Annotated in this window: 58 protein-coding genes, 1 tRNA gene and 1 pseudogene; 35 read left to right on the top strand and 25 right to left on the bottom strand. The window is 66.8% G+C overall.

Annotated elements, in window-relative coordinates:
* Window positions 1-177: 177 nt before the first annotated feature.
* From sdhA to sdhC, 3 genes are read right to left on the bottom strand one after another with little or no spacing between them, the layout of a single operon-like run.
* Entirely contained in the window at window positions 178-1,980 is a 1,803-nt protein-coding gene (gene sdhA, locus BFL28_RS09840) for a succinate dehydrogenase flavoprotein subunit (protein ID WP_069320387.1), read from the bottom strand.
* Entirely contained in the window at window positions 1,980-2,378 is a 399-nt protein-coding gene (gene sdhD, locus BFL28_RS09835; protein WP_069320386.1) for a succinate dehydrogenase, hydrophobic membrane anchor protein, read from the bottom strand. The genes sdhA and sdhD overlap by 1 nt, the downstream gene beginning before the upstream one ends.
* A complete protein-coding gene (gene sdhC / locus BFL28_RS09830; protein WP_069320385.1) occupies window positions 2,378-2,842 on the bottom strand; it encodes a succinate dehydrogenase, cytochrome b556 subunit in 465 nt (154 codons plus the stop codon). Before sdhC ends, sdhD begins: the two co-directional genes overlap by 1 nt.
* Before the next feature lie 200 nt (window positions 2,843-3,042).
* Between sdhC and BFL28_RS09825 the strand changes: the two genes are divergently transcribed.
* Genes BFL28_RS09825 through BFL28_RS09805 form a run of 5 tightly spaced genes read left to right on the top strand, consistent with a single transcriptional unit; the run spans window position 3,043 to window position 8,373 of the window.
* Window positions 3,043-4,383: a methyl-accepting chemotaxis protein gene (locus BFL28_RS09825; RefSeq protein WP_069320391.1), complete on the top strand. Its 1,341-nt coding sequence runs from the start codon at window positions 3,043-3,045 to the stop codon at window positions 4,381-4,383.
* Between the two features lie 13 nt (window positions 4,384-4,396).
* Window positions 4,397-5,764: a methyl-accepting chemotaxis protein gene (locus BFL28_RS09820; RefSeq protein WP_069320384.1), complete on the top strand. Its 1,368-nt coding sequence runs from the start codon at window positions 4,397-4,399 to the stop codon at window positions 5,762-5,764.
* A gap of 38 nt (window positions 5,765-5,802) precedes the next feature.
* Complete coding sequence (locus tag BFL28_RS09815; protein ID WP_069320383.1) at window positions 5,803-6,519, top strand: SDR family NAD(P)-dependent oxidoreductase; 717 nt, start codon at window positions 5,803-5,805, stop codon at window positions 6,517-6,519.
* A complete protein-coding gene (gene bla, locus BFL28_RS09810) occupies window positions 6,509-7,399 on the top strand; it encodes a subclass B3 metallo-beta-lactamase (RefSeq protein WP_069320382.1) in 891 nt (296 codons plus the stop codon). The genes BFL28_RS09815 and bla overlap by 11 nt, the downstream gene beginning before the upstream one ends.
* Window positions 7,396-8,373, top strand: coding sequence for a 50S ribosomal protein L11 methyltransferase (locus BFL28_RS09805; RefSeq protein ID WP_069320381.1), 978 nt, complete (start codon window positions 7,396-7,398; stop codon window positions 8,371-8,373). The genes bla and BFL28_RS09805 overlap by 4 nt, the downstream gene beginning before the upstream one ends.
* Before the next feature lies 1 nt (window position 8,374).
* On the opposite strand, the gene BFL28_RS09800 is transcribed toward BFL28_RS09805, so the two are convergent.
* The 10 genes from BFL28_RS09800 to BFL28_RS20500 form a co-directional block, all read right to left on the bottom strand.
* On the bottom strand, window positions 8,375-9,106 hold the full coding sequence (locus BFL28_RS09800) for a metallophosphoesterase family protein (RefSeq protein WP_069320380.1): 732 nt from the start codon (window positions 9,104-9,106) through the stop codon (window positions 8,375-8,377).
* Window positions 9,103-9,936: a diacylglycerol/lipid kinase family protein gene (locus BFL28_RS09795; protein WP_069320379.1), complete on the bottom strand. Its 834-nt coding sequence runs from the start codon at window positions 9,934-9,936 to the stop codon at window positions 9,103-9,105. The genes BFL28_RS09800 and BFL28_RS09795 overlap by 4 nt, the downstream gene beginning before the upstream one ends.
* A 61-nt stretch (window positions 9,937-9,997) precedes the next feature.
* Complete coding sequence (locus tag BFL28_RS09790) at window positions 9,998-10,768, bottom strand: phosphoadenylyl-sulfate reductase (protein WP_069320378.1); 771 nt, start codon at window positions 10,766-10,768, stop codon at window positions 9,998-10,000.
* Window positions 10,752-11,183 carry a DUF934 domain-containing protein gene (locus tag BFL28_RS09785; protein WP_069320377.1) on the bottom strand — a complete coding sequence of 144 codons (432 nt, stop codon included), beginning with the start codon at window positions 11,181-11,183 and terminating at the stop codon, window positions 10,752-10,754. The genes BFL28_RS09790 and BFL28_RS09785 overlap by 17 nt, the downstream gene beginning before the upstream one ends.
* Window positions 11,176-12,807, bottom strand: a complete 1,632-nt coding sequence (locus tag BFL28_RS09780) for a nitrite/sulfite reductase (protein ID WP_069320376.1) — start codon at window positions 12,805-12,807, stop codon at window positions 11,176-11,178. The genes BFL28_RS09785 and BFL28_RS09780 overlap by 8 nt, the downstream gene beginning before the upstream one ends.
* Window position 12,808: 1 nt before the next feature.
* Window positions 12,809-13,105 carry a DUF2849 domain-containing protein gene (locus BFL28_RS09775; protein ID WP_069320375.1) on the bottom strand — a complete coding sequence of 99 codons (297 nt, stop codon included), beginning with the start codon at window positions 13,103-13,105 and terminating at the stop codon, window positions 12,809-12,811.
* Window positions 13,102-13,899, bottom strand: coding sequence for a uroporphyrinogen-III C-methyltransferase (cobA, locus tag BFL28_RS09770; RefSeq protein WP_069320374.1), 798 nt, complete (start codon window positions 13,897-13,899; stop codon window positions 13,102-13,104). The genes BFL28_RS09775 and cobA overlap by 4 nt, the downstream gene beginning before the upstream one ends.
* Window positions 13,900-13,966: 67 nt before the next feature.
* Window positions 13,967-14,125 carry a hypothetical protein gene (locus BFL28_RS21120; RefSeq protein ID WP_206599101.1) on the bottom strand — a complete coding sequence of 53 codons (159 nt, stop codon included), beginning with the start codon at window positions 14,123-14,125 and terminating at the stop codon, window positions 13,967-13,969.
* Window positions 14,126-14,196: 71 nt separating this feature from the next.
* Window positions 14,197-15,612, bottom strand: coding sequence for a succinylglutamate-semialdehyde dehydrogenase (gene astD, locus BFL28_RS09765; RefSeq protein WP_069320373.1), 1,416 nt, complete (start codon window positions 15,610-15,612; stop codon window positions 14,197-14,199).
* A 64-nt stretch (window positions 15,613-15,676) separates the two neighbouring features.
* The gene (locus BFL28_RS20500) at window positions 15,677-17,074 is read right to left on the bottom strand and encodes a protein adenylyltransferase SelO family protein (protein ID WP_069320372.1); all 1,398 of its coding nucleotides are present in this window, start codon (window positions 17,072-17,074) and stop codon (window positions 15,677-15,679) included.
* A gap of 36 nt (window positions 17,075-17,110) precedes the next feature.
* On the opposite strand from BFL28_RS20500, the gene BFL28_RS20495 reads away from it, so the two are divergent.
* The 12 genes from BFL28_RS20495 to tatC all read left to right on the top strand — a co-directional run bounded on the left by BFL28_RS20495 (window position 17,111) and on the right by tatC (window position 28,117).
* A complete protein-coding gene (locus tag BFL28_RS20495) occupies window positions 17,111-17,965 on the top strand; it encodes an alpha/beta fold hydrolase (RefSeq protein WP_119184580.1) in 855 nt (284 codons plus the stop codon).
* 61 nt (window positions 17,966-18,026) lie between these two features.
* Entirely contained in the window at window positions 18,027-19,163 is a 1,137-nt protein-coding gene (locus BFL28_RS09750; protein WP_069320370.1) for a glycosyltransferase, read from the top strand.
* A gap of 61 nt (window positions 19,164-19,224) precedes the next feature.
* Window positions 19,225-20,628 carry an NAD(P)H-dependent flavin oxidoreductase gene (locus BFL28_RS09745; protein ID WP_069320390.1) on the top strand — a complete coding sequence of 468 codons (1,404 nt, stop codon included), beginning with the start codon at window positions 19,225-19,227 and terminating at the stop codon, window positions 20,626-20,628.
* An 82-nt stretch (window positions 20,629-20,710) separates the two neighbouring features.
* Window positions 20,711-21,622, top strand: coding sequence for an EamA family transporter RarD (gene rarD, locus BFL28_RS09740; RefSeq protein WP_119184578.1), 912 nt, complete (start codon window positions 20,711-20,713; stop codon window positions 21,620-21,622).
* Window positions 21,623-21,672: 50 nt separating this feature from the next.
* The gene (argS, locus tag BFL28_RS09735; RefSeq protein ID WP_069320369.1) at window positions 21,673-23,400 is read left to right on the top strand and encodes an arginine--tRNA ligase; all 1,728 of its coding nucleotides are present in this window, start codon (window positions 21,673-21,675) and stop codon (window positions 23,398-23,400) included.
* The gene (locus tag BFL28_RS09730) at window positions 23,400-24,107 is read left to right on the top strand and encodes an SPOR domain-containing protein (protein ID WP_069320368.1); all 708 of its coding nucleotides are present in this window, start codon (window positions 23,400-23,402) and stop codon (window positions 24,105-24,107) included. Before argS ends, BFL28_RS09730 begins: the two co-directional genes overlap by 1 nt.
* Window positions 24,108-24,173: 66 nt before the next feature.
* On the top strand, window positions 24,174-25,175 hold the full coding sequence (gene nagZ, locus BFL28_RS09725; protein ID WP_069320367.1) for a beta-N-acetylhexosaminidase: 1,002 nt from the start codon (window positions 24,174-24,176) through the stop codon (window positions 25,173-25,175).
* 121 nt (window positions 25,176-25,296) lie between these two features.
* The gene (locus BFL28_RS09720; protein ID WP_069320366.1) at window positions 25,297-26,028 is read left to right on the top strand and encodes a segregation and condensation protein A; all 732 of its coding nucleotides are present in this window, start codon (window positions 25,297-25,299) and stop codon (window positions 26,026-26,028) included.
* Window positions 26,025-26,630: an SMC-Scp complex subunit ScpB gene (gene scpB / locus BFL28_RS09715; protein WP_069320365.1), complete on the top strand. Its 606-nt coding sequence runs from the start codon at window positions 26,025-26,027 to the stop codon at window positions 26,628-26,630. The genes BFL28_RS09720 and scpB overlap by 4 nt, the downstream gene beginning before the upstream one ends.
* Before the next feature lie 28 nt (window positions 26,631-26,658).
* Complete coding sequence (locus BFL28_RS09710) at window positions 26,659-26,901, top strand: twin-arginine translocase TatA/TatE family subunit (protein WP_069320364.1); 243 nt, start codon at window positions 26,659-26,661, stop codon at window positions 26,899-26,901.
* A gap of 26 nt (window positions 26,902-26,927) precedes the next feature.
* The gene (tatB, locus tag BFL28_RS09705) at window positions 26,928-27,326 is read left to right on the top strand and encodes a Sec-independent protein translocase protein TatB (RefSeq protein WP_069320363.1); all 399 of its coding nucleotides are present in this window, start codon (window positions 26,928-26,930) and stop codon (window positions 27,324-27,326) included.
* Window positions 27,323-28,117 carry a twin-arginine translocase subunit TatC gene (gene tatC, locus BFL28_RS09700; RefSeq protein ID WP_069320362.1) on the top strand — a complete coding sequence of 265 codons (795 nt, stop codon included), beginning with the start codon at window positions 27,323-27,325 and terminating at the stop codon, window positions 28,115-28,117. The genes tatB and tatC overlap by 4 nt, the downstream gene beginning before the upstream one ends.
* A 3-nt stretch (window positions 28,118-28,120) precedes the next feature.
* Here tatC and BFL28_RS09695 read toward each other — a convergent pair whose 3' ends face one another.
* Together BFL28_RS09695 and pyk are read right to left on the bottom strand one after the other, a co-directional pair.
* On the bottom strand, window positions 28,121-28,249 hold the full coding sequence (locus tag BFL28_RS09695) for an entericidin A/B family lipoprotein (protein ID WP_069320388.1): 129 nt from the start codon (window positions 28,247-28,249) through the stop codon (window positions 28,121-28,123).
* A gap of 63 nt (window positions 28,250-28,312) precedes the next feature.
* Window positions 28,313-29,779 carry a pyruvate kinase gene (gene pyk, locus BFL28_RS09690; protein WP_069320361.1) on the bottom strand — a complete coding sequence of 489 codons (1,467 nt, stop codon included), beginning with the start codon at window positions 29,777-29,779 and terminating at the stop codon, window positions 28,313-28,315.
* Between the two features lie 74 nt (window positions 29,780-29,853).
* On the opposite strand from pyk, the gene BFL28_RS09685 reads away from it, so the two are divergent.
* Together BFL28_RS09685 and BFL28_RS09680 are read left to right on the top strand one after the other, a co-directional pair.
* Complete coding sequence (locus BFL28_RS09685) at window positions 29,854-30,228, top strand: DUF1244 domain-containing protein (protein ID WP_069320360.1); 375 nt, start codon at window positions 29,854-29,856, stop codon at window positions 30,226-30,228.
* Window positions 30,229-30,275: 47 nt separating this feature from the next.
* Window positions 30,276-31,604: a metal-dependent hydrolase family protein gene (locus BFL28_RS09680; RefSeq protein WP_069320359.1), complete on the top strand. Its 1,329-nt coding sequence runs from the start codon at window positions 30,276-30,278 to the stop codon at window positions 31,602-31,604.
* 139 nt (window positions 31,605-31,743) lie between these two features.
* Here the strand turns inward: BFL28_RS09680 and BFL28_RS09675 are convergent, their stop codons facing one another.
* The 3 genes from BFL28_RS09675 to BFL28_RS09665 all read right to left on the bottom strand — a co-directional run bounded on the left by BFL28_RS09675 (window position 31,744) and on the right by BFL28_RS09665 (window position 34,024).
* Window positions 31,744-32,283 carry a hypothetical protein gene (locus tag BFL28_RS09675; protein WP_069320358.1) on the bottom strand — a complete coding sequence of 180 codons (540 nt, stop codon included), beginning with the start codon at window positions 32,281-32,283 and terminating at the stop codon, window positions 31,744-31,746.
* A gap of 104 nt (window positions 32,284-32,387) precedes the next feature.
* Complete coding sequence (gene aroB / locus BFL28_RS09670; RefSeq protein ID WP_069320357.1) at window positions 32,388-33,476, bottom strand: 3-dehydroquinate synthase; 1,089 nt, start codon at window positions 33,474-33,476, stop codon at window positions 32,388-32,390.
* Complete coding sequence (locus BFL28_RS09665; RefSeq protein ID WP_069320356.1) at window positions 33,473-34,024, bottom strand: shikimate kinase; 552 nt, start codon at window positions 34,022-34,024, stop codon at window positions 33,473-33,475. The genes aroB and BFL28_RS09665 overlap by 4 nt, the downstream gene beginning before the upstream one ends.
* Before the next feature lie 82 nt (window positions 34,025-34,106).
* Here BFL28_RS09665 and BFL28_RS21115 point away from each other — a divergent pair, with 82 nt between their 5' ends.
* The 4 genes from BFL28_RS21115 to BFL28_RS09650 are packed head-to-tail and all read left to right on the top strand — an operon-like array spanning window position 34,107 to window position 37,880.
* A complete protein-coding gene (locus BFL28_RS21115; protein WP_173655720.1) occupies window positions 34,107-34,244 on the top strand; it encodes a hypothetical protein in 138 nt (45 codons plus the stop codon).
* Complete coding sequence (locus BFL28_RS09660) at window positions 34,225-36,009, top strand: hypothetical protein (protein ID WP_069320355.1); 1,785 nt, start codon at window positions 34,225-34,227, stop codon at window positions 36,007-36,009. Before BFL28_RS21115 ends, BFL28_RS09660 begins: the two co-directional genes overlap by 20 nt.
* 5 nt (window positions 36,010-36,014) lie before the next feature.
* Entirely contained in the window at window positions 36,015-36,923 is a 909-nt protein-coding gene (locus tag BFL28_RS09655) for a tyrosine-type recombinase/integrase (protein WP_069320354.1), read from the top strand.
* Between the two features lie 9 nt (window positions 36,924-36,932).
* Window positions 36,933-37,880, top strand: a complete 948-nt coding sequence (locus BFL28_RS09650) for an acetyl-CoA carboxylase carboxyltransferase subunit alpha (protein ID WP_069320353.1) — start codon at window positions 36,933-36,935, stop codon at window positions 37,878-37,880.
* On the opposite strand, the gene BFL28_RS09645 is transcribed toward BFL28_RS09650, so the two are convergent.
* On the bottom strand, window positions 37,877-38,122 hold the full coding sequence (locus tag BFL28_RS09645; RefSeq protein ID WP_069320352.1) for a DUF3253 domain-containing protein: 246 nt from the start codon (window positions 38,120-38,122) through the stop codon (window positions 37,877-37,879). The genes BFL28_RS09650 and BFL28_RS09645 overlap by 4 nt on opposite strands.
* 115 nt (window positions 38,123-38,237) lie before the next feature.
* Between BFL28_RS09645 and BFL28_RS09640 the strand changes: the two genes are divergently transcribed.
* The 3 genes from BFL28_RS09640 to BFL28_RS09630 all read left to right on the top strand — a co-directional run bounded on the left by BFL28_RS09640 (window position 38,238) and on the right by BFL28_RS09630 (window position 40,317).
* Complete coding sequence (locus BFL28_RS09640) at window positions 38,238-38,708, top strand: hypothetical protein (RefSeq protein WP_131818627.1); 471 nt, start codon at window positions 38,238-38,240, stop codon at window positions 38,706-38,708.
* Window positions 38,705-39,130, top strand: coding sequence for a hypothetical protein (locus BFL28_RS09635; RefSeq protein ID WP_069320350.1), 426 nt, complete (start codon window positions 38,705-38,707; stop codon window positions 39,128-39,130). Before BFL28_RS09640 ends, BFL28_RS09635 begins: the two co-directional genes overlap by 4 nt.
* Window positions 39,131-39,225: 95 nt before the next feature.
* Window positions 39,226-40,317: a YihY/virulence factor BrkB family protein gene (locus BFL28_RS09630; protein WP_079247048.1), complete on the top strand. Its 1,092-nt coding sequence runs from the start codon at window positions 39,226-39,228 to the stop codon at window positions 40,315-40,317.
* A gap of 77 nt (window positions 40,318-40,394) precedes the next feature.
* Here BFL28_RS09630 and BFL28_RS09625 read toward each other — a convergent pair whose 3' ends face one another.
* A complete protein-coding gene (locus BFL28_RS09625; protein ID WP_069320348.1) occupies window positions 40,395-40,562 on the bottom strand; it encodes a Flp family type IVb pilin in 168 nt (55 codons plus the stop codon).
* Window positions 40,563-40,682: 120 nt separating this feature from the next.
* Window positions 40,683-40,865 (bottom strand): Flp family type IVb pilin, encoded by a 183-nt coding sequence (locus tag BFL28_RS09620; RefSeq protein WP_069320347.1) that lies wholly within the window; start codon window positions 40,863-40,865, stop codon window positions 40,683-40,685.
* A 64-nt stretch (window positions 40,866-40,929) separates the two neighbouring features.
* On the opposite strand from BFL28_RS09620, the gene BFL28_RS09615 reads away from it, so the two are divergent.
* On the top strand, window positions 40,930-41,352 hold the full coding sequence (locus BFL28_RS09615) for a (deoxy)nucleoside triphosphate pyrophosphohydrolase (protein WP_069320346.1): 423 nt from the start codon (window positions 40,930-40,932) through the stop codon (window positions 41,350-41,352).
* A gap of 10 nt (window positions 41,353-41,362) precedes the next feature.
* Here BFL28_RS09615 and BFL28_RS09610 read toward each other — a convergent pair whose 3' ends face one another.
* Window positions 41,363-42,250, bottom strand: a complete 888-nt coding sequence (locus BFL28_RS09610) for a methyltransferase domain-containing protein (RefSeq protein WP_069320345.1) — start codon at window positions 42,248-42,250, stop codon at window positions 41,363-41,365.
* A gap of 27 nt (window positions 42,251-42,277) precedes the next feature.
* Here BFL28_RS09610 and BFL28_RS09605 point away from each other — a divergent pair, with 27 nt between their 5' ends.
* The 5 genes from BFL28_RS09605 (at window position 42,278) to BFL28_RS09585 (ending at window position 44,688) form a co-directional block, all read left to right on the top strand.
* The gene (locus tag BFL28_RS09605; protein ID WP_069320344.1) at window positions 42,278-43,006 is read left to right on the top strand and encodes a ComF family protein; all 729 of its coding nucleotides are present in this window, start codon (window positions 42,278-42,280) and stop codon (window positions 43,004-43,006) included.
* Between the two features lie 30 nt (window positions 43,007-43,036).
* Window positions 43,037-43,294, top strand: a complete 258-nt coding sequence (gene grxC, locus BFL28_RS09600; RefSeq protein ID WP_069320343.1) for a glutaredoxin 3 — start codon at window positions 43,037-43,039, stop codon at window positions 43,292-43,294.
* Complete coding sequence (locus BFL28_RS09595) at window positions 43,291-44,115, top strand: carbon-nitrogen hydrolase family protein (protein ID WP_069320342.1); 825 nt, start codon at window positions 43,291-43,293, stop codon at window positions 44,113-44,115. The genes grxC and BFL28_RS09595 overlap by 4 nt, the downstream gene beginning before the upstream one ends.
* The gene (locus tag BFL28_RS09590) at window positions 44,112-44,549 is read left to right on the top strand and encodes a DUF1178 family protein (protein ID WP_069320341.1); all 438 of its coding nucleotides are present in this window, start codon (window positions 44,112-44,114) and stop codon (window positions 44,547-44,549) included. Before BFL28_RS09595 ends, BFL28_RS09590 begins: the two co-directional genes overlap by 4 nt.
* 62 nt (window positions 44,550-44,611) lie before the next feature.
* Window positions 44,612-44,688 (top strand) — tRNA-Arg (locus tag BFL28_RS09585).
* 256 nt (window positions 44,689-44,944) lie between these two features.
* On the opposite strand, the gene BFL28_RS09580 is transcribed toward BFL28_RS09585, so the two are convergent.
* Genes BFL28_RS09580 through BFL28_RS09570 form a run of 3 tightly spaced genes read right to left on the bottom strand, consistent with a single transcriptional unit; the run spans window position 44,945 to window position 47,566 of the window.
* A complete protein-coding gene (locus BFL28_RS09580) occupies window positions 44,945-46,621 on the bottom strand; it encodes a recombinase family protein (RefSeq protein WP_069320340.1) in 1,677 nt (558 codons plus the stop codon).
* A complete protein-coding gene (locus tag BFL28_RS09575; RefSeq protein ID WP_069320339.1) occupies window positions 46,614-47,057 on the bottom strand; it encodes a DUF2924 domain-containing protein in 444 nt (147 codons plus the stop codon). Before BFL28_RS09575 ends, BFL28_RS09580 begins: the two co-directional genes overlap by 8 nt.
* Before the next feature lie 2 nt (window positions 47,058-47,059).
* On the bottom strand, window positions 47,060-47,566 hold the full coding sequence (locus BFL28_RS09570) for a DUF3489 domain-containing protein (RefSeq protein WP_069320338.1): 507 nt from the start codon (window positions 47,564-47,566) through the stop codon (window positions 47,060-47,062).
* Between the two features lie 539 nt (window positions 47,567-48,105).
* On the opposite strand from BFL28_RS09570, the pseudogene BFL28_RS21850 reads away from it, so the two are divergent.
* From BFL28_RS21850 to BFL28_RS09560, 3 genes and pseudogenes are all read left to right on the top strand, one after another.
* Window positions 48,106-48,267 (top strand): annotated as a pseudogene (locus tag BFL28_RS21850) (DUF1206 domain-containing protein); the annotation flags it as partial.
* A gap of 250 nt (window positions 48,268-48,517) precedes the next feature.
* Window positions 48,518-48,892 (top strand): DUF1206 domain-containing protein, encoded by a 375-nt coding sequence (locus BFL28_RS21105; protein WP_069320337.1) that lies wholly within the window; start codon window positions 48,518-48,520, stop codon window positions 48,890-48,892.
* A 79-nt stretch (window positions 48,893-48,971) separates the two neighbouring features.
* On the top strand, window positions 48,972-49,478 hold the full coding sequence (locus BFL28_RS09560; protein WP_069320336.1) for a M48 family metalloprotease: 507 nt from the start codon (window positions 48,972-48,974) through the stop codon (window positions 49,476-49,478).
* The last annotated feature ends 383 nt before the right edge of the window (window positions 49,479-49,861 follow it).

Genomic DNA, 49,861 nt, shown 5'->3' with positions numbered 1-49,861 from the left:
GGGCGGTGTGCTGGGGCGGGGTATAGGGATGCTGCTGGGCCGACGCGGCGGGAAGCAAGGCGAACAACGCGGCAAGCGGCAACGAAAAGCGGCGCATCGATCCCCCCGGCAGATCAGGGGAGATTGAGTGCGCCGCCATGGATCGTCAAGCTGGTTCGCCGTTCGATGGAGTGAGGATCAGTATACCCGCTTCTTCGGCTTGATATACTCGATCTCGTCGGTGAGCGTGTAGTCGTGCACCGGGCGGTAGTCGATCGCGACCGCGCCGCCCTGGCCGCCCCAGCCTTCGAAGCTGGTCACGGTGTGCTTCATCCAGGTCGCGTCGTCGCGATCCGGGAAGTCCTCGTGCATATGGGCGCCGCGCGATTCCTTACGGTTGTCGGCGCTGCGCATCGTCACGACGGCCTGGCTGATGAGGTTGTCGAGCTCGAGCGTCTCGATGAGGTCGGTGTTCCAGATCAGCGAGCGGTCGGTGACGTCGATGTCGGTCATCCGCTTATAGACTTCGTCCATATGCTTGACGCCTTCCGCCAGCAGGGCGCTGTCGCGGAACACCGCGCAGTGGCGCTGCATCGTGCGCTGCATGTCCTTGCGGATCTCGGCCGTGGGTGAGCCGCCCTTAGCGTTGCGGAAATGGTCGAGCCGGCCGAGCGCATAGTCTTCCGAGCCCTTGGGCAGCGGATTGTGCGGGGTGCCGGGCTTCAGCGTCTCCTTTAGGCGGAGGCCCGTGGCGCGGCCGAAGACGACAAGGTCGATCAGGCTGTTCGAGCCGAGGCGATTGGCGCCATGCACCGAAACGCAGGCTGCTTCGCCGACCGCGAAAAGGCCGGGGACCACGGTGTCGGGGTTGCCGTCCTTGTTGATGACGACTTCGCCATGATAGTTGGTCGGCACGCCGCCCATATTGTAGTGCACGGTCGGCACCACCGGCAGCGGCTGGCGCGTCAGGTCGACATTGGCGAAGATCTTGCCCGTCTCGGTAATGCCCGGCAGGCGTTCGGCCAGCACCTTGGGATCGATATGATCGAGGTGCAGGAAGATATGGTCGTTTTCCTTGCCGACGCCGCGACCTTCGCGAATCTCCATTGCCATAGACCGGGCGACGACGTCACGGCTGGCGAGGTCCTTGGCCGAAGGAGCATAGCGCTCCATGAAGCGCTCGCCTTCCGAGTTGGTGAGATAGCCGCCTTCGCCGCGCGCACCCTCGGTAATCAGCACGCCCGCGCCGTAGATCCCGGTCGGGTGGAACTGCACGAACTCCATGTCCTGGAGCGCAATGCCCGCGCGCAGCGCCATGCCGTTGCCGTCGCCGGTGCAGGTATGCGCCGAGGTCGCCGACTGATAGACGCGCCCGCCGCCGCCGGTGGCGAGCACCACCGCGTGGCTGCGGAAGCGGTGGATCGAGCCGTCTTCCATGCACATCGCGATCACGCCGCGGCACTTGCCGTCTTCCATGATCAGGTCGAGCGCGAAATATTCGACGTAGAAGTCGGCGTCATACTTCAGCGACTGCTGATACAGCGCATGCAGCATGGCGTGGCCGGTGCGGTCGGCTGCGGCGCAGGTGCGCTGAACCGGGGGGCCTTCGCCCATATTCTGCATATGGCCGCCGAACGGACGCTGATAGATCGTCCCGTTATCGTTGCGGCTGAACGGCACGCCGGCATGTTCCAGCTCGATCACCGCCGCCGGCGCTTCGCGCACCATATATTCGATCGCATCCTGGTCGCCGAGCCAGTCCGACCCCTTGACGGTGTCGAACATGTGCCAGGTCCAATGGTCCGGCGAATTGTTGCCGAGCGAGGCGGCGATGCCGCCCTGCGCCGCAACGGTGTGGCTGCGCGTCGGGAACACCTTGGTGATACAAGCGGTCTTGAGGCCCGCCTCGGCGCAGCCCATCGTGGCACGCAGGCCCGAGCCGCCGGCGCCGACGATCACGGCGTCATAGGTGTGATCGATGATCTTGTAAGCGGCGGACATCAGGCGGGCGCTCCCGGGGTGACGACGGTGAAGGCGATCTTGAGGATCGAGAAGATCGCGAAGGTGCCCGCCGCGACGGTGAAATAGTTGAGCAGCGTCATCAGCACGATACGCGTCTCGTCATGCTGATAATCCTCGATCACCACTTGCAGGCCGAGGCGGAAGTGATTGAAGACGCTGATCACCAGCAGGATCATCGGCACCGCGGCCCAGGGCGACGACAGCCACGCCTGCACCACGCCATAGGAAAGCTCGGGCAGGCGGACCAGGCTGACGATCAGCCACAGCATGAGCAGCAAGTTCGACCCTGCGGTCAGCCGCTGCGTCACCCAATGATGCGTGCCCTCATGCGCCGCGCCGAGGCCGCGGACGCGGCCGATATGCGTACCGTTACCCATTATTTTGTCTCCACCGCGATCGGCGCGCTGACCGCCGGTGCGGCCTTCAGCCGCTCATAGCTGATATAACCCCACAGCGCCGCGGTCAGCAGGACCGCGACGACCATGGTCAGCACAGCGAAGCGCTTGTTGGCCTTCAGCTCGAACGCCGCGCCGGCATCCATCCAGAAGTGGCGGATGCCGCTCATCATGTGCTGGAAGAAGCTCAAGGTCAGGCCGATGCCGAGGATATAGCCGGCGATGTTGGGCGCGCCGCTCTCGACCGTCAGCAGGTCCATGAACTTGGCATAGTGCGTTTCGCCAGCGGCGATCGCGCCGAGCCACCACAGGAATACGAACACGCCGACCGTCGCCATCCCGGTGCCGGTGGCGCGATGCAGGATCGAGACCAGCATGTGCGGGCCCCATTTCCAGACCTGAAGATGCGGTGAGAGCGGTCGATTGACGTTGCGAGCCTTGGCCAAGGCAGGTCCCCTGATATTTGCCGCGCCTAATGAGACAGAGCGGCGAGCGATGCAAGACGCGAGTGCGAGCGAATGCGTCGTGGCTAACCAGCCCTTAACGGTTGGCGGCTAGGCCCGACGAAAGGGGGCGAGCCGGGCAGGGCCGCCGTGTGCCAGGATGATCGGGGGACTGTGTGAGCGACGCCAATTCGGACAAGAAGATGCCGCCCTTGGGAAGCGTCAGCGCAAGCATCGACTTGCGCGAGCGGATGCGCCTGTTCGACCTGACCGATGCCGATATTGCCGCGGCGCGCAAGCTGTGGACGGTGATCGAGCCGGAAGCCAAGCGAGTCTCCGCTGCGCATTGGGAGCAGTGGCGGCGATTTTACGGCGATCAGCGCAGCTTCGCGGCGCACGATAACGAGCGCATGATCGAACTGGGCATGGCCTATCTGCGCAATCGCTACACCAATGGCGCGGGGCTCGACTGGGTGCAGTCGGCCGAGCGTACCGTCGCCGGAGCCTATGCCCAGGACGTGTCGCTGACCGCCATCCTGTCGATGACCGATGCCGGGGGCCGCGCGACGCTCGCCATCCTGAACGAGGCGCTGGCGGGATCACCCGACCTGGCCCCGATGATCGACCTGCTGTTCCGGCTGCGCTCGGTGGAATGCGAAATCTATACCGCGCTCTATGCCGCCTATTTCGAATTCGACACCCGCGCCGCGCGCGACCGCCTGGCCGGGCAGTTCAACGAATCGATCGGCAGTTCGGTCGAGCAGGCGTCGAGCGAGGGCGAGACGCTGCGCGCGCAGGCAGCGCTGACCTCGGCCGCGGCGCGCGGCATGCTGGGCAAGGCGAGTGAAGTCGCCGCGGCGGCCGAACAATCGGCGGTGGCCATGCGCGAGGCGGCCCATACCGCCGCCGGCCTGATCCGTGCGATCGAGGATGCGCGCACCGAAGTCGAGGCGGCGGCGGGGATCGCCACGCGCGCGTCGACCCAGGCGAGCGAGGCGGTGACGATGAGCGAGATGCTGTCCGATCACGCCAAGTCGATCGAATCGATCCTGGGCCTGATCCGCGACATCGCCGGGCAGACCAATCTGCTCGCGCTGAATGCGACGATCGAGGCGGCCCGCGCGGGTGACGCCGGTCGCGGCTTTGCCGTTGTGGCGCAGGAAGTGAAGAGCCTGGCCAACCAGACCGCGCGCGCGACCGACGACATTGCCGCCAAGATCGCGGCGATCCAGTCGGCGACCAAGGGCACGGTCGATACCAATGCGTCGATCCGTGACACGGTGATCGAGGTGCAGGCGAGCGCGGACCGCATCCGCACCGCGATGGAAGTTCAGGCGCAAACCGTGACCGCGATCACGGCGGCGGTCGACGAAACCGCGCTGGCGGCGGATTCGATGTCGGCGACGATCGGCGCGATCCGCGAGGATACCGAGAGCGTGGCGAGCGAGATCGACCGCGTGGGCCAGGGCTTTGCCGCGCTGGAAGGACAATTGGGGGCATTGAAGAGCAGCGCGGGCGATTTCGTCGCAAAAGTCGCTGCCTGAACATGGAGGGGCTATGCCTGAACGGGTCAAGGATGTCGGCCAGTGGGGAATCAACGACCGGCCGCTGATCGAACGAATTCGCGATTATGACTGGGACGGGGCGATCGCGCCGGGTTGCGCGGAGATTTCGGAACTGATCGACCATGATTTCGACCGGATTTCCAAGGCATTCTGGGATCATTATCTCAGCTTGCCGACGACAGCGCACGTGCGCAGCTATTTCGTCGGCGAGCGGATGCGCCACCAGCTGGAAGTGAGCGCGCATTACATGGCGGCGAAGTTCCGCCGCCCGCTGGATGATGAATGGCTGCACATGGCGTCCAAGCACGCTGACGACGCACACCGCTCGCGGATCCCGCTGTCGGCACTGCTGGCCGGCTTTGCGCACGCGCATTCGACGACTTATGCCGTGCTCAAGGAAAAGCTGGACGGGGACGCCGAGCGGCTGGGGCGGCTGGGCGACGTGGCGCAGCGCATGTCGATGCTGGAAGCCGATTTCATGGCGTCGCAACTGGGCGCGCGCGACGCCGCGCTGGCCAGCGAAAGCCGGCGCGAACGAGTGGCCCGGTTTCGTGAAGACATCGCCGGCACGATCGAGACGACCAGCGAGCGCGGCGCGCGCGTTCGCGAGCAGGCGCAGGGCGTTGCGGGTTCGGCACGCGGGATGCTGGGCAAGACCAGCGAGGTCGCCGCCGCAGCGGAGCAATCGGCAGTCGCGATGCGCGAGGCGGCGCACACCGCCGCCGGCCTGATCCGTGCGATCGAGGATGCGCGCAGCGAAGTCGAGGCGGCGGCGATCATCGCGACGCGCGCGTCGGATCAGGCGGGGGTCGCCGTCGCGACCAGCGAGATGCTGTCCGACCACGCCAAGTCGATCGAATCGATCCTTGGCCTGATCCGCGACATCGCCGGGCAGACCAATTTGCTCGCGCTGAACGCGACGATCGAGGCGGCCCGCGCGGGCGATGCCGGCCGTGGCTTTGCCGTGGTGGCGCAGGAAGTGAAAAGCCTTGCCAACCAGACTGCGCGGGCGACCGACGATATCGCCGCCAAGATCGCGGTGATCCAGTCGGCGACTCGCGATACGGTCGAAACCAACGCGTCGATCCGCGATACGGTGGAAGAAGTGCAGACCAGCGCCGATCGCATCCGCACGGCCATGGAGGTGCAGGCGCAAACCGTGACCGCGATCACGGCGGCGGTCGACGAAACCGCGCTGGCGGCGGATTCGATGTCGGCGACGATCGGCGCGATCCGCGAGGACACCAAGGCGGTGGCGGACGAAATGGCCTCGCTCGAGCGTGAGTTCGGCGAAATCGACGAGCAGCTTTCGCAGCTGACGCAGACGACCACCGAATTCTCCGCTTCGGCAGCGGCCTAGTCTCGACTTCCCGGCGCCGCGATGCGTAGAGGGTCGGCATGACGACCCACATCCTCGTGACCGGCGCGAGCCGGGGCATCGGCGCGGCGACGCTTGCCATACTGAACCAACCCGACGTTCGCGCGGTGGGACAGGCGACTCGGCCCGATTCCGCGCATGAACTGATCGCAGCGGACTTTGCCGAACCCGGTGCTCCGCGCGCTTTGTGGGATGCCGCGCTCGACGCGCTCGACGGACGGATCGACGTGCTGGTCAACAATGCCGGCGTGTTCGAGGCGGCACCGATCGATCTGGACGACGATGCGTGGCTCGCAGCCTGGGAGCGGACGATGCAGATCAATTTGACAGCGTCGGCGCAGCTGTCGCGCCTTGCGGTGCGGCACTGGCAGGCGCGCGGGGAGGGCGGCCGGCTGGTCAACATCGCCAGCCGTGCCGCCTATCGTGGCGATTCGCCGGCACATTGGCATTATGCCGCTTCGAAGGCCGGAATGATCGGCATGACCAAGAGCATCGCGCGCGGTTATGCGGCGCAAGGCATCCTTGCCTTTGCGATCTGCCCCGGCTTTACCATGACCGGGATGGCGGAGGACTATCTTGCCAGCCGGGGCGGCGACAAGCTGCTCGCTGATATCCCGCTGGGCCGCGTCGCGGAGCCGGCAGAGGTCGCCACGATGGCGCGGTTCTGCGCGATCGATGCGCCAGCTTCGATGACGGGCGCGGTGCTGGACGTGAACGGGGCGAGCTATGTCCGTTAAGCCGTACGCGCTCGCCACGGCGATCTGGACGGCGCTCGTCGCCACGCCGGCGGCGGCGCAGACCAGCGACGCATCACCCGCCGCGCTGGTCGCGAGCTGTGCGGGGAAGGACGGTTGGAGCGACCCGGCGCCGCCGGCGCGCATCTTTGGCAACGTTTATCAGGTCGGCACGTGCGGCATCGTTGCGCTGCTGATCACCTCGGACGAGGGCCATGTGCTGATCGATGCGGCAACCGATAAGGCAGCGCCGGGGATCGCGCGCAACATCGAGGCGCTGGGCTTTCGGCTGCGCGACGTGAAGGTGATGCTGAACGGTCACGAGCATCTTGACCATGCCGGCGGTTTCGCAGCGATGCAGCGCCTGACGGGCGCGCGTCTGCTGGCGCGCGCGCCGGCCAAGGCAGCGCTCGAGAGCGGCAAGGCCAGTGCCGACGATCCGCAGATCGGCTTGAACGATCCGTTTCCGGGCGCGCGCGTCGACGGGATCGTGGCCGATCGGCAAGTGGTGCGGGTAGGGCCGATCGTGCTGACCGCCCACGCCACGCCCGGCCATACGCCCGGATCGACCAGCTGGAGCTGGCGCAGCTGCGATCGGTCGCGCTGTCGCAACATGGTCTATGCCGACAGCATTTCCGCGCTGTCGCATGACAATTACCGATTCAGCGATCATCCCGCCTATGTCGCGGCGTACCGCGCCGGGCTCGATCGGATTGCTGGCCTGAACTGCGATATCCTGATCACCCCGCATCCGGGCGCCAGCAACCTCTACGACCGGTTGATCGGCAAGGCGCCGCTGGTCGATCGTCGCGCGTGCGCAGCCTATGCGAAGGGCGGTCGTGAGCGGCTTTCGGCGCGGCTGGCCAGGGAAGGCGCGAAATGAGCAGCTGGAAGCTGACGCTGCCCTGCACGCGTGACGAGGCCGAGGCGATCGACTTCGAGGGCGCGGAACTGCTCGCGCTCGATCCTGCGCCGGTGCTGCTGACCAGCGAGACGGTGCCTGACGATCCGGCCAACTGGCAGCTGGAGGCGTATTTCGAGACGAAGCCGGGCAAGGCCGATGTCGCGGCGATCCGCACGCTCGTGCCGAGCGCGGGCAAAGCGCGGCCGGTAATCGAGCAACTGCCCGACGAAGATTGGGTGACGCTGAGCCAGGCGGGGATCGAGCCGGTCCATGCGGGGCGCTTCTACGTCCACACCAGCGGCAATCGCGGTGACGTGCCGGCGGGAGTCAAGACGCTGCAGATCGAGGCCGGGCGCGCGTTCGGCACCGGCACGCACGAGACAACGAGCGGCTGCCTGCTGACGCTCGACGCGATGCGCGCACGCGGCGAGGTCGCGCGCAACCTGATCGATGTCGGCACCGGCACCGGCCTGCTCGCCTTCGCGGCGCTGCATCTGTGGCCCAACGCCTATGCGACGGCGTCGGACATTGATCCCGTTGCGGTCGAAGTGACGGCGGAGAATGCCGCGATCAATGGCGTCGCGCTGGGCGGCGGCCCCGGGCAGCTGGCGCTCGCCGCCGCGGCGGGGCTGGAGCATGAATTGCTGATCGCTCGCGCACCCTATGACCTCATCATCGCCAATGTGCTGGCCGGGCCGTTGATCGACCTGGCGCCCAGCATCAGCGAGGCACTGGCGCCGGGAGGCACGCTGATCGTCGCGGGGCTGCTGAACACGCAGGCGGAGCGGGTGGCGAATGCCTATCGCCGCCATGGGCTGCGGCTGGCGGGGCGAGTGGCCCAAGGCGATTGGCCGACGCTGCGGCTGCGCAAGCGGGTGCGCTATGGCTGGGGCCGGACGACCCGGCCCGGACCGGACGGCAGCGGGCTGGCGCCGGGGTTCGGAAGCTGGTGATCTAATCCATCACCCGGACCACGCTTGCGAAGCGTGCGCCGTCCTCGATTTGAATTTCGTTGAACGAGGGCCGCGTGTCGCGCACGCGTTCGGACAGGGTGCCCGCGCCGATCAGCCGGATCGTGCCGCCGGGGGCGGGGTGTGCCACTTCGAACGGATCGTGGACATGGCCGGACAGCACGCCATGCGCGCCGGCCTGCGCCAGTGCCGCCAGCGCGGTGGCGCCATTGCGGGTCTGAGCGGTGCTGCGCGTGCCGGCATCGACCAGCGGGTGATGCGCGGCGATCAGGATCAGATTGCCCTTGGGCGCGGCGGCGATGCCGTCGAGCGTCCTGCGCAGCGCGCGGCCGCCGACATAGCCTTTCGACCAGTTCAGCCGCAGCTGGAACCGCGCGGTGGTCTTCATCGGCACGATCGACACGCCCTTGATGTCGAGTGGTCGCTCGATCATCCGCTCCAGCGCCTTGTAGCGTTTGTAGGGCGTTACCAGCCGCGCCCAGGGGTTGAAATAGGGCAGGTCGTGATTGCCGACCTCGACGGTCACCGGACGCTTCAGCCCTTCCAGCCATTTCGCCGCCGCCTCGAACTCATGCGACCGCGCGCGCATGGTGAGGTCGCCGGTCATGACGACGGCGTCGGGCTGTTCGGCATGGACGGTCGCGGCGAACCAGTCGAGCGCGGCCTGATCCTGCGCGCCGAAATGGATGTCGCTGACGTGGAACAGGCGGATCATGCGGACTCCTGCTTGGTCGAGATGAAGATCGGACGGGTCATGCCGCCGGTGATGTGCGCATCGGCCGCAAGCGTTTCGGGCTCGCCATCGAATAGCGCGAGGATCGGGCGGCGGGCAGCAAGCTGAACACTCGTTGCCCGGCGATAGGTGACTGCGCGCGTGGCGAGCCAGTCGCCGGTCAGCCAGTCCCAGCCAAGCTCGACGATGCTGCGCAGGTCGCGCGCGTCGATCGCGGCGACCTCCAATGCTGTGGGTGCCGGATGCACGAACACCGCCTGGTACAGCCGCGTCATGCCGGGCACGCCGACGATGCGCAGCCCCTTGCCGAAGGTGCGTCGCCACGCCGTGCCGATCAGTCGAAGGACGCGGCCGACACGCCGCTCTCGCGCGGCTTCGCGGGCCTGCCCCCAATGGGCCGCGGGGCCGACGATCAGGCCGGCAAAGGCGCGATGCGGCCCGGCCTGCGCAAAGGGGAGGGCGACGCGATGGCCCGTTCCGTGCGCGGCATGGATGATCGTCGTGGGGTCGAGGCTGTCGTGCAGCGCCTTGGCGAGCAGGTTCATCGTGCCGCCGGGCAGGATCAGGAAGCCGCCGTCCCAGTCCGCGAGCTTGCGCAATGTCGCGTTGATCGTCCCGTCGCCGGCGAACAGAACGATGGTGTCGGCATCAGCGGCGGCAAGGTCGGTCGGCGCGGGGATTGGCTCGTTTGGAAAGTCGGTGCGGCCGGCCAGCGTCAGGCCGCGCTCCGCGAACACGGCCTCCAGCGACTCGCACTTTTCAGGAGTCGCGGTGCCCGATGCTCGATTGGTGATGAACCAGACCCGCTCCATGCGGGGCTAACGCGTGGGATGCCGAAGGGTTCGCCAATCGCCCCGGCACCAGGCGGATGCGCTAGAACACCGGCAAGTCGGGGTCGCCGTCATCGACCGGCGTGTGGATGCCGCATTCGGTCTTGTCCCAGCCCGCCCAGCGGCCCGAGCGCGGGTCTTCGCCCGGCTTTACCTTGCTGGTGCATGGCGCGCAGCCGATCGAGAGATAACCCTGCGCTTCGAGCGGGTGGCGCGGAAGGTCGTGCGTGACGAAATAGGCGTCGAGATCGGCCTTGGCCCAGTCGGCCAGCGGGTTGATCTTGAGCTTGCCGGCCTTGTCCACCTCGAACCGGGGCAGGGCGTTGCGAGTCGCCGCCTGGAACGCCTTGCGCCCGGTGATGCTCGCATCGAACCCGGCCATGGCGGTTTCGAGCGGAATGACCTTGCGAATCTCGCAGCAGCCATCGGGATCGTAGGACCAGCGCAGCCCGGTCTCGTCGCGCCTGGCGATCGTTGCTTCGTCGGGCGTGACGATGCGCAGGTTAGTGAGGCCCAGCCGCGCCGCGATCGTATCGCGATAGGCGATCGTCTCGGGAAAATGCTTGCCGGTGTCGAGGAAGATGACCGGCACGCTCGCGTCAACCGACGCGACGAGGTGCAGCAGCACGACCGACTCCGCGCCGAAGGACGAAACGATCGCGACGTCGCCGACCATGTGTTCGGTCAGCACCGTGCGGAGCATCTCGACCGTCGGCACGCCGCGGAACAGGTTGTTAAGGCGCAGCGCGTCGCGTTCGGTCCAGGCCGGTGCGACTTCGATACGGTCGATCTTGCGTTCAGCCACGCTGGCCATGACGTTTCTTCCACACAGGCTCGGCGGCATCGGCCGCGCCCTGATAGACATGATCGTAGCGCGCGAGCGACGCGGCCAGCACAGCCTCGTCCACCGGCGCTTCGGGTGCGAAGCTGTCGAAGCCGCAGCGGCGCATCAGCGGGATTTGATCGACTAGCACATCGCCCTGCGCCCGCAGTTCGCCGGTATAGCCGGCCTCACGCAAGATTCGCCCGGCCGAATAGCCGCGTCCGTCGCGGAACTTGGGGAAGCTGACTTCCACCAGCGAAAGGCGATCGAGGTGCGGCAACAGCGCGCGCGCATCGTCGCTCGATTCGAGGCGGACTGCGGTGGCGTTCGACTGGCCGAGAAAGGCGTCGAGCGTGACCGCGGGCTCGTCATGCGCCGCATCGTCGCGATAGCGAAGCTCAGCCATAGATCGCTTCCTTGAACGGGGCCATGCCGATGCGGCGATAGGTGTCGACGAAGCGCTCGCCCTGCGTGCGCTGGGCAAGATAGACGTTGGTCGCTTTTTCCACAGCGTCGACCACGCCGTCCTCACTGAAGCCCGGGCCAGTGATCTGGGCGAGGGACACGTCCTCCGCGCCCGATCCGCCGAACGAGAGCTGGTAGTTCTCGACGCCCTTACGATCGACGCCCAAAATGCCGATGTGACCGGCATGGTGGTGCCCACACGCGTTGATGCAGCCGCTGATCTTGAGCTTCAGTTCGCCAAGCTCGCGTTGCCGGCCGAGATCGGCGAAGCGTGTCGCGATCTTTTGCGCGACGGGGATCGAGCGCGCATTGGCAAGGCTGCAATAATCCAGGCCCGGGCAAGCGATGATGTCGCTGATCAGGTCGAGATTGGCGTCGGCAAGCTCCGCCTCGCGCAGCGTCTGCCACACGGCATACAGATCGGCCTTGCGCACATGCGGCAGGACGATGTTCTGGGCGTGGGTGACGCGGAGTTCATCGAAGCTGTAGCGTTCGGCCAGATCGGCCATGACGTCGATCTGTGCCGACGACGCATCGCCCGGAATGCCGCCGATCGGCTTCAGGCTGATATTGACGATGGCATAGCCGGGCTGTTTGTGCGCGACGACCTGCTGGTCTAGCCAGACGGCGAAGTCCGGGTCGCTACGGTCGATTTCGTCGGACAGGCCGGCCTCGAACGCCGGATCGACGAACTGCGCGGCGATGCGGTCGAATTCGGCGCGGGGCGGATCGATGCCCAGCTTCTTCACCTGCGCAAACTCGGCTTCGACCTCTTGGCGGTACTTGTCCGCGCCGATCTCGTGCACCAGGATCTTGATGCGCGCCTTGTACATGTTGTCGCGCCGGCCATAGCGATTGTAGACGCGCAGGCACGCTTCCATGTAGCTGACGAAATCGTCGAACGGCACGAAATCCTTGATCAGCGGCGCGATCATCGGGGTGCGGCCCATGCCGCCGCCGACATAAACGGCGACGCCATGCTGGCCGTCACGCTCGACGATCTGCAAGCCGATATCGTGCAGCCGCATCGCCGCGCGATCCTCGTCCGCCGCGATGACGGCGATCTTGAACTTGCGCGGCAGGTAGCTGAATTCGGGGTGGAAGGTGCTCCACTGGCGCAGCAATTCGGCCCAGGGGCGCGGATCGGTCAGCTCGTCGGCTGCGGCCCCTGCATATTGGTCCGAACTGATGTTGCGGATGCAATTGCCGCTGGTCTGGATGGCGTGCATCTCGACCGTCGCGAGTTCGGCCAGGATGTCGGGCGCGTCCTCAAGCTTGATCCAGTTATACTGGATGTTTTGGCGCGTGGTGAAATGGCCATAGTCGCGGTCGTATTTGCGCGCGATGTGCGCCAGCATCCGCATCTGCGTGGCGTTCAGCGTGCCATAGGGCACGGCAACGCGCAGCATATAGGCGTGCAGCTGGAGATAGAGGCCGTTCATCAGCCGCAGCGGCTTGAACTGATCCTCGGTAATCTGGCCGGCCAGGCGGCGGTTCACCTGGTCGCGAAATTCCTCGACGCGCGCAGCGACGATGGAATGATCATATTCGTCATATTTATACATGTCAGATTACCCAGCTGCCGGCACTGGGGTCGGCGGGTTTGAGCGTCAGGTCCGGGCGCACCGTGGGGCCGAGCGCGCGAATGCGGTCCTTGATATGCGCCGGACGCGGGCCGTCGGGCGTCGCGGTCGCGTCGATGACATAGGGGCCGTTGACGCGGCGCGCGCCTTCCTCGGCCTGCGCGATCGCCTCGCCCTGTTCGCCGACATCGACCGCATCCTCGACATGGCGCGACCAGCCGTTGCCGGTCCACCAGGTCACGTCGCCGCTGGCAAGATCGTTACCGGTCAAAATCTTCACAGATCAAATCCATGCATCAGTTCGGCTTTCTTTGCCCAGCCGGCGAGTTTGTCCTGCGCGTCGGACAGCGCGACCACTTCACCCACGACGATGATCGCCGGGCTCTTCACCTGCTCGCGCTCGACCATCGGGCCAAGGTCGGCCAGCAGCGTGCGCATGGCGCGGCTGCCCTCCAGCGTCGCCCGCTCGAGGATCGCGACCGGCATGTCGGGGGCGACGCCGTCGTTCATCAGCTTTTCGGCGATGTCGGGGCAGGTCGCGACGCCCATATAGATGACGAGCGTGCGGCCCTTGCCGGCGAGGCCGGCCCAATTCTGGTCCTTCAGCCCCTTGCACTGGCCGGCGACGAAGGTGACCGCGCTCGACCAGTCGCGATGGGTGAGCGGCAGCATCGCCTCGGCCGCGCCGCCCAGCGCCGCGCTGACGCCCGGAATGACCTCGACCGGCAGACCTGCCGCGCGCACTGCCTCGACCTCTTCGCCGCCGCGGCCGAAGATGAACGGGTCGCCGCCCTTCAGCCGCACGACGATCGCGCCGGTCTTCACATGCGCGATGATAAGGGCGTTGATCCCATCCTGTGGCACCGTGTGCTTCGAGCGGCTCTTGGCCACGCTGATACGGTGCGCCTGGGGGGCGAGGTCCAGCACGCGTGGATCGACCAACCCGTCATGCACCAGAACATCGGCGGATTTCAGCGCCTCGACGGCGCGAACGGTGAGCAGGCCGGGGTCGCCCGGCCCAGCACCGACCAGGATCACGCGACCGCGCGCGGATGGATCGAGCAGGGAAGCCATGCCAGTTCAGATGGTCCCCGGGCGGGGTTGCGGCAACCGATGCTTGCTTTGGAACCGCTTAGCGAAACTATGCCGCCAGTTCGCGCGCGCGCGCCGCCAGGCGGATCGCCTCGTCGATCAGGTCGCCGGCGAACGCCGGGTCCTTCTGCGCCACCGCGATGGTGAGGCAGTTCTTGGCTTCCTGAGCGAGTTTGTGGGCACGGGATGGAGGTTTGGTACGCGACATGGTCTTCACGGCCGCTAAATGCCCGCGATGTGACGGAGTTCCGCCATTCGTCGCAGTCGGCAAATTATATCCTAAGCGTCTCGAATGCCGACGCCGATCGATGCGCGCGCCTGATCCGCCTCGTTCGAGACGACGGGGTAGGCGCAGTAATCGGCGGCGTAGAAGGCGCTGGGACGGTGGTTGCCCGACCAGCCGATGCCGCCGAACGGTGCGCCCGAACTCGCGCCGTTGGTCGGCCGGTTCCAGTTGACGATGCCGGCGCGGATATTGGCCCAGAACTGATCGTACAGCTTGGGATCCTGGCTCACCAGGCTGGCCGACAGACCGTAACGCGTATTGTTCGCCTCGGCGATCGCTTCCTCGAACGTGTTGGTCCGGATCACCTGAAGGATCGGGCCGAACAGCTCGACATCGGGGCGCTCGCGCGCGTCCGTCATGTCGATCAGCGCGGGGGTGACGAATGGGCGCCCGTCGATCGGCCGTTCCATGTGACGCAGCGGGCGACCGCCCAGGAACGACAGCTCAAGGAAGCTTTCCGTCAGCAGGTCGGCGGTGTCGTTGTCGATCACCGGTCCCATGAACGGCGCGGGATCGGCATGCGGTTCGCCGATGATGAGCCGCCCGATCAGCTTGTTGAGTTCGGCCAGCAACGGTTCGTAGAGGTTCTGGTCGACGATCAGCCGCCGCGCGGCGGTGCAGCGCTGGCCCGCGCTGGTGAAGGCTGACTGCACGACCAGCACGGCGGCGGCATAGATGTCGGGTGTCGACCAGACGAGGATCGGGTTGTTGCCGCCCATCTCCAGCGCCAGGATCTTCTCGGGCTTGGAAGCGAAGGCGCGGTTCAGGGCAAGGCCGGTCCGGGCCGATCCGGTGAACAACAGCCCGTCGATCCCGTCATGGCCGGCCAGCGCCTTGCCCTCGTCCGGCCCGCCCACGACCAGGCGCACGCAACCCTCCGGAATCCCGGCGGCGTGATAGCATTCGACCAGGAACGCGCCCGTTGCCGGCGTCTTTTCCGACGGCTTGAACACCACCGCGTTGCCGGCGAGCAGCGCCGGGACGATATGGCCGTTGGGCAGGTGCGCGGGGAAGTTGTACGGGCCCAGCACCGCCAGCACGCCATGCGGCTTGTGCCGCAGCGCGAGGCGTGAGTTCATCGGCGCGTCGATCCGCCGCTGTCCGGTGCGTTCGGAGAAGGCGGTGACGGAGATGTCGACCTTTGCGATCACGGTCTCGACCTCGGACCGTGCTTCCCAGATGGGCTTGCCGGTTTCGCGCGCGATCAGGTCGGTGAAGGCGTCGGATTTCTGCCGCACGACATTGGCGAATCGGCGCAGCGCCTCGACCCGGTAGGCGAAGGGACGAGCAGCCCAGTCGGCCCAACTCGCCTGCGCCTTGGCGACTTCGGCGTCGACATCCCCGATCCGCTGGCGCCACAGCACCGCGCCGGTTGCGGGCTCGGTCGATATGATTTCCGATCCGGGCATGCGTTCTTCTTATGACTTTCGTTGACGGCCCCCGCCGTGACCTCGTTGCTCTAGCACCATAATATTACGCGTTTCCAGCGCCACGCGCGTCAAGTGCCTGACCGCATTGACGGATTGACGCCACCTTGGCGTTGAACGGCCCCCAATCGTCGTCACGATCGATCGCCGACCAGATCGCCTCGACCTCGTCGATCAGCATCGAACAGGGTTCGCCCTGCGCGAAATGAGGGTGCGCGCGAGCGTCGGGTCGCGGCGTATATTCGCCCAGGACGGCGCGCACGGCGTCCCATTCCTGGCCATAATCGTTTGGCAGCGCCGCGCCGCGTGCGTCGTGGAAGAAGCGGTCGATCGGCGCCTGCGTTGCGACCAGCGCCTCGTCGATCGCGGTCCGCAGCCGCCAGCCGCGTTCCGGGTCTCCACCCTGCAGCCCCAGCCGCCGCTCGAGCGGCGCGCCGCAGGCCCGGCGAAAGCGATCCTCGAACGTTTCCAGCCGCTCGATCAATGGCGGCGCCTCGCTGATCCGACGCAGCGACACGGCCAGTTGCGCGACGTTCCACATGATCGCTTCGGGCTGACGCGCGAGCGCGTAGAGGCCGGCATGATCGAAATAGGCCGCGGTAAAACCCGGCTCCCAGGTCGGCGCGAACCGCCAGGGGCCGTAGTCGAAGCTTTCGCCCATGACGTTGATATTGTCGGTGTTCAGCACGCCATGGACGAAGCCCGCGGCCATATATTGCGCGGCGAGCGTCGCTGTGCGCCCGACCACCAGATCGAAGAACTGCGCGACCGGATCGGCCTCGGGCTCAACCCCGTACATTTCGCGCAGACAGTAATCGACCAGCCGCTCAAGCGCATCGGTATCGCCATGATAGGCCAGCCGCTGGAAGGTGCCGATGCGGATATGGCCCAGGCTCATCCGCACCAGCACCGCCGAGCGGGTGGGAGAGGGTTCGTCGTTGCGTTCCAGCGCTTCGCCGGTTTCGATCAGCGAGAAGCTGCGCGAGGTGGCGACACCCAGCGCCTCGAGCATCTCGCTTGCCAGCACCTCGCGCACGCCGCCTTTGAGCGTTAGCCGCCCGTCGCCGAACCGGCTCCACGGCGTCTGGCCCGATCCCTTGGTGGCCAGTTCCAGCAGCGCGCCGTCCGCGCGCCGCATCTGCGCGAACGAAAAGCCGCGTCCGTCGCCAAGCTCGGGATTGTACACGCGGAACTGGTGGCCGTGATAGCGCATCGCCAGCGGCTGCGGCAGGTTGCCGGGCAGCGGCTCGAATCTGCCGAAATGCCGCGCCCAGGCTTCGTCGCTCAGACCGTCCAGCCCGACCTCTACCGCCGCGCGGTCGTTGCGGAAGCGCAGGATGGTTTGCGGAAAGTCGGCGGCATGGACCGGATTGTAGAACGGTTCACCCAGCTTCAACAGCGCCGGATCGGGATGGTAGGAGGGTGCTTGCGGGAAATCGGCCATGCGGCGATATGGGGAGCGATGGCGACCGCGCGCAACCTGCCCAATTACAGCGATGGCTATTGGTGGTCGCCCGATGGATTGCGGCTGCATTACCGCGACTATCCCGGAGACGCGGGCCGGCCGCCGCTGCTGTGCATCCCCGGGCTGACTCGCAACGCGCGCGACTATGAGGCGCTGGCAAGGCGGCTGGCGGGAAGCCGGCGCGTCATCGCGGTCGAACTGCGCGGGCGGGGCGAAAGCGCCTATGCCAAGGACCCGATGAGCTATGCGCCGCTGACCTACCTTCAGGATCTGGAGGCGCTGATCGGCGAGCTCGAGCTGGCGCGGTTCGTCGCGGTGGGCACCTCGCTCGGCGGCATCCTGACGATGCTGATGGCTTCGACCCACCCCGAGCGAATCGCCGCCGCCGTGCTGAACGACGTGGGGCCGGAGATCGAGGCCGCGGGCCTCGGCCGTATCCGCACCTATGTCGGCAAGGCGAACTGGCACCCCACCTGGATGCATGCCGCCCGCGCGGTGGCCGAGAGCAATGCCGACGTCTATCCCGATTACGGCATCGAGCAATGGCTGGACATGGCCAAGCGGCTCTATCGCCTGAACAGCGCGGGCCGCATCGTGCTCGACTATGATATGAAGATCGCCGAGCCGTTTCGCGTGCCTGGCAACGAGGCTGGTCCCGACATGTGGCGCGCGTTCGACGCGCTGAAGGACAAGCCGCTGCTGATCGTGCGCGGCGAGCGATCGGATATCCTGTCGGCTGCGACCGCGACGAAGATGCGCGAGCGCGCGGCTGACAGCGACCTGGTGACGGTGCAGGCGACCGGCCACGCGCCGACGCTGAGCGAGCCGGAAGCGGCGGCGGCGATCGACCGGTTGCTGGCGCGGATCTGAACCCGCCACCTGCGGGCGGGGAATTGCTTTCGGCGAACCCGCCGCTAATCAACCTGCTGCGATGTCAAAGCCCCTCAACATCCTTCATCTCCATTCCAGCTTCGACCTGGGCGGGAAGGAAGCGCGCGCCGTCCGGTTGATGAACGCGTTCGGCGACCGCGCGCGGCACATGATCGTGTCCGGCGTTCCCGATGCGCTGTCCGCCCGCGACGCGATTGCGCCCGGCGTGCGCTACGAGATCGCGCAGAACCCGCCGCCGCTGACCGGCAAGCCATCGGTCGCGCGATACGAGGCGATCGCCAAGTTCATGGCGCGCTTCGACCTTGTGCTCACTTATAACTGGGGTGCGATCGACGGTGTGATGGCGCGCCGCGTGTTTGCCAAGAACATGCCGCCGGTGATCCATCACGAGGACGGGTTCAACGCCGATGAAGCGGTCCGCCTGAACCCCGTGCGCAACATGTATCGCCGCATCGCGCTCGGCGCTGCCGACGCGCTGGTCGTGCCGAGCCATGTGCTGGAAGCCATTGCGCAACGCATCTGGAAGCAGCCGGCGGGCAAGGTGCATCGCATCTCGAACGGCATCGACACCGCGCGCTACGGCAAGAAGCCCGATCCCCGCGCGCTACCGGGATTCAGCCATTTGCCCGGCCATGTCGTGGTGGGCACGCTGGCCGGGCTGCGCGAGGTCAAGGACCTGCCGATGCTGGTCGCGGCGGTCGGCGGCCTCAAGACGAAGGCGCAACTGGTGATCGTGGGCGAGGGGCCGGAGCGGCAGGCGATCCTGGACGCGGCCGAGAATATGGGGATGGAGAAGACGGTCCTGCTGCCCGGCTTCGCGCCCGATCCGCACCGCTACATGGGCTTGTTCGACATCTTCGCGCTATCCTCGAAGAGCGAGCAGCAGCCGATTGCGGTGATGGAGGCAATGGCGGCGGGCCTGCCGATCGCGTCGGTTCCCGTGGGCGACGTGCGGCGCATGATCGCGCCCGAGAATGAAAGCTTCATCGCGCCCGACCGCAACCCCGTGCACCTGCGCGACCAGATCGAGCGGCTGGCCGGCTATCCCGATGCCCGCCGCCATGTGGGCAAGGCGAACCAGGCGCGCGCCCGTGCGTTGTTCGACGAAGCGGCGATGATCGCGAGCTATGCCCGGCTGTATGCCGATGTGGCGGACCGCCCGGGGATATTGGGCTGAATCCACTCGCTTAGTCGCGCCGACGCCGCTAAACGTCGCCGGATTTTTTTCGGAGGATATGTTGTTCAAGGGTCTGAAGCCGATCGTCTACAACGGCCGGGAAGTGTGGCCGATCGTGGAGGGCGGCAAGGGTGTCGCAGCGACCAATCACGCGTCGGCAGGCGCATGGGCGGCGGCGGGCGGCATCGGCACGGTCAGCGCGGTCAATGCCGACAGCTATGACGCCGAGGGCAAGATCATCCCCCAGGTCTATCGCGCGCTGACCCGGCGCGAGCGGCATGAAGAACTGATCGCCTATGCCATCGACGGCGCGGTCGAACAGGTGAAGCGCGCGTTCGAGATCGCCGGCGGCAAGGGCGCAATCAACATCAACGTGCTGTGGGAAATGGGCGGCGCGCAGCGCGTGCTGCACGGCGTGCTCGAGCGGACGCGCGGCATGGTCGCGGGCGTCACCTGCGGCGCGGGCATGCCCTATAAGCTCAGCGAAATCGCCGCCTCCTATGGCGTCAACTATCTTCCCATCGTCAGTTCCGGCCGCGCGTTTCGCGCGTTGTGGAAGCGCGCCTATTCCAAGGCGAGTGAGTGGCTGGCGGCGGTGGTCTATGAAGATCCCTGGCTCGCCGGCGGGCATAATGGCCTGTCCAACGCCGAAGATCCGCGCGCGCCGCAGGACCCGTATCCGCGCGTGAAGGAGCTACGCGAGGTAATGCGCGAGGGCGGCATCAGCGACGATGTGCCGATCGTGATGGCGGGCGGCGTCTGGTACCTGCGCGACTGGAACGACTGGATCGACAATCCCGAACTCGGCAGCATCGTCTTTCAGTTCGGCACGCGGCCTTTGCTGACTCAGGAAAGCCCGATTCCGGATGGCTGGAAGGCCAAGCTGATGGAGATCGAGGAGGGCGACGTGCTGCTTCATCGCTTCTCGCCCACCGGCTTCTATTCATCCGCCGTGCGCAACCCGTTCCTGCGTAACCTCGAAGCGCGCTCGGAACGCCAGATCGCCTATTCGACCGAAGCGGCCGGCGATCACACCTTCCAGCTCGATGCCGGGGTCAAGGGCAAGAACTTCTGGGTCACGCGCAACGACCTGTTACGCGCGCGCGAATGGGTGGGCCTGGGCTTTACCGACGCGCTAAAGACACCGGACAACACGCTGATCTTCGTCGATCCGGTCGAAAAGCAGGTGATTCGCAAGGACCAGGCCGATTGCATGGGCTGCCTCAGCCAGTGCAGCTTCTCGTCCTGGGCGGACACCGAAACCAACTCGACCGGGCGCCTGGCTGATCCGCGCAGCTTCTGCATCCAGAAGACGCTGCAGGACATCGCCCATGGCGGCGACACCGACCGGAACCTGATGTTCGCGGGTCATGCGGCCTATAACTTCAAGCGCGACCCGTTCTATTCCAATGGCTTCGTGCCCACGGTCAAGCAGCTGGTCGACCGCATCCTGACGGGCGACTAGTCGCATCTGATACAGTTGCGCTTCGCTGCGGCATAGCGACCCTGTCTTGCCGCGGCGCAGCATCGCGCCCATCTGCCCCGGCATGGCCCGTTCCGATCCCCCCGCCGCGCCGGACCGGCTCGACCGCACCGGTATCCTCCAGGGGCTGGGCGCCTATGGCCTGTGGGGGTTGCTGCCGCTCTATTTCTGGTTGCTGCAGGGCGTAAATGCCGGCGAAGTGGTCGGGATGCGCGTGCTATGGTCGGTCGCCTTGCTCGTCATCCTGACGCTGGCGTTGCGGCGCGGGGGCAAGCTTGTGGCGGCGCTCCGCAATCCGCGCGCAATCGGTCTGCTGGTGGTCAGCGCGGCGCTTATCTCGATCAACTGGCTAGTCTATATCTGGGCGATCCATCACGGCCATGTGCTGGAATCCAGCCTGGGCTATTTCCTCAACCCGCTGGTCAACGTGCTGATCGGCATGGTGCTGCTGGGCGAGCGGCCGGGCTTCGCGCAGCTGGTCGCCATCGTCTTTGCCGCCATCGGGGTCGCGGTGTTGGCGATCGGCGCCGGGCAGGGCATCTGGATCAGCCTGACGCTGGCCCTGTCGTTCGGGTTCTACGGCTTCGTGCGCAAGGTTGCGCCGGTGGAATCGCTCGAAGGACTGACCATCGAGACCGCGCTGCTTGCGCCGTTCGCGGTCGCTTACCTCGCGTGGCTGTCCGCTCACGCGCCGCTCGGCTTCGGGCAGACGCCGCAATGGACCGCCGCGCTCGTGCTGTCGGGCGTCATCACCGCCACGCCGCTGCTGCTGTTCGCCGCTGCCGCGCGACGTTTGCCTTATTCGACGCTCGGCCTGCTGCAATATATCGCGCCGACGGTTCAGTTCTTGCTGGCGATCGGCTTTTTCGGCGAGCACATGACGACCGCCCACGCGATCTGCTTCGGGCTGATCTGGACCGGCCTCGCCATCTTCGCGCTGCACGGAACGATCGCGGCCCGGCGTCGCGTGACGTGACGGCTGCGTTGCGCTAGAGGCGCGCGCTAGGCTCAACCACGGACTGTCCGATGACCCTCTATACCCGTTTCGCTGCCCATCTGAATGCCGCTCTCGACGCGCTGGTCGCGTCGGGTGATCTGCCGGCGGGGTTGGAGCGACGCGCCGTCACGGTCGAGCCACCGCGCGACACCAGCCATGGCGACCTGGCCACGAACGCTGCGATGGTGCTGGCCAAGCCCGCCGGCACCAATCCGCGCGCGCTGGCGGAGAAGATCGCGGCCGAGTTGCACAAGCTCTCCGAAGTCGCCGCCGTCTCGGTCGCCGGGCCGGGCTTTATCAACCTGACGCTGACCGACGATACCTGGCGCGACGAGCTTGCCGCGATCAACGATGCCGCCGACCGTTATGGCCGCAGCGACAGCGGTGCGGGCGTCACCGTCAATGTCGAATATGTGTCGGCCAATCCGACTGGTCCGATGCATATGGGCCATTGCCGCGGCGCAGTGGTCGGCGACGCGCTTGCCAGCCTGCTCGAAGCGATCGGGCACAAGGTCGTGCGCGAATATTATGTGAACGATGCGGGCGGGCAGGTCGATGTGCTCGCTCGCTCGGCGCATCTGCGCTACCGCGAAGCGCTTGGCCATCAGGTCGGCGAAATTCCGGAGGGCCTCTACCCCGGCGACTATCTGAAGCCGGTGGGTGAGCGGCTCGCTGCCGAACATGGCGATAAATACGCTGACGCGCCTGAGGGCGAGTGGCTCGCGCTGTTCCGCAAGGCGGCGGTTGCTGACATGCTGGTCATGATCAAGCAGGACCTGGCCCTGCTTGGCATCCATCACGACCTGTTCTCGTCTGAGGCCGAGCTGCAGGCCGCTGGCAAGCCCGAACAGGCCGAAGCGTGGCTGCGCGAGCATGATCTCGTCTATGATGGCGTGCTCGAGGCCCCGAAGGGCGAGACGCCCGAAGACTGGGAGCCGGTCGAGCTGCCGCTGTTCCGTTCGACGGAGTTCGGCGACGATCAGGACCGCCCGATCAAGAAGTCGAACGGCGCCTGGACCTATTTCGGCGCGGACATGGCCTATCACTTCCAGAAGGCGGGGGCCGCCGACCAGCTGATCGACATCTGGGGCGCGGACCATGCCGGGACGGTGAAGCGGATCACCGCCGCCGTCGCCGCGCTGACCGGCGGCAAGACACGTTTCGACGTTAAGCTGGTCCAGATGGTGCGGCTGCTGCGTGCGGGCGAGCCGGTCAAAATGTCCAAGCGTTCCGGTAACTTCGTCACGCTTGCTGATGTGGTGAATGAAGTCGGCAAGGACGTCGTGCGCTTCACCATGCTGACGCGAAAGGCCGATGCCCAGATGGACTTCGACTTCGCCAAGGTGGTCGAAGCGTCGAAGGACAACCCGGTCTTCTACGTCCAATATGCCCACGCCCGCATCGCTTCGCTTCACCGCCGCGCGGCCGAGGCAGAAATTTTGTGCGATGCAGCGGATTTGTCCCGTCTCGATACACGCGAGCTCGCGCTGGTGAAGCTCGCAGCGCAATATCCCCGCACGGTCGAAGGGGCGGCGGCAGCGCGCGAGCCGCATCGAATCGCCTTTTATCTCTATGACTTGGCGGCTGAGTTTCACGCGTTGTGGAACATGGGCAATGACGATCCGTCGCGCCGCTTCCTGCTGCCCGACGATGTACCGATGACGTGCGCGCGACTTTTCCTGGCCGACGCGATCGGGCAGGTTATCCGCAATGGCCTCGCCATCATGGGGGTAGAGGCGGTTCAGGAGCTGAACTGATGGACGCGGTGGACGAGCTCAAGGACGATCGCCTGCCTTGGCTGGAGACGGCCGATGAGGAATATGAGGAGCGGCCCGGCTGGCTGCGCGCTGCCTTGCTGGCGGTGCTGGGCCTCGCCGTCGTCGCGGCGGCGATCGCTGGCTATACCTGGTTCCAGCGAACCGGCGGTGGCGGTGGCACCGGTGAGCTGATCAACGCCCAGGACGGCCCGTACAAGGTCAAGCCCGACGATCCCGGCGGCATGAAGGTGGAGGGTGAGGGGGACGCCGTCTTCGCCGCGAGCGAGGGGGCGACCACCAACGGATCGGTCAATGTCGGCGCGATGCCTGAGGTGCCGGTCGCCGGCAAGGCCGCGCCCAAGGCGAGCCCCACGCCGGTGAAGGGCGCGAGCCGCGTGGTCGCGACCGTGCCCGCCGCCGTGGCGCAGGCGACCGCTCCGGCGCAGAAGTCGCCCGGCGCATCGTCGGGCAGCGCGGTGATCCAGCTCGGCTCGTTCCCGAGCGAGGCAATGGCCAACACCGCCTGGGCCCGGCTGTCGAAGCGGTTCAACTACATCGCGCCACTCGGCAAGTCGGTCGAAAAGGCCGAGGTAAACGGCAAGGCCGTGCACCGCCTGCGCGTCAACGCCGGCAGCAACGGGCAGGCGCGCGACCTGTGCGGGCGGCTGAAGGCGGCGGGCGAAGCCTGCTTCCTGGCGCCGATGTGAGCAATGCGCCGTCGTTCCGGCGAAAGCCGGGATGACGGTGGCGGGGCGGCCGGATATAGCGGGCCTATGAAGCCCGTCATCTACGGCCTGTCCGGCCCGGTCCTCACGCCCGACGAACAAGCGTTCTTCCGCGACGCCGACCCGCTCGGCTATATCCTGTTCGCCCGCAATTGTATCGACCGCGCACAGATGCGCGCGCTGACCGACACCTTGCGCGACCTGTCCGGTCGCGACGATGTGCCGATCCTGATCGATCAGGAGGGCGGGCGCGTCGCGCGAATGAAGCCGCCGGTATGGCCCGAATTCCCGGCGGGACCGGCCTTTGACCGCCTGTATGACCTGGCTCCATCCTCGGCGATCGAGGCGGCGCGCGCCAATGCGCACGCCCTGGCGCTGATGCTCGCCGACGTCGGCGTCAACGTGAACTGCGCGCCCCTGCTCGACGTGCGACAGCCCGAGACGACGCCCGCCGTGGGCGAGCGGACGTTCGGCAGCGATCCGATGCGGGTCGCCGCGCTCGGCCGCGTGATGCTCGACGGGATGGCGAAGGGCGGCGTCGTCGGGGTGGTGAAGCACATGCCGGGACACGGGCGCGGCGTGGTCGACAGCCATTACGAACTGCCCGTGGTCGAAGCGGACGAGGCCGCGCTGGAAAGCGATATCGAACCGTTCCGCACGCTAAGGGACGCGCCGATGGCGATGACCTGCCACGTCGTGTTCAAGGCATGGGACGCGGCGAACCCGGCCACGCTCTCGCCCACCGTCATCCGCGACGTGATCCGCGGCCGGATCGGGTTCGACGGGCTGTTGATGACCGACGATATTGACATGAAGGCGCTGTCGGGCACTGCGGGCGAGAAGGCCGCGGCCGCGATCGCCGCCGGCTGCGACGTCGCGCTCGATTGCTGGGCGCGGCTGGACGAGATGCAGGACATTGCCGGGCGGCTGGGCGACGCTTCGCCGCAAACACTGGCGCGGCTCGATCGCGCGATGGCGAGCGTGCGACTGGAAGCGGCCGACATGGCCGAATTGCTGGTCAAGCGCGATGCGCTGCTGGCGCTCGTATAGCGATCCGGTCGCCCCGGCCTTGTGCCGGGGTCTGCGGTGCCGCAAGCTATGGCGATGACGGTGAAACGGCATCGATCGAGGCGAAGCGGCCCATGGCATCGTGCGGGGATGGCGCTGGCACATGGCCGCTGATCCCGAAGCGCTCACCATCGACATCGACGGCTGGGAAGGGCCGCTCGACCTGCTGCTCGCGCTCGCCCGCAACCAGAAGGTCGATCTTCGCCAGCTTTCCATCCTGCAACTGGTCGACCAGTATCTGACCTATGTGAACGAAGCCCGCGAGCTCAAGCTGGAGGTCGCCGCCGATTATCTCGTGATGGCGGCCTGGCTCGCCTATCTCAAGTCGGCGCTGCTGCTGCCGCGCGATCCGGCGGTCGAGCCTAGCCCGGAGGAGCTGGCGCTGCGTCTTCAGCTTCGCCTCGAACGGCTGAACGCCATGCGTGAGGCAGGCGCACGGCTGGTCGCGCGCGACCGGCTGGGCCGTGACGTGTTCTCGCGCGGTGCGCCCGAAGGCCTCAGGGTCGTGCGCAAGTCGCGCTACGACGCCGAACTCTATGACCTGATCGCCGCCTATGGCCGGATCAGCGCGAGGACTCGCCCGGTGATGCATGTGGTCGCAGTGCGGCCGGTGATGACGCTGGAGGATGCGCTGGCCCGCGTGTCCGAGCTGATCGGGCAGCGCATCGACTGGAGCACGATCGAAAGCTTCGTGCCGGGGGAGGCGACCGGCCTCTACCGCAAGTCGGCGCTCGCCTCGTCCTTCCTCGCCGCGCTCGAGCTTGCCAAGCAGGGACGGGTGGAACTGCGCCAGCAATCGGCGTTCGCGCCGCTCTATCTCAAGGCAACCGCATGAACTCGCCCGGCGACACCCCGATCGACGAGGTCGGGCGAGCGGTCGAGGCGGTGCTGTTCGCCGCCGAGCAGCCGCTGACGCTCGCCGATATCCGCGCCTATGTCGGCGATCGTTTCGATGTCGCTGCCGCGCTGGCGGCGCTCGCCGATCATTATAGCGGGCGTGGCATCGAGCTGGTCGAGCGCGGTGGGCGCTGGCATTTCCAGACCGCGCCCGACCTCGCCAACTTCCTGCGGCGCGACCGCGAGGACAGTCGCAAGCTGAGCCGTGCGGGCATCGAGACGCTGGCGATCATCGCCTATCACGAGCCGGTGACGCGGGCCGAGATCGAATCGATCCGCGGCGTGCAGATCTCGAAAGGCACGCTCGACGTGCTGATGGAGGCAGGCTGGATCCGGCCCGCCGGCCGCCGCGAAGTGCCGGGCCGCCCGCTCACCTTCGCGACCACGGCCGAGTTCCTCACGCATTTCGGCCTGGCCAGCCGCCGCGACCTGCCCGGCATCGACGATTTGCGCGCTGCCGGGCTGCTCGATCCGGTCGATCTCGCGTTCGAGGCGGCGCAAGGTGAGGAAGTCATGGAAACGTCGGACGAACGCGACTAGATGGGCGCTGAATCAACGGAGAGTTCCGATGGGTAGCATGAGTCTGATGCACTGGCTGATCGTCGGTGTGCTCGTAATCCTTCTGTTCGGCGGCAGCCGCTTCTCGAACATGATGGGTGACGTCGCCAAGGGCATCAAGCAGTTCAAGAAGGGCATGGCCGAAGAGGACGAGACGCCGGCGCGCCCCGCCGAGCTGGAGGCCAAGCGAGTTAACGATCCGCAGCCGACCCCGCAGGCGCAGTCCGAAGCGCGTCCGGCCGACCGCCAGTAAGCCTGCACGCGTTGGTCACGGCTTAGATGCTCGATTTCAATGCGCCCGAATTCCTGGTGGTGGCGATCGTCGCGCTGCTGGTGATTGGGCCCAAGGATCTGCCCAAGGCAATGCGCTTCGTCGGCCATTGGGTCGGCAAGGCGCGCGGCGTGGCGCGCCAGTTCCGCAGCGGCTTTGACAACATGGTGCGCGAGGCGGAACTCGCCGAAATGGAAAAGAAGTGGGCCGAGGAAAATGCCCGCATCATGCGCGAGCATCCGCCGGAAAAGACGCTGCCGGCACCTGTCTATGACCCCAATCCCGACGGCGCCGCGCCCGCTGCGCCCGCCGCGATCGATCCCGAGGACATGCCGCCGGTGATGACGGAGCCGCCCGCGCTGAAGGGCGACGAGGGTGAGCCGCCCGCGACGAAGGCCGTGCCATGAGCAGCGAGGACGAGATCGACAACAGCGAAGCGCCGCTGCTCGACCATCTGATCGAACTGCGCCGGCGGCTGTTCTATTGCGTCGTGTCGCTCGTGCTGACCTTTGCCGTGGCCTTCTACTTCGCCAAGCCGATCTTCGGCCTGCTCGTCCAGCCGCTGGCCGCGGCGGGGCAGGACCGGCTGGTCTTCACCCAGATCTTCGAAGCCTTCATGGTGCAGATCAAGGTGGCGTTCTTTGCCGCGATGATGGTGTCGTTCCCGGTCATCGCCAACCAGCTGTGGCAATTCGTCGCGCCCGGCCTGTACCGCAAGGAGAAGCGGGCGCTGCTGCCGTTCCTGCTGGCGACGCCGGTGTTGTTCGCCCTGGGCTGCGCGCTTGCCTATTTCTTCGCGATTCCCGTCGCGCTCAAGTTCCTGCTGGGGCTGGAAGGCGACCTGGGCGGCGGAGTGAAGCAGGAAGCGCTGCCCGCGGTCGGCAACTATCTCGATTTCGTGATGCAGTTCCTGTTCGCGTTCGGCATCTCGTTCCTGTTGCCGGTGCTGCTGATGCTGCTCGAGCGGGCCGGGATCGTCACCTACGAGCAGTTGAAGAGCGCCTGGCGCTATGCCGTCGTCGCCGCCTTTGCCGTGGCGGCGGTGCTGACGCCGCCCGATATCGGGTCGCAGCTGCTGCTCGCCGGGCCGCTTTGCGCGCTCTATTTCCTCTCGCTCGTCGGCATCTGGTTCACGCGCCGGCGGCGGGCCAAGGATCTGGGCGAAAAGGAAGCGGCGGCCGAAGCCGCCGCCGATTAGGATCTACTTGGAATCGTCGGCCGTCTTGGCGACGGTGTCGCCCGCCGATTTCACGTCCTTGCCCACGCCTTCGATCGTGTTGCACGCGGTGAGGGCGAGGCCGGTCAGGGCCAGAACAACGAACTTTCGCATCACTTCCTCCATCAAGCTGCCGAACGGCTGAATGATCGAGCGGGCGGGTTCGTTCCGCAGCCGTTAGTTTCGCCCCTTCAACTCGTCGCCGATGATGGGCACGACGTGGAGGACGTTGGTCGACCCTGGCGTGCCAAAGGGCACGCCGGCGCAGATGATGACTCGATCGCCCGCCTTGGCGATGCCGTGGCGCAGCGCCATGCGCTTGGCCTTTGCCACCATCTCCTCGAACGAGCCGACATCCTTGGTGTGCACGGCATGGGTGCCCCAGAGCAGGCCCATGCGCCGTGCCGTCTCGACCTTTGGCGTCAGCACCAGGATCGGCACCGCCGGCCGTTCGCGCGCGATGCGGCGCGCGGTCGAGCCGGACATGGTGAAGCAGATGATCGCCGTCGCGCTGACCGTCGCGGCGATCGACTTGGCCGCTTCGGCCAAAGCGTCGGCGGTGGTCGGATCGGGCTTGGTCACGGTAAAATGCACGCGGTCGCCATGCGCCGGATCGCGCTCCACCGAATCGGCGATGTCGTTCATCATCGTCACTGATTCGGTCGGCCATGCGCCGGCCGCGCTTTCGGCCGACAGCATGATCGCGTCGGCGCCGTCATAGACTGCGGTCGCCACGTCCGACACCTCGGCGCGGGTGGGCGAGGGCGAGGTGATCATCGATTCAAGCATCTGCGTCGCGACGATCACCGGGCGGCCCAAGCGGCGCGCAGTTTCCACGATCCGCTTCTGCAACGGGGGCACGCTTTGCGGCGGCAGCTCGACGCCCAGGTCGCCGCGCGCGACCATCACGCCGTCGCACGCTTCGACGATCTCCTCCAGCCGGGTGACCGCGCTCGGCTTCTCGATCTTGGCCAGCAGCGCCGCCCCGCCGCCGATCAGCTTGCGCGCTTCGGCCAGATCCTCCGGCCGCTGCACGAACGAGAGCGCGATCCAGTCGACCTTCTGCTCGACCGCGAAGGCAAGATCGCTGCGGTCCTTTTCGGTCAGCGCGGCGAGCGGCAACACCATGTCGGGGACGTTCAGCCCCTTGGAATTGGACAAGGTGCCGCCGACCTCGACCCGCGTGTCGATCCACGCGTCACCGCCATGGCCGCCATAGCCAGTGACGCGCAGCACCATCTTGCCGTCGTCGAGCAGCAGGCGTGCGCCCTCGGCCACCGCCTCGAAAATCTCGCGATGCGGCAGTTCGACGCGGGTGACGTCGCCGGGTTCGGACGAGCGATCGAGGCGGAAGGCGGCGCCGGTCGCGAGCGTCACGCGCCCCTCGGCGAACTTGCCGACGCGCAACTTGGGTCCTTGAAGGTCGGCCAGGATCGTAGTCGGGCGGCCGGTGGTCTTTTCCAGCGCGCGGATCGCCTGGATGACCGGCACCTTCGATTCCTGATCGCCATGGCTCATGTTGATGCGGAATGCATCGGCGCCCGCGGCGTGCAGCTTTGCCACCATCTCCGGCGTGCTGCTCGCCGGGCCCAGCGTCGCCAGAACGCGCACCTTGCGCGAACGGGGGTGCATGGCCTTGTTCATCAATCCGGTCTCCGCCTTGTGCGCTGGCGTTCCTAACGGCAAATGCGGCCCGTTCAACCGGAGAGACCATAATCATGCCAACGCTGGACAGCATCGATGACCGGATCGCCGCGCAAGCGTTCCGCAGGCTGGTACGGCATCTGCGCCACCGCACGGATGCCGAGAATATCGAATTGATGGGCCTCGCGGGATTCTGCCGCAACTGCCTGAGCGACTGGGTGGCCGAAGCGAGCGGAGGCGAACTGAGCAAGGACGCCGCGCGCGAAGCGATCTATGGCATGCCCTATGGCGACTGGAAGGCGAAGCATCAGGGGGAGGCGACGCCGGAGCAGATCGAACGGATGAACGCGAGCGTCGCGAAGAACCGCGCAGACGCCGAGCTGGACGCGGAGCTGGACGACAGTTTCCCGGCAAGCGATCCGCCTACGATCACGCAACCGGGCGGCTAGTATCGCCTGAAAAGCGCGCTAAGCTGGCGAGAACAGGGGAGATCAACATGCGCCGTTTCACCGCTATCGCCGCCGTCCTGCTCGCTGCAACGCCGCTGTCGGCCCAGACCGCCGCACCTGCAGCGGCGGCGCCCACGGTCACCTATATCCATGCCGGCGCGCTGCTCGCCCGTCCGGGTGAGGCGGCGCGCGGAGCGAGCACGATCATCGTGCGCGATGGCAAGATCGCCGAGGTGCGTGACGGCCATGTCGCGCCCGAGGGCGGGGCCGAGCTGGTCGATCTCAAGGACCGGTTCGTCCTGCCGGGATTGATCGACATGCACGTCCATCTGTGGGGCATCGGCGGCGACCCGCTGAACGACCGGCTGACCGCGCTCAATCGCGACGATGCCGACGACATGATGTGGGCGGTCGGGAACGCGCGGGTGACGCTGGACGCGGGCTTCACCACTGTTCGCGACCTGGGCGGCAATGCGCGCGGCATGCGCGCACTGCGCGAGGAGGTCGAGCGCGGGGTGATCGCTGGGCCGACGATCGTCAATGTCGGCACCGCCATTTCGGTGACCGGCGGCCATGCCGATCCCAGCAACGGTCTTTCGGAAACCTTTGCCGACGCGATGCACCAGCATCAGATCAACACCTGTGACGGGCCGGACGATTGTCGCCGCGCGGTGCGGCAGCAGATCGCGCTGGGCGCGCAGGCGATCAAGTACATGTCGACGGGCGGCGTGCTCTCGAACGTCTCGGGCGGTCTTGGCCGCGCGATGACCGATGAAGAGATGCGTGCGATCATCGATACGGCGCACGGCCTCGGGCGCCGGGTCGCGACGCACAGCCACGGCGTCGCGGGCACCAAGGCGGCGGTTGCGGCCGGCGTCGATACGGTCGATCACGGATCGTTCCTGGACGACGAGGCGATCAAGGCGATGAAGGCCAAGGGCACCTGGCTCGTCCCGACCATGCTGGCGCCGCAAGCAGCCGTCGAGTTCGCGCGCAAGGGGCTGCTGCCGCCTGCCGTGCTGCCCAAGGCCGAGGAAGCCGCCGCTGCCGCCTTCGCCAGCCACAGCAAGGCGATCGCCGCGGGCGTCAAGGTCGCGTTCGGCACCGACACCGGCGTGTCGAAGCATGGCGACAATGCGCGCGAGTTCGCACTGATGGTCAAGGCCGGAATGACCCCGGCACAGGCGATCAAGGCGGCCACGGTCAGCGCAGCCGAAGCGCTGGGCCGCAGCGCCACGATCGGCAGCATCGAGCCGGGCAAGGATGCCGACATCATCGCGGTCAGCGGCAGCCCGCTCGAGGACGTGACGCGGCTGGAGCGCGTGGACTTCGTGATGCGTCGCGGCGCGGTGCACAAGGCTGGCGGCAAGCGGTAGGGGCTTCCCGGCGCAATAGGCGCAGGGTCGCACCTGCGCCCCCGGCGCGCGCCGGAAAGATTAGGCGGTCACTCGCGAGCGGTATCGTTCGGCGCGTCTTGTTCCGGCAGGTTCGCGCTGGCTCCGCGCGCCTTGGCCCTTAACGGAACAAACCGACGACGAGCAGCACGATGATCAGGGCCAGCCCCGCCTTTTGAACTTTCAGATGCCCGAACGGGATCAGCAGCAATGGTGAAAGGATACGCGTCGCGATCCACGCGCCGCTCCAGAGGCCAAAGGATCCATTGTTGAGGATCAGGGTGGTTGTTGCCGAAACGCTTGGCGAAACAGCCAGTGCGACCAAGATGAACTTCCGGTGTTGCATATAGTGGTCATCGAGCGCCGTTTTCTGGTCAGCGGTGGGGAACATCGCCCGGCTGATGAAGACATAGGGGAGCGCGACGCCCGCAGCGCTCAACATCCGCCAAGCATCCAGGGTCACCACCTCGCGAGCGCCCCAATTCACCAGCCAGACGTTCATGCCGCCAAATAGAACGATAGAAGCAAGCATCGGCACGCACATGCCGATTGCTGCAGACTGGCGGTCGCGCCAGATATCCGCGAACCCCGTGGCGACGTTAGCGACCGCAAGCCCGAGCAGCAGCCCATAGAAGCTGAAAAAATACTCGAAATCGCTCATGTGACGCCCCCAGCGCTAGAGCATGATCAGTTCAAGCAGCATGGTTCCGGGGCATCCGCAACTGTCAATTCGAAGACGGCGCCGGCCAAGGAGGGGCGCGCCAGTCAGCGCGGCCGTTCGTCCAGGAACGCGGCGACCTCCTTGAGGTCCACAGTCTTGTCGAGATAGGTCTGGCCGATCCCGCGTGCGAGGAGGAAGGGGAGTGTGCCGGCGTCCATCTTCTTGTCATGCAGCATATGCTCGACCAGCCGCGCCCCGCTCGCGCTGATGCCGGCGCTGGCGAGGTCATGGGGCAGGCCGACGGCCGCGAGGTGCGCGGCGACGCGGGCGGCATCCTCTTCCGGACATAGGCCCTGCCGCGCCGAGAAGGCAAAGGCGAGCGCCATGCCCGCTGCCACCCCTTCGCCATGGAGCAGCCTGTCGGAGAATCCGGTTTCCGCCTCCAGCGCGTGGCCGAAGGTGTGGCCGAGGTTGAGGAGCGCGCGCTTCCCCGTGGTTTCGCGCTCGTCCTCCGCCACGATGCGCGCCTTGGCTGCCACCGAATGCGCGATGGCATGGGCGCGCGCGTCGCCGTCGCCGGCCAGCAGTGCGGCACCGTTCGACTCGCACCATTCGAAGAAGGCGATGTCGTCGATCAAACCGTATTTGACGACTTCGGCATAGCCGGCCGCGGTCTCACGCGCGGGCAGCGTGTCGAGCAGGTCGGGGTCGATCAGCACCACCCTTGGCTGATGGAAGGCGCCGATCAGGTTCTTGCCCGCCGCGCTGTTGATCGCGGTCTTGCCGCCGACGCTGCTGTCCACCTGCGCCAGCAGCGTGGTCGGGATCTGGATGAAGTTGCAGCCGCGCTTCAGGATCGCGGTGGCGAAGCCCACCAGATCGCCGATGACCCCGCCGCCCAATGCGATGACATGGTCGTTCCGCTCGATCCCAAGCTCGAGCAGGCGGTCGGTCAGGCGCTCCAGATGCCCCCAGCTCTTGCTCGCTTCACCCGCGGGGAGCGTGATGACCTCGCTGCCCGGCAATTGCGCGGCGAGCCGTTCGGCGTGGGGCGCGACATTGGCGTCGGTGACGATGACGAACGGGCGACGCCTTGCAAATGGCGCCAGCTGATCGGCAGCGCGGTTCAACAGGCCTGCCTCGATCCGCACGTCATAGCTGCGATCGCCGAGCGCGACGGGGACGGTGATCATGCCGACTTGTCCTGCTGGAGCGCATCGATGATCGCCGCGACGGTCGCTTCGTGCGGCACCGCCTTGCTCGCGATATGGATCGGGGCGAGCGCATAATAGGGATTGCGCGCCTGCGCGAGGTCGGTGAGCACCTTGAGCGGGTCCTTTCCGCGGAGCAGGGGGCGGTGGTCGCGCTTGGCGACGCGCTCCGCCAGGATGGAGGGATCGGCGTCCAGCCACACGGCGGTCGCCTGGTCAAGGATCAGCGCGCGCGTCGCATCGTTGATGAACGCGCCGCCGCCGGTTGCGACGACCTTGCGCGATCCGTCGATCAGCCGGGCGATCACGCGCCGCTCACCGTCGCGAAAATGCGCCTCGCCGAACTTCTCGAAGATTTCGGCGATGGTCATGCCGGCGGCGGTCTCGATCTCGGCGTCGGCGTCGACGAACGGCAGGCCGAGCCGCTGGGCGAGGCGGCGGCCGACGGTGGTCTTGCCTACGCCCATCAGGCCGACAAGAACGATGGCGCGCTGGGGAGCCGGGGATTGGGACGAGTGGGTTTGCGCCATGATCGCGGGGGCTATACAGCGAGGGCCGCGCTCGGGCAAAAGGCCGCGCGCCCGTATCCATTGCAAGTACCTGAGGGGGTCGATGTCCCGTCTGCTCGTCATTGTCGCCGCCGTCCTTATCCTGTTGATCGGCGGGCTGTTTTTCCTTTCGAGCCGTGACGCTGAAAAGCAGCCGGTGCGCGTCGAGAAGGTCGTGCCGCTTGACAATCTCGCGAACTAAACTGGCGTTCGGCGCGGCCCTGGCGGTCGCCGCCGCGGTCGGCGTGCCGGCGCTGGGGCAGGATGGTCCCGAATCGCTGTTGCCGCCCGGGTTCGACGATCCGGTGCCCGCTCCCGCGCCGACCCCGCGCGCGACACAGGCGCCGGGCCAGCCGGCTGCGCCCGCGCCGTCAGCCCCGTCGATCACGCCCGGCCTCCCGCTCGATAGCGCGCCGCTGCCGCCTGCCAGCCCAACGCCGGTGACCAGCGCGATCGACAAGGATGGCGACGGCAAGACCGACCCCGACGTCATCGCGCGCTACGAACTGCCCGATTTCGCCAAGCGCAGCCTGGCGCAGGTGGGTCCCGCTTCGCCCGCGAGTGACGGCCTGCCGGTTACTGCGTTCGGCGCTGCGCACGGCAAGTTCCTCCAGACGCTGATGCGGCGAACGAATGCGCCGATTGCCTCGCGCTGGCTGTCGATTGCGTTGCGTCGCGCGCTGCTGTCGCGGGTCGATACGCCGCGCGGTGTGAACGGTGCCGACTTTGCCGCCGAGCGCGCCTGGCTGTTGCTGCGCATGGGCGAGGCGGACGCGGCGCGCGCGATGGTGCAGTCGGTCGACGTCGCCAATTATACGCCCAAGCTGTTCCAGGTCGGGATGCAGGCGATGCTGGCGACCGCAGATCCCGGCGGCCTGTGCAGCATGGCGACGCCGGCGCTGAAGACCGCGCCCGATCGCAACTGGCGCCTGGCCGAAGCGATATGCGCAGGGCTGGAGGGGGATCCCACCCGCGCCGGGCCGCTGATCGACCAGGCGCGGCGTCGCATGGGGAACGAGATCGACCTGCTGCTGGCCGAAAAGGTCGTCGGCATGGGCGTGTCGGGCCGGCGCGCGGTCACGATCGAATGGAACGGGGTGGACCAGATTTCGGCCTGGCGCTGGGGCCTTGCCACCGCGTCGGGAACGCAGGTGCCCGATGCGCTGTACGATACGGGCGGGCCGCAGCTGCGCTATTGGCGCGCGACATCGCCGGCCATTGCGCCGAACGAGCGTCTGGCGGCGGCGGAGGCTGCGGCAGGACAGGGCGTGTTCTCGTCCCAGGCGCTGACCGACCTGTATGGCGAGATCGAGGATGCCGAGGATTCCTCGCGTCCCGAAGTCGCGGTGGCGCGCGATCTGCGTACCGCCTTCATTGCCGCGACCGGGGCTGAACGCGTCACCCAGATGCGGCAGCTGTGGGATGCGGCTCAAGGGGCGCAAGCACGCTATGCCCGGCTGATCCTGACCGCGCGGGCGGCGGCGCGGCTCGAGCCTTCGGCGGACTTTGCGCAGGACGCCGATCGGCTGATCGCGTCGATGCTGAGCGCCGGGCTGGACCGATCGGCGATGCGCTGGCGCAGCGTGGCCGCGCGCGGGAGCGATGGCTGGGCGATGTTGCTGCTTGCCGACCCGGCCGGCGGCCAGGTGAGCGCGAGCGAGGTCGAGGCCTATGGCGGATCGGCCGAAAAGGGCGCGATGCTGGCGGCGGCGATGGCCGGCATGGGCCGTGTGACGGGCGCGAATGCACCGGGCGGCGTCGACAATGCGTGGACCCGCGCGATCGCGCTGGCGGCCGAGCGCCGGCAGCCGGGCACCGTCGTGCTGCTCGCAGCCATCGGCATGCAGACCCAGGCGTGGGCAGGAGTTTCGCCGACGGCGCTCTATCACATCACGCGCGCGCTGACTCGGGTCGGCCTTGATAGCTATGCGCGGATGATCGCCGTCGAGGCGATGACCCGGCTTTGACCGGGATGGGCGGCGACGCCGCGCTGATCGATCGCTTTCTCGAGATGATGGCGGCCGAGGCGGGCGCGTCGCGCAACACCATCGCGGCCTATGGCACTGACCTGCGGCTGGCATCGGAGGTGCTGGCCGGCGGGCTGGCAACGGCCGATGCGGCGGCGCTGGAACACGTGGCGCATGCATGGCGCGATCTGTCGCGCGCGACCGTGGCGCGCAAATCGGCGGCGCTGCGCCGGTTCTTCGCCTTTCTCGCGGACGAGGGCCTGCGCGCCGACGATCCGGGCAAGGCGCTGCCGCGACCGGGTAGCGGGCGAGCCTTGCCCAAGACGCTGTCGAGTGGCGATGTCGAGGCCCTGTTCGCCGCGATCGCCGCGCGCATGGCGCGCCAGCCCAGCGATCCGCGCGACCTGCGTCTGCTCGCGCTCGTCGAATTGCTTTATGGCTCCGGCCTGCGCGCGAGCGAACTTGTGTCGCTGCCGCGCGGCGCGGTTCAGCCTGACAAGCCGTATCTGATCCTCAGGGGCAAGGGCGGGCGCGAGCGGCTGGTGCCACTGTCCGACCGGGCGCGCGCGGCGGTGGCGGCGTGGCGCGAGCATGTCGACATCGCGCGGCCCTTCCTGTTCCCGTCCGGCAAGGGGCATCTCTCGCGCGTGCGATTGTACCAGCTGATCCGCGCGCTCGGCGCGGAGGCGGGCATCCCGCCCGACCGGATCAGCCCGCACGTGCTGCGCCACGCCTTTGCCACGCATCTGCTGGAAGGCGGGGCGGACTTGCGCGCGTTACAGGCGATGCTCGGCCATGCCGATATTGCGACGACTGAAATCTACACGCATGTCGACAGCGCGCGGCTGGTTCGCCTCGTCAACGAGCGGCATCCGCTTGCGGAGCGCGTTGACGCGGGCAAGCGCGGGCAATAGGGCGCAGCGATGGCGACGTTTCTTGATTTCGAAAAGCCGATTGCCGAGCTTCAGAACCGCATCAACGAGCTGCGCGAGACCGCTGCCGATGGCGCGGTGGATATCGAGGCGGAAGTCGGCAAGCTTCAGGCCAAGTCGGACAAGCTGCTGAAGGACGCCTATGCGCGCCTGACGCCGTGGCAGAAGACGCAGGTCGCACGGCATCCCGAACGGCCGCACTTCAAACATTATGTCGCGCGGCTGATCGACGGCTTCATGCCGCTGGGCGGTGATCGCGCCTTTGCCGACGATGCCGCGATTATCGGCGGCCTTGGCAAGTTCCGCGGTCGGCGCGTGATGGTGATCGGCCATGAAAAGGGCGACGACACGGCCAGCCGGCTCAAACACAATTTCGGCATGGGCAAGCCCGAAGGCTATCGCAAGGCGATCCGGTTGGTCGAACTGGCCGACAAGTTCGGCATTCCCGTCGTGACGCTGGTCGATACCTCCGGCGCTTTCCCCGGCATGGAGGCCGAGGAGCGCGGCCAAGCCGAGGCAATAGCCCGCTCGACCGAAGCGTGCCTCAACGCCGGGGTGCCGATCGTCGCGTCGATCCTGGGTGAGGGCGGATCCGGCGGCGCGGTGGCGCTGGCGGCGGGCAATCGCGTGCTGATGATGGAACATGCCGTCTATTCGGTGATCTCGCCCGAGGGCTGCGCGTCGATCCTGTGGCGCACCGCCGACAAGGCCGCCGACGCTGCCGAAGCGATGAAGGTGACCGCGCAGCACCTCAAGGAACTGGGCGTCATCGATACCATCGTGCCCGAGCCGCTCGGCGGCGCGCAGCGCGACCGCGCAGCGGCGATCGATGCGCTGGGCGACGCGATCGAGACGGCACTGGCCGGGATGGACGGCGACAGCGCGCAATCGCTCCGCCAGAGCCGCCGCGCGAAATTCCTAGCGATGGGCCGGGTCTAGGGCCGGCTCAAGGCGATCCGATAGGGGCCGGATCGCACCGGCATGGGCGTGCCTTTCCAGCTGAGCTGGACTGCGCCTTGCTCCGCCAGCAAGTCTGTGGCCGCGTGCACGCGCAGCATCTCGTCGCGCCAGTGATCGGGCGAAAGGGCGCGGGCGACTTCGCTGGGGCAGATGGTCGCGTCCGGTGCGCGCGCGGCGAGCAGCGTAAGGGTCATGCGGCGGGCGGCGTCCTCTCGATCCATGCCGGCCTTAACGCATGTCGCGCGCCACCGATCAAATCGTGACGCTTCAACGGCTTCGTGACGGAACCGCGCGCTCGTGCGGCGGTTTGGGTGGCAAGCAAATATGGAGACGATCATGGCTTCCACCGCAACCGATACGGCGTCCGCCGCGCCGTCCGGGACATCATCGAACGGGCTGCTGAACCAGGCTAAGGGGCAGGCGAGCAAGCTGACCGACATGGGGCTGGCCAAGGCGGCGGAATTCGCCGACGGCAAGAAGCAGGCGGCGGCGCAGCAGGTCAACGGCATCGCCGATATCGTGCGGGAGTTCGGTGATGCGGCGGGCGAGCAGTTCGGGCCTGCCGTCGGTGGCGCGATCAGCCGCGGCGGCGATGCGGTGGCGCAGTTCGCGGCCGGGCTGGACGAACGCAGCCTGGAGGATATCGTCGATACCACCCGCACCACGATCGTGCGGCATCCCGGCGCGGCGCTGGCGATTGCCGCGGTGGCCGGCTTTGCCGGCGGTCGCATCCTGAAAGGCGCGATGGAGCGCGGCGCCGCGCGGCAGGCCGGCCGAACCAACGACAAGCAGGAGAAGGCGGCATGAGCACCAACCGGAACGCTGCGGCCGAGAACCGCCCGAACGCGAACGGCAATCAGGCGCGCGGCGACAGCGGCCGTCGCGGCAACCTTGGCGACGCATTGGCCGCAGGGCGTCGACAAGTGTCGGCCAACCCCTTCGCCGCGATCGCCGGCGCGGCGGCGGTCAGCGCCGGCCTGGCGCTGCTGCTGCCGGCCAGCCGGCGCGAGATCGAGCTGACCGGCGAGATTGCCGACAAGATCGAGGGCGCCGCGCGCGGCGCTGCCGATAGCGCGATGGAAGCAGGCCGCGCGCAGGTCGAGACGCTGGCGCAGACCGCGCTGGCCGGCATCGGCGGCGCGATGATCGAACAGGTCGTCGCCGCAGCGGAGAAGGAAGGCGAAGCGTCAGCGAATGGCGGCACCGGCGGTCAGCCGGGCGCGGCGTGACCGGCGCGGGCAGCCCCGCTGACGGGGTTGCCGCGCCGCCGGCGGATCGGACCAAACAGAAGGCGGCCGGCGTCGCGGCCGTCAACCCATGGCGCATGCCCTGGCCCGCGTGGCGGCAGGTCGCGATCCGCACATGGCGCGAGTCTTCGAGCGATAATATCGGGCTGATCTCGGCCGGGGTGGCCTTCTATGGCTTCCTCGCGGTGCTGCCGCTCCTGGCCGCGACGATCCTGAGCTACGGCATCTTCGTCGAGCCGCAGACGGTGATCCGGCACATGCAGGATCTCACCCGCGTGCTGCCCGAAGCGGCGGCGATCGCCATCGGCCAGCAACTGCTCCAACTCACCGCCTCACCCGACGAGCGCAAGGGGCTGGGCGTGCTGATCTCGCTCGGCATTGCCCTGTTCGGCGCGCGCAATGGCGCGGGCGCGATCATCTCGGCGCTCAACATCGCTTATGAGGAGGACGAGAAGCGCGGATTCTTCCGCCTGAACCTCACCGCGCTGGCGCTGACCGCGGCGGCGGTGGTCGGTGCGATCGCGGCCGCCACGGCGCTCGCGCTGGTGGCGGCGATCGACACGCTGATGATCGAAGTCGGCGGCTTCGCCCGCTTCATCACCACCGTGCTGACCTATGGTCTTCTGGCGCTGGCCGGGGCGGGGGCGGCGACCGTGCTCTACCGGTTCGGTCCTTCGCGCCGGCCGGCCCGGTGGGTCTGGCTGACGCCCGGATCGCTGTTCTGCACCGTCGGCTGGCTGGTGCTGACCTTCGGCTTCGGCAGCTATGCGCGCTATGTCGGCAAGTTCGATTCGACCTATGGCTCGCTTGGCGCGGTGGTCGCGCTGCTGACCTGGCTCTATCTGTCGAGCTATGTGCTGCTGCTGGGCGCGGAGCTTAATTCCGAGCTTGAGCACCAGACCGCGCGGGACACGACCAAAGGCAGCGAGCAGCCGCTCGGCACGCGCGGCGCCTGGGTCGCCGACCATGTGGCGGGGGCAGAAACAGAGCCGCGGGAACGCTTGCCCCAACGGACGGTGCCGGACGACCGCCCAGCGAGCCCGCCGACGCCTGTGCGAGCGCCGCGACGCAACGGCAACTCCGATTGGGTCGGACGGATCGCGACCGCCGCCGCCGCCGGCCTTACGCTCGCGACGCTGGCCAGCATCGTGCGCGGACCGCGCGCCTGACCGCGCCATCGACACGCACGAAAAAGGGCGGCGAGCCATAGCTCGCCGCCCCTCCATCTCGTTCGAAGTAAAGGGTCTTACGACGCCTTCATGTTCGAAGTGACGTTGCCGAACGTCTTGTTGAGCTGGTTGCCCAGGCCCTGCATCGCGGCGATCGCGGCGACGGCGATCAGCGCTGCGATCAGGCCGTATTCGATGGCGGTCGCGCCCTTGTTGTTGCGCAGGAAGTTGCGAATCTTGGTCATGTTGGTCTCCGTCCTGGTCGTGATGCTTCAGTTCCCGGCTTTGCAGGATCGGAAGACCCGGCTCAGCAATTGCGGAAACTAACGGGCGGAAGTTAACAAATAGTCTAGGGATCGGCGGGCTCAGCCGGCCTTCTGCACCTTGTCGGTCACGTTGTTCCACATGCCGGTCGTCGCGCCGGCCAGGCCCTGGATGCTGGCGATGATCGCGATGACAATGAGCGCCAGGATGAAGCCATATTCGACCGCGGTCGCGCCCTTGCGGTCGCGAACCAGTCGTTCGAAATGCCCACCAAGGCGTCGCATGCCGCCATACTCCCGGAAACAAGGCTATCAGCCGTAGCGGCTGGAGCGTTAACGAAGTGTCGAGATGACTATCGATTCGTCCCCCAATCCGACACCGTTGATCGTGGTTGCCGCCGCGCTGATCGATGCGGAGGGCCGCGTGCTGGTGCAGCGCCGCCCGCCGGGCAAGCCGATGGCCGGCCTGTGGGAATTCCCGGGCGGGAAGCTCGACCCGGGTGAAACGCCCGAGGCCGCGCTGTGCCGCGAACTGGGCGAGGAACTGGGGATCACCGTGCGCGACGCTGCGCTGACACCTGCCGCGTTCGCCAGCGAGGCGCTGGGCGAACGGCATCTGTTGTTGCTGCTGTATCAGGTGCGCGACTGGGCCGGCGTGCCAGAGGCGCGCCATGCGACCGCGTTGCGGTGGGTGATCCCGGCCGGCTTGCGCGAGCTTGCGATGCCGCCCGCCGACGAACCGCTGATCGGATTGCTCGAAAAGCTGGTCTAGGGTCTTGACCCTATGGCTTGGGCTTCAATGCCTCGGTCAGCGAAGCGGTGGCCGATCCGCGCCGCGCCGGTTTGGGCTGCGATGGATCGGGCGCCCATCCGGTGACGAAGATCGCGTCGAATTTCTCGCTGGTGCGGCCCTCCGCATCCGCGCGCTGCGCGAACAGCGCGGCGGCGCGGGCGATCGTGTCGCGCGTCAGCGGCGGCGTGCCGGGCAGCAGGCTGGTAGCGGCCATGCCGCGCAGGTCGCGCACCAGATCGAACAGGCTGGCATAACGCACCGTCAACGTCTCGACATCGGCGACCGGCAGCGCGAAGCCCGCGCGAACCAGCAGGTCGCCGGCCGCGCGCACGTCGATTTGCGGGTGGACGCGAGCCGCCGGCCGGTCGGCCTCGGCTTCCAGCAGCACGGCGCGCAGCGTCGCCAGCGTGCTGCCGCCCAGGAACGCGCCCAGGAACAGCCCGTCCGGCCGCAATGCCCGCCGCGCCAGCGCCAGCGCGCCGGGCAGGTCGTTGACCGTATCCAGCACGCCTGCCGAGACGATGAGGTCGAAGCTTGCGTCGGGAAAGTGCGGCTGATCCTCTTCGCCCTGCAGCCCGCCGGTCAGCGCCGCGAACCGCGCGCCCGCATCGATCCGCGTGACCCGCGCGCCGGGCGGCGCGACGAAGCCGCCTGCGAAGCTGCCAAGCTCGAGCACGTCACCGAAATCGCGGCGCACCGCATCGAGCCGTTCGGCGATCCCCTCGACCATCCACTCGCGCAGGAACGCGAAGTCGGCAAAGCGCGGGGCGGCGCGGTCGCGGCGCGCCCGGCGGCGAGCGCGGTCGAAGATCTCGGGGGCGAAGCTGTCGGGCGCGGTCACGCGGCGGCTTGTGCCCTGCGGACAGGCGAGCGACAAGATCGTTGTGGGGGTATCGCCAATTCCATGCTGAGCAAGTCCGTGCTGAGGCTCGTCGCACTGGCGCTGCCGCCGCGCTGCCCGGGATGTGGCGAGGTGGTCGATGCCGATCATCGCTTCTGCGCCGGTTGCTGGGGCGGGTTGCGGATGATCGCGCCGCCATGGTGCGCGACGTGCAACTTGCCGTTCGATCACGATCGCGGCCCCGCTGCGCAATGTGGTGCTTGCCTGGCCGATCCGCCGGCGCATGATGGCGTGCGCGCGGCGGTGGCCTATGGCCCGGCGGCGCGCACATTGGCGCTGCGCCTCAAATATGGCGGCCGCACATCGCACGCGGTCACTGCCGCGCGGATGATGGCGCGACACCTGCCGGCCGATGCGCAGCTGCTGGTGCCGGTACCGCTGCATCGCTGGCGCATCTGGGGCCGGGGGTTCAACCAGGCGGCGCTGATCGCGCGTGGTCTGAGCGCCATGCGCGGCGTGCCGGCGGAGCTGGACTTGCTGCGGCGCGTGAAAGCGACTCCGGTGCTGCGCGGGCTTGGCCCCAAAGGGCGGGCAAGGGCAGTGGCCGGCGCGTTCGCGTTGGCGCCGGGCGCGAAGGAACGGGTGAAGGGCCGGTCGGTTGTGTTGGTGGACGACATCTACACCAGCGGCGCGACCACCGATGCCTGCGTCCGGCTGCTCAAGCGTGCAGGCGCGAGGCAGGTGACGATCCTATGCTGGGCGCGGGTGATCGACAGCGACGCGCTTGATTGACAGGGGCTCCGGCCCATTTCAGGAGGCATCATGGCCAAGATCGAAATCTATACCAAGGCATTCTGCGGCTATTGCGCGCGGGCCAAGGCGCTGCTCGACAGCAAGGGCGTCGACTACGAGGAATTCGACATCACGATGGGCGGGCCCAAGCGGACCGAGATGCTCGAGCGCGCGCCGGGCCGCACCACGGTGCCACAGATCTTCATCGACGGATCGCATATCGGCGGTTCGGACGACCTTGCGGCGCTCGAGCGTGCCGGCAAGCTGGATCCGCTCCTGAATCCATGAAGGCCGCGATCCTCCAGATGACGAGCGGCATCGACCCGCTCGCCAATGCGCGCGTGCTGAGCGATGGCATCGCGGCGGCAGCGGGGGAGGGCGCGGCGATGCTGTTCACGCCCGAAATGTCGGGCCTGCTCGACCGGGACCGTCGACGCGGCGCGGCCAACATCGTTGCCGAGGATCGCGACTCCGTGCTGGCCAGCGTGCGCGACGCGGCGGCCAGGCACGGCATCTGGGTTCATCTGGGGTCGCTGGCGCTGCGCGGCGCAGCGGATGGCCGCTTCGTCAACCGCGGCTTCGTGATCGACAATGCCGGCGAGGTTCGCGCGCGCTACGACAAGCTCCATTTGTTCGACGTCGACCTGCCGAGCGGCAAACGCTGGCGCGAATCCGATGCCTATGCCCCTGGTACCGGCGCGGCGACCGTCGCGACACCGCTCGGCGTGCTTGGCCTGTCGATCTGCTACGACCTGCGCTTCCCCGACTTGTTCGCCCGGCTCACCGATGCCGGCGCGACGCTGCTGAGCGTTCCGGCCGCCTTCACCCGACCGACCGGCGCGGCGCACTGGCACGTGCTGCTGCGCGCGCGTGCGATCGAGGCCGGGGTGCATGTGATCGCCGCAGCCCAGACCGGCGAGCATGAAGACGGGCGCGCCACTTATGGCCACAGCCTCGCCGTCGATCCGTGGGGCGACGTGCTGCTCGACATGGGCAAAAATGCGGGGCTAGGCCTGGTCGAGATCGACCCCGCCCGGGTCGCCGAGGTGCGCAGCCGCGTGCCCGCAATCGATCATCGCCGCGCCATCCCGGAGGTTGCGCCGGCATGATCGTCTTCGATCTCAAATGCGGCACCGGCCATGTGTTCGAAGCATGGTTCGGATCGAGCGCCGATTACCAGAGCCAGCGCAAACGGGCGCTGATCGCCTGCCCGATGTGCGGCGACAGCGCGATCGAAAAGGCCGTGATGGCCCCCAATGTCGCGGCCAAGGGAAATTCTCGCACCGAACCGGCGGCAGGCGGCAAGCCCGACCCCAAGGCGCTGCTGGCCGCGCTGGCGCAGGCGCAGGCCCGGATGCTGGAAGGCTCGACCCATGTCGGGATGGCCTTTGCCGACAAGGCGCGCGCAATGCACCTGGGCGATGAGCCGCACGCGCCGATCCACGGCCAGACGAGCATCGCCGAGGCCAAGGCGCTGATCGAGGAAGGCGTGCCGGTCGCGCCGCTGCCGCTGCCCGTGGTGCCGCCCGATCAGTGCAATTGACCTGCCGCCCCCGCCGGCGCGCGATTGACCGGCTTGCGGGCAAGGCGTAACTCCGGCTCCGCGCACCCGTAGCTCAGCAGGATAGAGCATCAGATTCCTAATCTGGGGGCCACTGGTTCGAATCCAGTCGGGTGCACCACTAACGCGGGCCAGTAGCGAGTTCTCTGGGCTTCACGCGGACCGCGCCTAATATAGCCCGATTGCAGGTACTTATTTGTGCGCTGTACGCGGCTCGTATGCAAGAGACTCCGCAGACCCACATATAGCGCTTTGAAGGTCGCCGATATCTCTCAGGCTAAGAAAAGTGGCCCCGAAATTTTTGGCGTGGCTGGAAACGAGTTGGGCCGGGTGTGAAGCTCCCGGCCCGGCTAACACTGTCCTGGAAAGTGCGGCCCTCAAGTGAAGCCGAGCGCTAGTCTCTGCTCCGTCCATGGCAAAGGCATTGCAGGCCAGCGGAACAGTTTGGTTCGAGTAAGTTCGGCGGGCTGTCGGCCGTCAAGTATCGCGCCAGTTATGTCTGGCGCAAGATACGCAACTCGCAGGAGGTCGGCGGCAGTCTCTCTGCTGTAACCACAAGCTTCAGCGAAGGCCTTCATGTTTGAAAATCGCCCACGTTCCAGCATCTCGCGTGCGCCCATTGCCTGCGCGACGAGCTTCACCAGTGCCTGATTGGGTGTGCCAGCCTGCCCATGCGAAGGATCATCCGGCAGGACCAACCGCACCTCCTTGCCAGCTCGCACGCGGTTAATGGGCACCGAAATGGTTGAAGCTTCGCTCGGCAAAGCGGAATCGAAGTGGTCGAGTGTTAGCGTGATTCGCACGTCGTCGCGATGGACCTCGATGCGCTGGACCAGCTTTCGAATGAGCTCGCGTCGATCATGCGGCGAGCCTCCCTCGAGGAGACCATTAAGATCATTGCCAGCAGTTTGTAATCGCTGCATCTCGGATGCCTCCAGGCTGCACTCGAGCCGCTTCCGCATCGCTTGATCGACGCACTTTTTCACACATGCGACGACCTTCGTCTCAAGGTCTGGAGCACTGATCCGCCATCGCGGTTCGATCGGGCTTCCTGCGTTGGCAAGCTGCGATACATAGTAGCGGTATCGAATGGTGCGCTTAACAGACTGACTGGGGGACATTCGCCGCCCAACCCCGTCCCACAACAGGCCAGCGAGCAGGCTCGGTTGCTCGTGCCGGCTTCCGCGATGATGATCGACCTGATTTTGCTCTAGCGTAGCCTGCGCGAGCTCGAACAAGTCTGCGTCGACGATGCCCTCGTGACGACCTGCGTAGCGCTGACCCTTGTGGACGACCTCGCCAATGTAGAGCCGGTTGCGGAGCATCGCGTAGAGCGCGCCACGGCCAATGGAGGTACTGCCATAAGCTCGGCCATCGCGACCGACGCGTGCCTTGCTGCGGATGCCGCGATCATTGAGATCGCCAATCAGCGCCATGGCTGATTTTAGCTCAACGTAGCGGCTGAAGATGTAGCGAACCTGCTCGGCCTCCGCAGTGTTGATGACCAGCTTGCGATCCTGAACGTCGTAGCCCAGCGGCGGCGGGCCACCCATCCACATGCCCTTGGCCTTGGATGCCGCGACCTTGTCGCGGATGCGCTCGCCGGTGACCTCGCGTTCGAACTGCGCGAATGATAGCAGCACGTTGAGCGTCAGCCGTCCCATGCTGCTAGTGGTGTTGAACGACTGGGTGACAGACACAAAGCTCGCACTTTTGGCGTCGAGCACCTCCACGATCTTGGCGAAGTCAGCAAGGCTGCGGGTCAGGCGGTCGACCTTGTAGACGACGATCACATCGATCTCACCCGCCGCTACCGCCGCCATCAGACGCTTCATGCCAGGGCGGTCCATGTTGCCGCCCGAGTATCCGCCGTCCTCGAACACCTCCGGCAGTGCGGTCCAACCTTCATGCCGCTGGCTCAGGATATAGGCAGCACATGCCTCGCGCTGGGCATCGAGGCTGTTGAAGTCCTGCTCCAGACCCTCCTCGGTCGACTTGCGCGTGTAGATCGCGCAGCGCACCGGCTGCGAGCCGACAGTCCTGCCGTTACGCATTGGCTGAACCTCGCTTGCGCAAGCCGAAGAACCGAGGCCCGGACCAGTGCGCGCCGGTGATTTCGCGCGCGATCTGGGTCAGCGAGGTGTAGCTGCGATCCTGATAATGATAGCTGGCGTCCAGCACCAACACGTGGTGCGTGGTGCCGCCCCACTCGCGCACAATGCGACTGCCGGGCTTGATGCGCCCGGCGTTGACGTTGGTGCTTATACTTCCCGATGCATCCAGCCGCTCCTTGTGGCGCCGCAACTCGCGCAGATGCGCTTTGGTCAGTCCGCCATGCGCGCGTTCCTGCAGCCGCCACGCGATGCCGCGCGCGAGCAGGTCGGCGGTAAGGGGAGGGGCGGGGGTGCGATAGACCCGCATCCATTCGGCGCGCAGCTGCGCTGACGACATCGTCGCCAGCGCAGCCAGTTGCTGATCGAGCTTGATCATACTCAGGCTGCTTTCACCAGCCAGCAGGTGACCTCACCGCGTTTGCCCTTCTCGACGGCATGACCTTTTTTGCGTAGGCCGGTCAGCGCGGCGCGCGTTGTGTGCGGCAGCCAGCCGGTCGCCGTGATCAGCTCGTCCAGCGTGGCGCCTCCTTCTCGACGCAGCAGGCTAAGCACCTGGTGCGACTTGGTCTGTCGAGCTGCAGGCTCGGTCTGTTCAACGACGTTGCCACCGGCACCCGGCGCGATGGCTTGGCCGACCTCGAGGCCGATTGCCACGCGTCCAGCAGCAGTGATGCGAATGCCAATATGTTTGTCCACATCCTGGCGCCATGCATCGGCGGCGACTGCCACTTCACCTTCTTCGACCATGCGATTGCAGAGCAGGGCAGCAATCGCCTTGCGCACGCGGTCACCGTCTTCGAGCGACTCTGGCAGGGGGATCAAGCTGCCGTTATCGCGCTGCGAGGCGGTGGTGAGCAGGATCAGGTGCGTGTCGTTGAGCTTCATGGGTGGTCTCCATCAGCGGAGCGGCACAGCGCCGTTCCCACCACCCAGCGCCCCGCCGGTCAACCGGTCAGGGCATGCAGTCGGTCACTGCCGGCTGCGTCTCACAACAGCACCAATGCTTGGTTCGTAAGTGAAGTCGAGGGGATTGTGCGGCGGTGCGTGTAACTCGCATGGCCGCTTTGCGCCATATCTGCTGCCGTTTGACCGCCTCGTGACCGAACCCGAAAGCGGTCATCGCTTTGCACCCCTTCCTGATGAGGGCTGAGCGTGCTTGCGGCAGCAGGAAGACCGCCGCGCCGAGCGCGATACACACGATCCACAGAATGAGCCCGAGCGGCAACTCGGCGCCTAGGGCAATCAGTAAGCCGGCGACCGTAAGAACAAGAGTATAGAGTCGAGCTGCCACTTATACCCCATCCGCTGTCCAGCGTCTTGCCGCGACAGGGCGCGTATCATTCATCGGTACGAGTGCGCTGGCCGGGATCTTAGGGAACCAACGCGCGTCCAAAACGGTCTGCGAAGATGATCGGGAGGATGTTATGCGTGTCAGCGACAAGATGACCATGCTCACGCGCATAGGCTTTGCCGCCCGCGGGCTATTGTACCTTGTCATTGGACTGCTCGTCATCGGTACCGGGCGGGCCGAAGACCCGGCCGGTGCGCTGGAATATCTGGCTGGCCGGGGCGGACGCATATTGCTGATCGTCATGGCGGCAGGACTCTTCAGCTATGGCATCTGGCGTCTTTGCGATGCGGCGTTCAACATTGAACAACACGGGAACGATCGACGGGGTCTCGCCGAACGACTGGGCGCTGGACTAAGCGGCGCGATTCATTTGCTGCTGACGTGGCAGGCAATCAGCCTGATCCGCGGTCTTCCATCAGATGGTAAAGGCTCGCAGCAAAGTGCCGAACGGGCGATGGCGTTAACCCGGCGGCACGCTCCTCTTGATGCTGGGCGGATGCCTGCTGATCTTGCTGGCGGTCGTGCAGCTGATCAAGGCCTGGAAGGCTGGATTTCTACGTCATCTGGCCCCGAATATCGCGCGCCAGTCCTGGGTGCGATGGAGCGGAGGGGCCGGCTACGCCGCGCGCGGGATCGTCTTTGCGATCACCGGCGATTTCGTGGTCGGCGCCGGCCTGCACGCGAATGCGGGCGAAGCGGGCGGTATGGAGGAAGCCCTGTCTTGGCTGAACAGCCCGGTCGATATCGTGATCGCAGCAGGACTGTTCTGCTTTGGTCTGTTCAGTTTGGTCGAAGCGCGCTTCAGAGTGCTGCATGATGCGCCTGCTGACGGTCTGGCGCGACAGGTTGTCGGCAGATGATCTCTGACAAGGCTGCGGGCTAATGGTACGTTCGAGGAGGAGGCGGTGGTGGCTCGCTGCTCTGCCGCTCGCATGCCTGATGGCTGGCTGTGGCGGCGCCGACACGGACGAGGTTATCCGTATCTCCGACGCGGACCGCGCCTATGGCGAGGAGGCGCATCCGCAATTGCTTGCGGAGTTCGGCGGCGCATATGCGGGGGACGGAGCCCGCTATGTTCGTGCTGTGGGCAAACGGGTTGCCGACGCTGCCGGCCAATGTACCTTCACCTTGGTCAACAGCGATGTGGTCAACGCCTTCGCGGTGCCGGGCTGCTATATTTACGTGACGCGCGGACTGTTGGCCATCGTCACCAGCGAAGCGGAGCTGGCGTCTGTGCTCGGCCATGAGCTCGGCCACATCACGGCGCGGCATGCGCAGCGGCAGCAGCAGCGTTCGATCTGGCGGACGCTCGGCGTCATCGCCGTCAGCGCGACTGGATCGGAGCGCCTGACCCGGCTCACCTCGATCAAGACACACGTCCAACGCTCGAGAAGCTCAGCGCGTCGCCCGATCGCCTTGTCTTCGCAGCGCTGCCGAAGCAGCTGATCCTATCGAGTGACGACCACCCGGAGCTGTCTGCGGATCTAGAAGGCATGGTGCTGCTGTCGCCCTCCGAAATCCTGCTGGTGAATGACAATGATTTCGGCGTCGAAGGCGCAGAGGCGGCCTTCTGGCGGATCTCGCTGCCTGAGCCGATATAAATCTAGGCACGAAGCGATCCCAGGACCGCTGAAGCACATCCTATACGACCGTGGCTTGCAAATGCCGGCCGACAGCTTTCCGTGCGGCGGCTTTGCGCCCTTATTCCGTTGAAAAACTCGGTCTTGAAGTCGTGCTGAGGGTCTGATTCAGTTTTCGCGGTTGAGCGGAGACGGGCTGATGATGGGTGAGCGGGCGGTGGCGCAGGAAGCGCTGTTCTACAGCTTCAG

The sequence above is a fragment of the Sphingomonas turrisvirgatae genome, assembly GCF_001721295.1.
Lineage (GTDB): Bacteria > Pseudomonadota > Alphaproteobacteria > Sphingomonadales > Sphingomonadaceae > Sphingomonas > Sphingomonas turrisvirgatae.
Note: the sequence above shows the minus strand (reverse complement) of the source record. Positions and strands in the feature narration are given on the sequence as shown.

What these genes read in the sequence shown, in the direction of transcription:
- sdhA (WP_069320387.1), bottom strand. Translation starts at nt 1,980, where the DNA reads ATGTCCGCCGCTTACAAGATCATCGATCACACCTATGACGCCGTGATC.
- sdhD (WP_069320386.1), bottom strand. Translation starts at nt 2,378, where the DNA reads ATGGGTAACGGTACGCATATCGGCCGCGTCCGCGGCCTCGGCGCGGCG.
- BFL28_RS09825 (WP_069320391.1), top strand. Translation starts at nt 3,043, where the DNA reads ATGCCGCCCTTGGGAAGCGTCAGCGCAAGCATCGACTTGCGCGAGCGG.
- BFL28_RS09820 (WP_069320384.1), top strand. Translation starts at nt 4,397, where the DNA reads ATGCCTGAACGGGTCAAGGATGTCGGCCAGTGGGGAATCAACGACCGG.
- BFL28_RS09815 (WP_069320383.1), top strand. Translation starts at nt 5,803, where the DNA reads ATGACGACCCACATCCTCGTGACCGGCGCGAGCCGGGGCATCGGCGCG.
- bla (WP_069320382.1), top strand. Translation starts at nt 6,509, where the DNA reads ATGTCCGTTAAGCCGTACGCGCTCGCCACGGCGATCTGGACGGCGCTC.
- BFL28_RS09805 (WP_069320381.1), top strand. Translation starts at nt 7,396, where the DNA reads ATGAGCAGCTGGAAGCTGACGCTGCCCTGCACGCGTGACGAGGCCGAG.
- BFL28_RS09800 (WP_069320380.1), bottom strand. Translation starts at nt 9,106, where the DNA reads ATGATCCGCCTGTTCCACGTCAGCGACATCCATTTCGGCGCGCAGGAT.
- BFL28_RS09795 (WP_069320379.1), bottom strand. Translation starts at nt 9,936, where the DNA reads ATGGAGCGGGTCTGGTTCATCACCAATCGAGCATCGGGCACCGCGACT.
- BFL28_RS09790 (WP_069320378.1), bottom strand. Translation starts at nt 10,768, where the DNA reads ATGGCCAGCGTGGCTGAACGCAAGATCGACCGTATCGAAGTCGCACCG.
- BFL28_RS09785 (WP_069320377.1), bottom strand. Translation starts at nt 11,183, where the DNA reads ATGGCTGAGCTTCGCTATCGCGACGATGCGGCGCATGACGAGCCCGCG.
- BFL28_RS09780 (WP_069320376.1), bottom strand. Translation starts at nt 12,807, where the DNA reads ATGTATAAATATGACGAATATGATCATTCCATCGTCGCTGCGCGCGTC.
- cobA (WP_069320374.1), bottom strand. Translation starts at nt 13,899, where the DNA reads ATGGCTTCCCTGCTCGATCCATCCGCGCGCGGTCGCGTGATCCTGGTC.
- BFL28_RS21120 (WP_206599101.1), bottom strand. Translation starts at nt 14,125, where the DNA reads ATGTCGCGTACCAAACCTCCATCCCGTGCCCACAAACTCGCTCAGGAA.
- astD (WP_069320373.1), bottom strand. Translation starts at nt 15,612, where the DNA reads ATGCCCGGATCGGAAATCATATCGACCGAGCCCGCAACCGGCGCGGTG.
- BFL28_RS20500 (WP_069320372.1), bottom strand. Translation starts at nt 17,074, where the DNA reads ATGGCCGATTTCCCGCAAGCACCCTCCTACCATCCCGATCCGGCGCTG.
- BFL28_RS09750 (WP_069320370.1), top strand. Translation starts at nt 18,027, where the DNA reads ATGTCAAAGCCCCTCAACATCCTTCATCTCCATTCCAGCTTCGACCTG.
- rarD (WP_119184578.1), top strand. Translation starts at nt 20,711, where the DNA reads ATGGCCCGTTCCGATCCCCCCGCCGCGCCGGACCGGCTCGACCGCACC.
- argS (WP_069320369.1), top strand. Translation starts at nt 21,673, where the DNA reads ATGACCCTCTATACCCGTTTCGCTGCCCATCTGAATGCCGCTCTCGAC.
- BFL28_RS09730 (WP_069320368.1), top strand. Translation starts at nt 23,400, where the DNA reads ATGGACGCGGTGGACGAGCTCAAGGACGATCGCCTGCCTTGGCTGGAG.
- nagZ (WP_069320367.1), top strand. Translation starts at nt 24,174, where the DNA reads ATGAAGCCCGTCATCTACGGCCTGTCCGGCCCGGTCCTCACGCCCGAC.
- BFL28_RS09720 (WP_069320366.1), top strand. Translation starts at nt 25,297, where the DNA reads ATGGCCGCTGATCCCGAAGCGCTCACCATCGACATCGACGGCTGGGAA.
- scpB (WP_069320365.1), top strand. Translation starts at nt 26,025, where the DNA reads ATGAACTCGCCCGGCGACACCCCGATCGACGAGGTCGGGCGAGCGGTC.
- BFL28_RS09710 (WP_069320364.1), top strand. Translation starts at nt 26,659, where the DNA reads ATGGGTAGCATGAGTCTGATGCACTGGCTGATCGTCGGTGTGCTCGTA.
- tatB (WP_069320363.1), top strand. Translation starts at nt 26,928, where the DNA reads ATGCTCGATTTCAATGCGCCCGAATTCCTGGTGGTGGCGATCGTCGCG.
- tatC (WP_069320362.1), top strand. Translation starts at nt 27,323, where the DNA reads ATGAGCAGCGAGGACGAGATCGACAACAGCGAAGCGCCGCTGCTCGAC.
- BFL28_RS09695 (WP_069320388.1), bottom strand. Translation starts at nt 28,249, where the DNA reads ATGCGAAAGTTCGTTGTTCTGGCCCTGACCGGCCTCGCCCTCACCGCG.
- pyk (WP_069320361.1), bottom strand. Translation starts at nt 29,779, where the DNA reads ATGAACAAGGCCATGCACCCCCGTTCGCGCAAGGTGCGCGTTCTGGCG.
- BFL28_RS09685 (WP_069320360.1), top strand. Translation starts at nt 29,854, where the DNA reads ATGCCAACGCTGGACAGCATCGATGACCGGATCGCCGCGCAAGCGTTC.
- BFL28_RS09680 (WP_069320359.1), top strand. Translation starts at nt 30,276, where the DNA reads ATGCGCCGTTTCACCGCTATCGCCGCCGTCCTGCTCGCTGCAACGCCG.
- BFL28_RS09675 (WP_069320358.1), bottom strand. Translation starts at nt 32,283, where the DNA reads ATGAGCGATTTCGAGTATTTTTTCAGCTTCTATGGGCTGCTGCTCGGG.
- aroB (WP_069320357.1), bottom strand. Translation starts at nt 33,476, where the DNA reads ATGATCACCGTCCCCGTCGCGCTCGGCGATCGCAGCTATGACGTGCGG.
- BFL28_RS09665 (WP_069320356.1), bottom strand. Translation starts at nt 34,024, where the DNA reads ATGGCGCAAACCCACTCGTCCCAATCCCCGGCTCCCCAGCGCGCCATC.
- BFL28_RS21115 (WP_173655720.1), top strand. Translation starts at nt 34,107, where the DNA reads ATGTCCCGTCTGCTCGTCATTGTCGCCGCCGTCCTTATCCTGTTGATC.
- BFL28_RS09655 (WP_069320354.1), top strand. Translation starts at nt 36,015, where the DNA reads ATGGGCGGCGACGCCGCGCTGATCGATCGCTTTCTCGAGATGATGGCG.
- BFL28_RS09650 (WP_069320353.1), top strand. Translation starts at nt 36,933, where the DNA reads ATGGCGACGTTTCTTGATTTCGAAAAGCCGATTGCCGAGCTTCAGAAC.
- BFL28_RS09645 (WP_069320352.1), bottom strand. Translation starts at nt 38,122, where the DNA reads ATGGATCGAGAGGACGCCGCCCGCCGCATGACCCTTACGCTGCTCGCC.
- BFL28_RS09640 (WP_131818627.1), top strand. Translation starts at nt 38,238, where the DNA reads ATGGCTTCCACCGCAACCGATACGGCGTCCGCCGCGCCGTCCGGGACA.
- BFL28_RS09635 (WP_069320350.1), top strand. Translation starts at nt 38,705, where the DNA reads ATGAGCACCAACCGGAACGCTGCGGCCGAGAACCGCCCGAACGCGAAC.
- BFL28_RS09630 (WP_079247048.1), top strand. Translation starts at nt 39,226, where the DNA reads ATGCCCTGGCCCGCGTGGCGGCAGGTCGCGATCCGCACATGGCGCGAG.
- BFL28_RS09625 (WP_069320348.1), bottom strand. Translation starts at nt 40,562, where the DNA reads ATGACCAAGATTCGCAACTTCCTGCGCAACAACAAGGGCGCGACCGCC.
- BFL28_RS09620 (WP_069320347.1), bottom strand. Translation starts at nt 40,865, where the DNA reads ATGCGACGCCTTGGTGGGCATTTCGAACGACTGGTTCGCGACCGCAAG.
- BFL28_RS09615 (WP_069320346.1), top strand. Translation starts at nt 40,930, where the DNA reads ATGACTATCGATTCGTCCCCCAATCCGACACCGTTGATCGTGGTTGCC.
- BFL28_RS09605 (WP_069320344.1), top strand. Translation starts at nt 42,278, where the DNA reads ATGCTGAGCAAGTCCGTGCTGAGGCTCGTCGCACTGGCGCTGCCGCCG.
- grxC (WP_069320343.1), top strand. Translation starts at nt 43,037, where the DNA reads ATGGCCAAGATCGAAATCTATACCAAGGCATTCTGCGGCTATTGCGCG.
- BFL28_RS09595 (WP_069320342.1), top strand. Translation starts at nt 43,291, where the DNA reads ATGAAGGCCGCGATCCTCCAGATGACGAGCGGCATCGACCCGCTCGCC.
- BFL28_RS09590 (WP_069320341.1), top strand. Translation starts at nt 44,112, where the DNA reads ATGATCGTCTTCGATCTCAAATGCGGCACCGGCCATGTGTTCGAAGCA.
- BFL28_RS09580 (WP_069320340.1), bottom strand. Translation starts at nt 46,621, where the DNA reads ATGCGTAACGGCAGGACTGTCGGCTCGCAGCCGGTGCGCTGCGCGATC.
- BFL28_RS09575 (WP_069320339.1), bottom strand. Translation starts at nt 47,057, where the DNA reads ATGATCAAGCTCGATCAGCAACTGGCTGCGCTGGCGACGATGTCGTCA.
- BFL28_RS09570 (WP_069320338.1), bottom strand. Translation starts at nt 47,566, where the DNA reads ATGAAGCTCAACGACACGCACCTGATCCTGCTCACCACCGCCTCGCAG.
- BFL28_RS21105 (WP_069320337.1), top strand. Translation starts at nt 48,518, where the DNA reads ATGCTGGGCGGATGCCTGCTGATCTTGCTGGCGGTCGTGCAGCTGATC.
- BFL28_RS09560 (WP_069320336.1), top strand. Translation starts at nt 48,972, where the DNA reads ATGGCTGGCTGTGGCGGCGCCGACACGGACGAGGTTATCCGTATCTCC.